49 protein-coding genes and 2 tRNA genes (2 of these 51 only partly in view) are annotated in these 57,671 nt (G+C 62.3%); 32 read left to right on the plus strand and 19 right to left on the minus strand.

The features are described 5' to 3' along the window. A protein-coding gene (locus ACB032_RS08160) for a bifunctional diguanylate cyclase/phosphodiesterase (protein ID WP_065478308.1) crosses the window boundary here: on the minus strand, positions 1-2,402 show its 5' portion. 115 nt of this gene lie to the left of the window's left edge; the window shows 2,402 of its 2,517 coding nt (coding positions 1-2,402); the start codon lies at positions 2,400-2,402; its stop codon lies beyond the left edge, outside the window. Between the two features lie 371 nt (positions 2,403-2,773). On the opposite strand from ACB032_RS08160, the gene hpf reads away from it, so the two are divergent. After that, positions 2,774-3,112 (plus strand): ribosome hibernation-promoting factor, HPF/YfiA family, encoded by a 339-nt coding sequence (gene hpf / locus ACB032_RS08165; RefSeq protein WP_011705453.1) that lies wholly within the window; start codon positions 2,774-2,776, stop codon positions 3,110-3,112. Between the two features lie 81 nt (positions 3,113-3,193). Here the strand turns inward: hpf and ACB032_RS08170 are convergent, their stop codons facing one another. Beyond that, a complete protein-coding gene (locus ACB032_RS08170) occupies positions 3,194-3,709 on the minus strand; it encodes a VC2046/SO_2500 family protein (protein ID WP_045791056.1) in 516 nt (171 codons plus the stop codon). 125 nt (positions 3,710-3,834) lie between these two features. Here ACB032_RS08170 and ACB032_RS08175 point away from each other — a divergent pair. Continuing rightward, positions 3,835-3,919: transfer RNA gene (locus tag ACB032_RS08175), tRNA-Tyr, on the plus strand. A gap of 51 nt (positions 3,920-3,970) precedes the next feature. Further along, a tRNA-Tyr gene (locus tag ACB032_RS08180) sits at positions 3,971-4,055 on the plus strand. Between the two features lie 128 nt (positions 4,056-4,183). Here the strand turns inward: ACB032_RS08180 and ACB032_RS08185 are convergent. Together ACB032_RS08185 and ACB032_RS08190 are read right to left on the minus strand one after the other, a co-directional pair. Then, positions 4,184-7,969, minus strand: coding sequence for a translocation/assembly module TamB domain-containing protein (locus tag ACB032_RS08185; RefSeq protein ID WP_371137720.1), 3,786 nt, complete (start codon positions 7,967-7,969; stop codon positions 4,184-4,186). A gap of 274 nt (positions 7,970-8,243) precedes the next feature. Then, the gene (locus tag ACB032_RS08190; protein WP_024943793.1) at positions 8,244-10,019 is read right to left on the minus strand and encodes an autotransporter assembly complex family protein; all 1,776 of its coding nucleotides are present in this window, start codon (positions 10,017-10,019) and stop codon (positions 8,244-8,246) included. Positions 10,020-10,593: 574 nt separating this feature from the next. Here ACB032_RS08190 and ACB032_RS08195 point away from each other — a divergent pair. Both ACB032_RS08195 and ACB032_RS08200 read left to right on the plus strand, forming a co-directional pair. Further along, positions 10,594-10,968, plus strand: a complete 375-nt coding sequence (locus ACB032_RS08195) for a hypothetical protein (RefSeq protein WP_024943794.1) — start codon at positions 10,594-10,596, stop codon at positions 10,966-10,968. An 81-nt stretch (positions 10,969-11,049) separates the two neighbouring features. Further along, on the plus strand, positions 11,050-11,328 hold the full coding sequence (locus ACB032_RS08200; protein WP_011705448.1) for a peptidylprolyl isomerase: 279 nt from the start codon (positions 11,050-11,052) through the stop codon (positions 11,326-11,328). 14 nt (positions 11,329-11,342) lie between these two features. On the opposite strand, the gene ACB032_RS08205 is transcribed toward ACB032_RS08200, so the two are convergent. After that, on the minus strand, positions 11,343-11,903 hold the full coding sequence (locus ACB032_RS08205) for a peptide-methionine (S)-S-oxide reductase (RefSeq protein ID WP_371137721.1): 561 nt from the start codon (positions 11,901-11,903) through the stop codon (positions 11,343-11,345). Positions 11,904-11,954: 51 nt separating this feature from the next. Here ACB032_RS08205 and ACB032_RS08210 point away from each other — a divergent pair, with 51 nt between their 5' ends. From ACB032_RS08210 to mltB, 8 genes are all read left to right on the plus strand, one after another. Beyond that, positions 11,955-12,629, plus strand: a complete 675-nt coding sequence (locus ACB032_RS08210; protein ID WP_371137722.1) for a DUF1499 domain-containing protein — start codon at positions 11,955-11,957, stop codon at positions 12,627-12,629. 11 nt (positions 12,630-12,640) lie between these two features. Next, entirely contained in the window at positions 12,641-13,222 is a 582-nt protein-coding gene (locus tag ACB032_RS08215) for a carboxymuconolactone decarboxylase family protein (RefSeq protein ID WP_139395204.1), read from the plus strand. Next, on the plus strand, positions 13,222-15,375 hold the full coding sequence (locus ACB032_RS08220; protein ID WP_371137723.1) for an FAD-dependent oxidoreductase: 2,154 nt from the start codon (positions 13,222-13,224) through the stop codon (positions 15,373-15,375). Before ACB032_RS08215 ends, ACB032_RS08220 begins: the two co-directional genes overlap by 1 nt. 20 nt (positions 15,376-15,395) lie before the next feature. Next, positions 15,396-16,580, plus strand: a complete 1,185-nt coding sequence (locus tag ACB032_RS08225) for an ABC transporter substrate-binding protein (RefSeq protein WP_371137724.1) — start codon at positions 15,396-15,398, stop codon at positions 16,578-16,580. Continuing rightward, positions 16,580-18,256: an ABC transporter permease gene (locus ACB032_RS08230; RefSeq protein WP_371137725.1), complete on the plus strand. Its 1,677-nt coding sequence runs from the start codon at positions 16,580-16,582 to the stop codon at positions 18,254-18,256. The genes ACB032_RS08225 and ACB032_RS08230 overlap by 1 nt, the downstream gene beginning before the upstream one ends. Positions 18,257-18,279: 23 nt before the next feature. Beyond that, positions 18,280-18,918, plus strand: coding sequence for an ATP-binding cassette domain-containing protein (locus tag ACB032_RS08235; RefSeq protein WP_371137726.1), 639 nt, complete (start codon positions 18,280-18,282; stop codon positions 18,916-18,918). A gap of 14 nt (positions 18,919-18,932) precedes the next feature. Then, positions 18,933-19,535: a CDP-alcohol phosphatidyltransferase family protein gene (locus ACB032_RS08240; protein ID WP_371137727.1), complete on the plus strand. Its 603-nt coding sequence runs from the start codon at positions 18,933-18,935 to the stop codon at positions 19,533-19,535. Positions 19,536-19,630: 95 nt separating this feature from the next. Continuing rightward, the gene (gene mltB, locus ACB032_RS08245) at positions 19,631-20,734 is read left to right on the plus strand and encodes a lytic murein transglycosylase B (protein WP_323973030.1); all 1,104 of its coding nucleotides are present in this window, start codon (positions 19,631-19,633) and stop codon (positions 20,732-20,734) included. A gap of 77 nt (positions 20,735-20,811) precedes the next feature. Here the strand turns inward: mltB and ACB032_RS08250 are convergent, their stop codons facing one another. Next, positions 20,812-21,477, minus strand: coding sequence for a peroxiredoxin-like family protein (locus tag ACB032_RS08250; RefSeq protein ID WP_371137829.1), 666 nt, complete (start codon positions 21,475-21,477; stop codon positions 20,812-20,814). 112 nt (positions 21,478-21,589) lie between these two features. Here ACB032_RS08250 and ACB032_RS08255 point away from each other — a divergent pair, with 112 nt between their 5' ends. Continuing rightward, complete coding sequence (locus ACB032_RS08255; protein ID WP_029303462.1) at positions 21,590-22,180, plus strand: TetR/AcrR family transcriptional regulator; 591 nt, start codon at positions 21,590-21,592, stop codon at positions 22,178-22,180. Positions 22,181-22,204: 24 nt separating this feature from the next. On the opposite strand, the gene ACB032_RS08260 is transcribed toward ACB032_RS08255, so the two are convergent. Beyond that, complete coding sequence (locus ACB032_RS08260; protein WP_371137728.1) at positions 22,205-22,687, minus strand: MarR family winged helix-turn-helix transcriptional regulator; 483 nt, start codon at positions 22,685-22,687, stop codon at positions 22,205-22,207. Between the two features lie 96 nt (positions 22,688-22,783). Between ACB032_RS08260 and ACB032_RS08265 the strand changes: the two genes are divergently transcribed. Continuing rightward, entirely contained in the window at positions 22,784-23,665 is an 882-nt protein-coding gene (locus ACB032_RS08265) for a DMT family transporter (RefSeq protein ID WP_139748538.1), read from the plus strand. A gap of 85 nt (positions 23,666-23,750) precedes the next feature. On the opposite strand, the gene pgm is transcribed toward ACB032_RS08265, so the two are convergent. Together pgm and seqA are read right to left on the minus strand one after the other, a co-directional pair. Further along, on the minus strand, positions 23,751-25,400 hold the full coding sequence (pgm, locus tag ACB032_RS08270) for a phosphoglucomutase (alpha-D-glucose-1,6-bisphosphate-dependent) (RefSeq protein ID WP_371137729.1): 1,650 nt from the start codon (positions 25,398-25,400) through the stop codon (positions 23,751-23,753). Between the two features lie 57 nt (positions 25,401-25,457). Next, the gene (gene seqA, locus ACB032_RS08275) at positions 25,458-25,967 is read right to left on the minus strand and encodes a replication initiation negative regulator SeqA (protein WP_118881555.1); all 510 of its coding nucleotides are present in this window, start codon (positions 25,965-25,967) and stop codon (positions 25,458-25,460) included. 292 nt (positions 25,968-26,259) lie between these two features. Between seqA and ACB032_RS08280 the strand changes: the two genes are divergently transcribed. Genes ACB032_RS08280 through fldA form a run of 4 tightly spaced genes read left to right on the plus strand, consistent with a single transcriptional unit; the run spans position 26,260 to position 28,188 of the window. Next, on the plus strand, positions 26,260-27,030 hold the full coding sequence (locus ACB032_RS08280) for an alpha/beta fold hydrolase (RefSeq protein WP_371137830.1): 771 nt from the start codon (positions 26,260-26,262) through the stop codon (positions 27,028-27,030). Between the two features lie 55 nt (positions 27,031-27,085). Beyond that, a complete protein-coding gene (locus ACB032_RS08285) occupies positions 27,086-27,307 on the plus strand; it encodes a DUF2788 domain-containing protein (RefSeq protein WP_011705431.1) in 222 nt (73 codons plus the stop codon). A gap of 20 nt (positions 27,308-27,327) precedes the next feature. Further along, positions 27,328-27,624: a LexA regulated protein gene (gene ybfE / locus ACB032_RS08290; protein WP_011705430.1), complete on the plus strand. Its 297-nt coding sequence runs from the start codon at positions 27,328-27,330 to the stop codon at positions 27,622-27,624. A gap of 39 nt (positions 27,625-27,663) precedes the next feature. Beyond that, positions 27,664-28,188 (plus strand): flavodoxin FldA, encoded by a 525-nt coding sequence (gene fldA, locus ACB032_RS08295; RefSeq protein ID WP_011705429.1) that lies wholly within the window; start codon positions 27,664-27,666, stop codon positions 28,186-28,188. A gap of 60 nt (positions 28,189-28,248) precedes the next feature. On the opposite strand, the gene ACB032_RS08300 is transcribed toward fldA, so the two are convergent. Continuing rightward, positions 28,249-28,731 (minus strand): DUF4442 domain-containing protein, encoded by a 483-nt coding sequence (locus ACB032_RS08300; protein ID WP_016350215.1) that lies wholly within the window; start codon positions 28,729-28,731, stop codon positions 28,249-28,251. 244 nt (positions 28,732-28,975) lie between these two features. Here ACB032_RS08300 and fur point away from each other — a divergent pair, with 244 nt between their 5' ends. Then, positions 28,976-29,404, plus strand: coding sequence for a ferric iron uptake transcriptional regulator (fur, locus tag ACB032_RS08305; protein WP_011705427.1), 429 nt, complete (start codon positions 28,976-28,978; stop codon positions 29,402-29,404). A gap of 235 nt (positions 29,405-29,639) precedes the next feature. On the opposite strand, the gene glnS is transcribed toward fur, so the two are convergent. The 3 genes from glnS to nagE all read right to left on the minus strand — a co-directional run bounded on the left by glnS (position 29,640) and on the right by nagE (position 35,889). After that, a complete protein-coding gene (gene glnS / locus ACB032_RS08310; protein ID WP_227289860.1) occupies positions 29,640-31,301 on the minus strand; it encodes a glutamine--tRNA ligase in 1,662 nt (553 codons plus the stop codon). Positions 31,302-31,648: 347 nt separating this feature from the next. Then, positions 31,649-34,312 (minus strand): beta-N-acetylhexosaminidase, encoded by a 2,664-nt coding sequence (locus ACB032_RS08315; protein ID WP_011705425.1) that lies wholly within the window; start codon positions 34,310-34,312, stop codon positions 31,649-31,651. A gap of 122 nt (positions 34,313-34,434) precedes the next feature. Further along, positions 34,435-35,889 (minus strand): N-acetylglucosamine-specific PTS transporter subunit IIBC, encoded by a 1,455-nt coding sequence (gene nagE, locus ACB032_RS08320; RefSeq protein WP_371137730.1) that lies wholly within the window; start codon positions 35,887-35,889, stop codon positions 34,435-34,437. Positions 35,890-36,162: 273 nt separating this feature from the next. Between nagE and nagB the strand changes: the two genes are divergently transcribed. Genes nagB through ACB032_RS08335 form a run of 3 tightly spaced genes read left to right on the plus strand, consistent with a single transcriptional unit; the run spans position 36,163 to position 39,337 of the window. Beyond that, positions 36,163-36,963 carry a glucosamine-6-phosphate deaminase gene (gene nagB, locus ACB032_RS08325; protein ID WP_371137731.1) on the plus strand — a complete coding sequence of 267 codons (801 nt, stop codon included), beginning with the start codon at positions 36,163-36,165 and terminating at the stop codon, positions 36,961-36,963. 9 nt (positions 36,964-36,972) lie between these two features. Further along, positions 36,973-38,118 carry an N-acetylglucosamine-6-phosphate deacetylase gene (nagA, locus tag ACB032_RS08330; RefSeq protein ID WP_371137732.1) on the plus strand — a complete coding sequence of 382 codons (1,146 nt, stop codon included), beginning with the start codon at positions 36,973-36,975 and terminating at the stop codon, positions 38,116-38,118. A gap of 4 nt (positions 38,119-38,122) precedes the next feature. Continuing rightward, a complete protein-coding gene (locus tag ACB032_RS08335) occupies positions 38,123-39,337 on the plus strand; it encodes an ROK family protein (protein WP_016350209.1) in 1,215 nt (404 codons plus the stop codon). Between the two features lie 70 nt (positions 39,338-39,407). On the opposite strand, the gene ACB032_RS08340 is transcribed toward ACB032_RS08335, so the two are convergent. The 3 genes from ACB032_RS08340 to aspS form a co-directional block, all read right to left on the minus strand. Next, complete coding sequence (locus tag ACB032_RS08340; protein WP_371137733.1) at positions 39,408-41,024, minus strand: phosphoethanolamine transferase; 1,617 nt, start codon at positions 41,022-41,024, stop codon at positions 39,408-39,410. Between the two features lie 282 nt (positions 41,025-41,306). Then, a complete protein-coding gene (locus ACB032_RS08345) occupies positions 41,307-42,047 on the minus strand; it encodes a YebC/PmpR family DNA-binding transcriptional regulator (protein ID WP_011705419.1) in 741 nt (246 codons plus the stop codon). Positions 42,048-42,142: 95 nt separating this feature from the next. Further along, positions 42,143-43,909 carry an aspartate--tRNA ligase gene (gene aspS, locus ACB032_RS08350; protein ID WP_016350206.1) on the minus strand — a complete coding sequence of 589 codons (1,767 nt, stop codon included), beginning with the start codon at positions 43,907-43,909 and terminating at the stop codon, positions 42,143-42,145. Positions 43,910-44,341: 432 nt separating this feature from the next. On the opposite strand from aspS, the gene ACB032_RS08355 reads away from it, so the two are divergent. The 6 genes from ACB032_RS08355 (at position 44,342) to ACB032_RS08380 (ending at position 50,656) form a co-directional block, all read left to right on the plus strand. Continuing rightward, positions 44,342-45,190 carry a DUF72 domain-containing protein gene (locus ACB032_RS08355; RefSeq protein WP_371137734.1) on the plus strand — a complete coding sequence of 283 codons (849 nt, stop codon included), beginning with the start codon at positions 44,342-44,344 and terminating at the stop codon, positions 45,188-45,190. Positions 45,191-45,583: 393 nt separating this feature from the next. After that, entirely contained in the window at positions 45,584-46,330 is a 747-nt protein-coding gene (gene cmoA, locus ACB032_RS08360; RefSeq protein ID WP_371137735.1) for a carboxy-S-adenosyl-L-methionine synthase CmoA, read from the plus strand. Continuing rightward, on the plus strand, positions 46,327-47,304 hold the full coding sequence (gene cmoB / locus ACB032_RS08365) for a tRNA 5-methoxyuridine(34)/uridine 5-oxyacetic acid(34) synthase CmoB (protein ID WP_041216623.1): 978 nt from the start codon (positions 46,327-46,329) through the stop codon (positions 47,302-47,304). The genes cmoA and cmoB overlap by 4 nt, the downstream gene beginning before the upstream one ends. A gap of 82 nt (positions 47,305-47,386) precedes the next feature. Further along, complete coding sequence (locus tag ACB032_RS08370) at positions 47,387-48,145, plus strand: ATP-dependent zinc protease (protein ID WP_016350202.1); 759 nt, start codon at positions 47,387-47,389, stop codon at positions 48,143-48,145. Between the two features lie 3 nt (positions 48,146-48,148). Further along, complete coding sequence (locus tag ACB032_RS08375) at positions 48,149-49,687, plus strand: inactive transglutaminase family protein (protein ID WP_011705413.1); 1,539 nt, start codon at positions 48,149-48,151, stop codon at positions 49,685-49,687. Positions 49,688-49,690: 3 nt separating this feature from the next. Then, the gene (locus ACB032_RS08380) at positions 49,691-50,656 is read left to right on the plus strand and encodes an alpha-L-glutamate ligase-like protein (protein WP_011705412.1); all 966 of its coding nucleotides are present in this window, start codon (positions 49,691-49,693) and stop codon (positions 50,654-50,656) included. Positions 50,657-50,879: 223 nt separating this feature from the next. Here the strand turns inward: ACB032_RS08380 and ACB032_RS08385 are convergent, their stop codons facing one another. After that, a complete protein-coding gene (locus tag ACB032_RS08385; RefSeq protein ID WP_005299113.1) occupies positions 50,880-51,482 on the minus strand; it encodes a peroxiredoxin C in 603 nt (200 codons plus the stop codon). 146 nt (positions 51,483-51,628) lie between these two features. Here ACB032_RS08385 and ACB032_RS08390 point away from each other — a divergent pair, with 146 nt between their 5' ends. Continuing rightward, complete coding sequence (locus ACB032_RS08390) at positions 51,629-52,537, plus strand: hydrogen peroxide-inducible genes activator (protein ID WP_011705410.1); 909 nt, start codon at positions 51,629-51,631, stop codon at positions 52,535-52,537. Positions 52,538-52,604: 67 nt separating this feature from the next. On the opposite strand, the gene ahh1 is transcribed toward ACB032_RS08390, so the two are convergent. Further along, positions 52,605-54,470 carry a hemolysin Ahh1 gene (gene ahh1, locus ACB032_RS08395; RefSeq protein WP_371137736.1) on the minus strand — a complete coding sequence of 622 codons (1,866 nt, stop codon included), beginning with the start codon at positions 54,468-54,470 and terminating at the stop codon, positions 52,605-52,607. An 854-nt stretch (positions 54,471-55,324) separates the two neighbouring features. Between ahh1 and ACB032_RS08400 the strand changes: the two genes are divergently transcribed. After that, positions 55,325-55,774, plus strand: a complete 450-nt coding sequence (locus ACB032_RS08400; protein ID WP_011705408.1) for a C40 family peptidase — start codon at positions 55,325-55,327, stop codon at positions 55,772-55,774. 59 nt (positions 55,775-55,833) lie between these two features. On the opposite strand, the gene ACB032_RS08405 is transcribed toward ACB032_RS08400, so the two are convergent. Continuing rightward, a complete protein-coding gene (locus tag ACB032_RS08405) occupies positions 55,834-56,127 on the minus strand; it encodes a hypothetical protein (protein ID WP_005299095.1) in 294 nt (97 codons plus the stop codon). Positions 56,128-56,338: 211 nt separating this feature from the next. Between ACB032_RS08405 and ACB032_RS08410 the strand changes: the two genes are divergently transcribed. Continuing rightward, positions 56,339-57,671, plus strand: the 5' portion of a protein-coding gene (locus ACB032_RS08410; RefSeq protein ID WP_371137737.1) for a coniferyl aldehyde dehydrogenase. 98 nt of this gene lie beyond the right edge of the window; only the first 1,333 of its 1,431 coding nucleotides appear in the window; its start codon is at positions 56,339-56,341; its stop codon lies beyond the right edge, outside the window.

Consider the following 57,671-nt stretch of genomic DNA (forward strand, 5'->3'; position numbering starts at 1 on the left):
CCCTGGTAGAAGTGGCAACCCTGGGCCTGCAGAAACTCCAGTTGCTGACGCGACTCCACCCCTTCTGCCGTCACGTTGAAGCCCATGTGGCGCGCCATGGCGATCACCGCCTCGACGATGGCCATGTTGTCGCCATCGCGCGGGATGTCCTGGATGAAGGAGCGATCGATCTTGAGCTCGTCCGCCGGCAACCGCTTGAGGTAGCTCAGGGAGGAGTAACCGGCGCCGAAGTCATCGATGGCAAAGCTGATGCCAAGCGCCTTGAGCTCGCTCATCTTGCTGATGGTGTCTTCCGCATGACCCAGCACCACGGACTCGGTGATCTCCAGATTCAGGCTGGCGGGATCCATGCCGGTGGAGGCCAGCACGTCGTGGATCCGGTCGACGAAATCGGTGGCGTGAAACTGCTTGGCACTGACGTTCACCGACAGCTGCGGGATGTGAATGCCGTTCTCCTCCCAGCGCACGTACTGGGCGCAGGCTTCGTACAACACCCAGTTGCCGATGTCGACGATAAGGTCCGTCTCCTCGGCGATGGGAATGAACTCGGCGGGCGACACCAGGGCCCGGCCAGGCGGCTGCCAGCGGATCAGCGCCTCGACGCCGATGATGTCGCCCCCCTCCACCATGTGTTGGGGCTGGTAGTAGAGGGTCAGCTCCTGCTGGTTAAGGGCGCTGCGCAGTTCGTTGTGGATGAGCAGCCGGCGATCCGCCTGCAACTGCATGGAGGCATCGAAGAAGCGCCGGGTCTTGCGACCGGCCGACTTGGCCTGATACATGGCGGTGTCCGCCTGCTTGAGCAGATCGTCCACCCCCTGCTCCCGGCCGGGGAAGAGAGTGATGCCGACACTGGCGCCGATGTGCAGCACCTGGCCCGCGTGGTTGTAGGGGGCCGCAATCTCGCTGATGAGCCGCTCGGCGATGAGGTCGGCCTGCATCTCCGCCTGGGGCGGGCTCGCCGAGAGCGAGGGCAGCAGCAGCACGAATTCGTCGCCACCGAGCCGTGCCAGACAATCCCCCTGCCGAACCAGCCGCTTGAGCCGGCTGGCGACCTCCTTGAGCAGCCAGTCGCCGGTGGCGTGGCCGAGGGAGTCGTTGATGGTCTTGAAGTGATCCAGATCGATGAACAGCAGGGCGCCGATCAGATAGTCGCGGCTCGCCTCGCCAAAGGCGTGGGCCAGGGTTTCGTGCAGCTGGCGGCGGTTGGGCAGGCCGGTCAGTTCGTCGTAGTAGGCGAGATCCTGGATGCGGCGCTCGGCCTCCTTGCGCTCGGAGATATCCTCGAAGCAGATGACGAAGTGGCTGATCTCTCCCCTGTCATCCTGCACCGGGGTGACGATCTCCCACTGCGGATAGGGGTAGCCGTCCGCATGCAGGCGTTGGGTCTCCCCCTGCCAGCGGCTCAGGGTGCCGAGCTCGTAGCCAAGCCCCCCCAGCCCGCACCAGAGATCGTTGCCCAGATGCAGGCCGATCACCCGCTGGCTGTCAAAGCCGGTGATCTGGCTGAAGGCATGGTTGACCCGCAAAATCTTGAAATCGGGGTCGGTGATGATGATCCCTTCATGGGTTTCAAACGCCACGGCCGACAGGCGCAACTGGGCATCGCTCTGCAGCCGTTCCAGCTCCGCCACCATGCGCATGGAGAAGGTGGTCAGCACCGAGCCCAGATTGGGGATCGCGCTCTGATCGGAGAAAAGCAGCGCCAGGTGGCCCAGGATCTGGCCGTTGCGATCATACAGCGGCAGGCCGTAGTAGCCCTGCCCCGCCTTGAAACCGGCACAGGAGGGCAGCTCGTTCGCCAGCGGAATGACGCAGGCCTCCCCCGCCAGATAGACCTGCTGGCAGGGCATGCCGTCGAGTTCGTACTCCTTGAGGTCGATGCCGTGGCAGGCCAGCACCTTGAGCCGTCCGCTGCCGGTGCGCTCCGCCAGCCAGACCGCGTCCGCCACCAGGATGTGGGCGAGCTGGTTGACCAGGGTATTGAAGAAATCGAGCCCGGTCCGGGCAGAGAGCGCCTGCGCCAGCTGGGTCAACAAGGGGTCTTGCAGCAGCGGCAGTTGCTGGGAGAGGTCGGCAGGCAGCTGGGTGCTGCGGGTGGTGTCGAGCGGCGCAATCCAGCCGCAGCACATCTGCTGGGCCGGCACGTACTGGCCGCTCCAGAGCACATGGCGCACCTCGCCCCCCTCCTCGCAGAGGTGACCGATGAACTGGGCCGGTTGCTGTGAGTGGTAAAGTCTGGCGAGAAAGTCGGCAAAGCCGGCCTCGTCATCTGCCGCCAATTGCCCGAACCAGGGGTGAGGCCCCTCTCCTTGCCAGAGCTGGTAGGAGGCATGATCGGACAGACTCCACTGGGCGTGTTGCCGATCATAAAACCACATCATCTGAGTGGCCTGCTGTTTCATGTACTACTCCAACACCACAACAACCACGTTCAAGCCCTTGACGACTTGGCAGCGCCCACATTCACAGCGCGCACGTCGGCAAGGGCGGTGCGGGGAGAAAGTGCAAAAGATGCGAGACTAAGCGGTGAAAACCGGACATGAGGTCGACATGCGGCGCTGCCACGAAGGGACAGAAACGATCCAAGTTTCTCCATACTGCCTGCCAGTTTCGTGGAGCTCAAGCGCTTTTTGGTGCAGAACGGGAAAAGATCACAATTTATTCCTCCCCTCGGAAGCAAGGCCACAGTTCGTGACGCAGATCACATTTTAATGTTCAGCCATGAGTAATCTGAAGGTGAAGACACAAGCAAGACGACCCGAAGGGGGCCAATATGAAAATCGAAATTACCAGCAAAATCATCGACATCACCCCGGCTATCCGCGAGCGCATTGAATCCCGTTTTGACAAGCTCGAGCGTCTTCAGGTGCCTCTTATCACACCCCATGTGATTGTCTCCAAAGAGCGTCTGATGTTCATCGTTGAAGCCACTGCTGGCATCCCCAACGGCAAGCTGTTTGCCCAGGCAGAACATGAGGACTTGTACGCCGCCATCACCGAACTGGGGCAAAAGCTGGAACGCCAGCTCAACCGCCACACCGAAAAACCCATCGCCCGTCGCGCCGCAGCGGCTGGCAAGGAAGTGCCGCAAGAGGATGAAGCCGACGCATAAACTGCGCCACGGCACAGCCAGAAACGACAAAGGCGGGATCTCCCCGCCTTTTTGCTGTCCGAATGCCGGCGCTTGCCGCCTTCAGCAACCACTGAGCCAGTGCAGCCTGGCATCCACCCCCGCCTTGAGCGTATCGAGGATCGGCAGCATCAGCAGGGGATCGTCGCGTCTGGGCTGATCCGCCAGCTTGCCCTGCCAGCGCTCCCGTCCAAGCGGCGAGAGGTTGTCATAGACGGCGGGCTCCAACGCCGGCGGGGCGCCGAGCAGCGGCGGTGAGCGCAGCGCCAGCCAGAGCCGCACATCCACCATGGAGCCTCCCTGTTGCAGCCGCTCGTTGAGCAAAGCGGCCTCTTCGTCATTTGCACTGCCCTGCAAGGGCGTGGCTGGCGGCAGCTCAAAGCGGCTGCGCCAGACCCGGCTCTCACCCTTTGTTTGCTGCCTCGGGTCGAACCAGGGCTGCTCTTCCACCGCATCGGTCAGCAGGGCCAGATGCAGGCGAAAGTCAGCCCTGTCTCCGTGCTGGAGATCCTGGTTGAGACGTTGCCCCAGCTGGGCCTCGTCCACCAGCCACTGCTCACGAATGGCGCTGGGTAGCATGAGATAACTCTTGGAAACGGTGGTTTCATCCTTTATCGGCCGCAAATACGATCCTTTAAGCAGGAAAAATCCCGTCAAGGGGTTCACAACCCCGGCAGATCTGTTAGTATGCGCCTCGCACTTGTGGAGGGGTTCCCGAGTGGCCAAAGGGATCAGACTGTAAATCTGACGGCTCTGCCTTCGAAGGTTCGAATCCTTCTCCCTCCACCATTTCAAGTGCAATCACGGCGCCCGTCGTGAACAAAATTGGCAATACCCCGTGGAGGGGTTCCCGAGCGGCCAAAGGGATCAGACTGTAAATCTGACGGCTCTGCCTTCGAAGGTTCGAATCCTTCTCCCTCCACCATCATTCAAGAAAACCCGGCCTCGCGCCGGGTTTTCGCTTTTCAGCATCCCCTCTCTGTTCATCAGCAGCATAAATATCGCCAATAAAAACGGGAGGCTTGCGCCTCCCGTTTTGTCTCTTCCTGTCCGCTACAGGGTGAAGCGATAGAAGATATCCACCGCCTGGGCCACCCCGCTCATGGCCTGCAGGTAGAGCCTGGGCATCAGCTCATAGCGCAGCTTGAACTCGGCGATGGGGCTGAACACCCCGACCCCGTACTGGAACTGCAGCCCCGGCAGCAGATAGGCCGACAAGGTCACCTGGGTGTTGTCGCCACTGCCGGCAGTGTCGAGGGCCACGTCGCTCATGCCGAGGGATTCTCCCAGACTGGAGACCACGCCGTTGGCCTGGCTGACCGCGCCCGCCACCAGCAGGCCGTTGAAGCCGCCATCCTCGCCACTGGTCTGCAGCCCCTTGCCGCGCAGCAGATAGGAGAGCTGCTCGGACTGGGCCAGCTGCGGCTCCGAGTAGACGGTGATCTTGGGCTTGCTGGCCGGCCCGGTCACCCGCACCCCCACCGTCACCTTGTCCTCTATGGTATCGGGATCCCGATACGCCTCTATGTTGAGGAACGGCTGATCGAGGGGGCCGGAGAAGAGGATGCGGCCATCCTTGATGATCAGGTTCTGGCCATAGGCCTTGAAGCGCCCGTCGTTGAGCACCAGCTGGCCGTTGCCCGCCAGCGGCCGCGAGGGATCCTGGCGGATGTTGATGCCGCCCCCCACCTTGGTCTTGAGCCCCATCGCCTCCAGCCGCACGTCGTCACCCAGCCGGATGGCCAGCTTGATCGCCATCGGCAGCGGCGCCGCCTTGGGCACCGGCGGCAGATCGTCGTAGACCACGGTCACGTCGTCCGACACCGCCACCGCGCTCTCGGGCAGGCTCTTGACCAGGATCCGCGCCCAGGGGATGTCGACCTGACCGGTGATCCGGGTCTCCTCCCCCAGCGAGATGGCGATGTCCGGGGAGACCCGCACCCGACCCATGCCAGGATACTGGGCTTCCAGCTCCTTGCCCTGGATGGTGAGGCTGCCGGTGACCGGCAGTTGCGCCCAGCTCAGCCAGCCCCCCAGTGCCAGCGGCCCCTTGCCCACCAGCATGGTGCCGTCCAGCTCGGCCCGGTTGCCTTCAATCTTGAGGCGGGTCACCAGCTTGGAGAGGGTCACCATGTCGGAGTGGGTCTGCACTTCCCCATCCAGCAGGTTGAGCTGACCAAACAGCAGCGGCGAGGCCAGGGTACCGTCGAAGCGGGCATCGGCCGAGATGACCCCCTGCAGGGAGCGCACCTCGGGGATGAGCGGGGCGAAGGTGGTCAGCTTGAGGTCGTCAAACTTGAGCTGGCCGGAGAGATTGCCGCGACCGGATGGATCCCGGATATAGAGCTTGGTGTCGATGTTGCCGATCTGCTTGGAGGCAAAGTCGAGCCGGATCGCCGCCTGCTGACGCTCGAAGTCCACCCCGAGCTCGAGGCGCTGGTAGTCGGTCTTGAGCTCGTCGGCCACGAAGGTGCCCGGCGTGGTACGCACGGTGGCGTGCAGGGTCGGCTGATTGCCGCGCCAGCTGGCCCGCCCGTCAGCTGAGAGCACCGCCTGCCAGCGGAAGTTGTCCGGCAGCCAGGGCCGCAGACGCTTGAGGTCGAACTGGTTGAGGGCAAACTCCAGGCTGCCCTGCTGGGCCGATACCTGGCTGCCCTTGACGCAGAGGCTGGCCCCCTGAGAGCCGAGGCAGAGATCCCCCATGGTCAGCCGCTGACGCGGCAGATCGAGGTCGAGGGCCCAGGGCGCACTCAGCTCCCAGCGCCGCAGCGGCGTCTTCAACTTGAGCTCGCTGAGGGCACCGCGCCAACGATCCCCGCGCAGACCGCCGCTCAGCTTGAGGTTGGCCGCCACCGGGTCGCCCTTCATGGTGAGCGACAGGGCGTGTTGGTTGAGATCGCCGCTCAGGTTGAGCGCCAGCTGGCTGAGACTGGTCGCCCCCTGTACCAGGCTGGCTACCGTCAGGGCCACTTCCCCTGCCGGCTTGTCACCGACCAGGGCATTGCCCTTGATGGCGATCCCCTTCAGATCGGTGCCGGCATAATAGAGACGGCTGGCAGCCAGATCGGTAGTGACCCGCGGCGCTTGCTGATTGCCGGTCAGGCGTACCTGCCCCTTGATGTCCCCCTTGAGCCCGGGGTAGAGCCCGGCCAGATTGGGGGCGTTGAGATCCGCATCCAGCTTCCACGCCTGCTGGCTCAGGCTGCCCTTGGCGTGCAGCTGGTTGGGGCCGCTTTGCAGCGCCAGCGCCGGAATGGTCCACTCCATCTTGTCGTTGCCGCTCGCGCTGCCCTTGATGGCCAGCGGATACTGGTTGAGCTTGCCGTCCACCTTCAGCTCGGGCAGTTGCAGTTGCCAGTGGCCCGCCTCATCGAGCTCGAAACGGCTGGCAATCTTGCCCGCCAGCGTCCCCTTGAGCTCGGGCACCAGCTCGGCCGGGTTGATCCCCTTGAATTCCGTGGTGCCCTGCCAACGAACCCCCTTGTCCCAGGCGAGCTTGCCGTCCAGCTTGAGCTCCCCCTTGAGGGCGTTGAGCAGCAGGTTGATCTGGTTCAGCTGCGTCAGATCCCCCTTGCCCGTCAGCGCCAGCTTGAAGGGGGGCACATCCGTGCCCTTGCCGGCGGTATTCAAGGCAAACTGGTAGCCGGAGAGCTTGCCCTTGGCACTCAGACTGCCCTTGTCCAGCCGGTAGCTGGGCTCATCTTTGGCAGGCTTGTGCAGCGGCCAACCCAGACTCTTCCACTCCAGCGCCGCATCAAAGGGCAAGTCGGGGTCGAGGGCCGCCAAGGACCCCTTCAGGCTGGCGGCCACCGGCCCCTTGGCCTGCAGCGCCAGTGCCAGCTTGCCCACCGAACCGCCGAGGGTCAGGCTGGCCTGCTGCCCCTGCAGCTCGCCATCCAGCAGCCCCTTGCGGGCCTTGGCATCCAGGGTCAGGGCGAGCGGATAATCTTCCTTGAGCTGGATCTTGCCCTTGAGCGCCAGATCCGCCATGGCGTGGCGCAGGGAGAGCTCGCGCAGCGCGATGTCGCTCCCCTCGGCACTGGCCGACAGCAGCAGCTTGTCGAGCCCTTCAATCAATTCACCCTGCTGATAACGAAACGCCGTGACCTGCAATCCTTCCAGCTGGATGGGGAACGGCAACCGAATGGCGGGCAGCGCGATGGGGGCCGCCTTGGTTGCCTGCTGCGCCTTGCTCTCATCCGCCGGCTTCGCCTTGGCGGTGACAGGCGACTTGGCCACAGCCTTGTCTTGGGAGCTTGCCTTGGCGGCAGCCGGTTTGGCTGCCTCGGTGGTCTGCGTCTCGGCCAGGGTCACCTTGAGGCCGTCCAGCACTGGCCCCTGCACAATGAGCCCCTTGCGGCTGAGGGTGGCGCCGATGTCGAGGGACTTGAGGCTCACTCCCACCCCGGGCACCGTCACATCGAGATCCGCCACCTGGAGGCTGTCGACCTGAATTTTCAGGGGTAATGGGTGCCAGACGAAGGGCTCTGACGGCTCTTCCGGGGTTGGCTCGGAGTCGGCCACCTTGACCACCGGGTGGGTGACGTTCAGGGATTTGATCCAGAGCTTGCCCTGCAGCAGCTTGCCCAGATCCCAGTCCAGCACGGCGCGATCCACCGTGACGTCCACCAGCTCGTCCTGCCAGCCGACCCCTTCCAGAGTCCAGCCATAGCCGAGCTGGCCCGCCACCAGTTCCCCCTTGAGGGAAGGCAGGGCGGCCCTGGCCTGCTGCCACAACCACTTGTTGCCCTGATGGGTGAAGCCCAGCAGGCTGACACCGATGAGCAGCAGGAAGATGAGCCCCATCAGCCAGAGAAAGATGCGTTTTACCCAGATCACAGTGCAGACCCCCGCGGAAGACGCAGCCGCAGCGGCCAGAGAAAAATACGTTTTACCCAGATCACAGCGCAGCCCCCCGCGGAAGATGCAGCCGCAGCGGCCAGAGAAAAATACGTTTTACCCAGATCACAGTGCAGACCCCCGCGAAAGACGCAGCCGCAGCGGCCAGAGAAAGATGCGTTTTACCCAGATCACAGTGCAGACCCCCGCGAAAGATGCAGCCGCAGCGGCCGGTCAGGAGAACAGAAGAGAAGAAGAGTTGAGTGCGGCCGGATCATAGTTCAGGCCCCAGCGCGAAGTGGAGTCGCAGCGGCTTCTCCTCCTCGGAAATGCCCACCGCCAGGTCGAGCCTGACCTGACCGATGGGGGTGACCCAGCGCACGCCGACCCCGGTGCCTATCTTCCAGGCCTCGCTGTAGTCGACCGTGGCGGTACCGCTGTCGACGAACAGGGCCCCCAGCCACTTGTCGCTGAAGCGGTAGTTGTACTCGGCACTGGCGACGCTCACGTAGCGACCCCCCAGCAGCTTGCCGTCGCTGCCGCGCGGCGAGATGGTCTCGTAGCCGTAGCCGCGCACCGTCTGGTCACCACCGGTAAAGAAGCGCAGCGAAGGCGGCACCAGCGAGAAGCTGTCCCCTATGATGGCCCCCTGTTCGGCCCGCAGCAGGAAGCGGTGATCCTCACCCAGGGTACGCAGCCACTTGCTGCGCCCCCACACCCGCACGAAGCTGATGTCGGAGCCCCAATAGGGGTCAGAGAACTCCAGGGTGAGCTGCTGGCGATCGCCCCAGTCGGGCACCAGACCGCCGCGCACCCGCAGCCGCGACCAGGAGACACCGGGGATCAGCAGCAAGCTGTTGCCCTCGTCGGCACCCTGGGTATAGATCTCGTTCTCCAGCCGGATGAACACGTCCCGGTCCCAGCTCTCCGGCCGCCGCTTCCAGCGGTGCACACTGAGGGTGGTCAGGTCGGAGCGGGTATCGTTGTTGTCCTTGTATTGATAACCGGCCTGCAGCGAGTAATAGTCCCGCAGCGGATTGCCCACCGGGATCTGGTAGTCGAAGCTGAGCTCGGCCTCGGGTTGGGAGACCTTGGCGGTGGCGTTGAGCCGGTGACCGTAGCGGTTGACCCAGGGCTTCTCCCAGGTGGCGCTCATGCGAGGCCCCACGTCGGTGGCATAGCCGATACCCGTTTCAATCTCGTGATCGACCCGGTTGGAGAGGGTCACCTGCACCGGCACCCGGTTGCCCTCGGCCTGGCTGATGAGGGGCTTGATGTCCACCTGCTTGAACAGCTTGGTGGAGGAGACATCCTGCGACATCTCCGCCAGCCGGATCGCCAGATAGGGGTCGCCGCTCTTGATGTTGATGAGCGGGCGGATGAGGCGCAGCGCCTCCGGCGTGGCATCGTAGTGGATCTCGCCGAAGTGGTAGCGCGGGCCGGAGCGAAACAGGATATAGATCTCGGCAGTGCCCTGATCTGGGAACACCTTGACCTGGCTCTTGCTGATCTTGGCGTCGAAGTAGCCGCGCGCCAGCCCCAGACTGCCCAGATCCGCCTTGATGGATTCGTATTTGCCGTGGTTGAGGGGATCCCCCTCTTTCAGGGGCAGCTTGTCCAACAGCTCGCTGTAGAGCTCGTCGCTGCTGGCATCCCCTTCCAGCAGGATGTCGAGACGGGAGATGATGACCGGCTTGCCCGGCTCCACCTCGATGATCACTTTGGCGGGCGCCTTCTTGTCGCGGCTCAGGGTGATCTTGGGCTGGTAGTAGCCATAGACCTGCAGCGCCTTTTGCACGCTCTCGGTGATCTTGGCGCGGGCCGGACGGTACTGGCGCTCCTGATAGACCGGCAGGGCATTGAGGTAGGCCTCGACGTTGTCCTTGTTCTCCCCCTTCAGTCCCTTGATCTGATAGGTGAGTTTGGCCGCCATGGCAGGCGTGACGAACAGCAGCAGACAGAGGCTCAGTCCCAGCGCGCGAAGCCCACGACGAAAGGCCCGTGCGGGCGGTGAGATCCCTGCAGGCAGGGGCGGATTGCATCCTGTCAAACGTCAATTTCCCCGAAGAACATGATTAAAATAATGCGATATTCAGAACGAATATGAGGCTCACTCGATCGCAAACGCGCCTCATCCTAGCATATCCCCGGCCCGACATCAGAGCGGGGTGACACCGAATTTCGCCATATTATTGAAGCCTTTGCCCACGCAGGCCGCGCATTTTTCACACTTTCCCCCGCAGACTTATGCCACTGCGGGCCAAAAAGGGCAATCCATGACCAGCACGGCCATGCCATATGGCCCCTGGCGGCCCATCCGGCCCGGTATCGCGTCATCCCTTGTTGGCCGATGGGCGCGACATCAACTGTCGGCAACTGGTCAAGATAGCGGCAATTCCCTCTCTCGCCGGGCCCACCAGCTGCATCCTGGCTGCCACGGGGCCGCCCGCCTTGCCCCACTCCTGCAGAGGTAGTGCATTTTATCTTGCAGGATCAAACAGTTGCCATCGCCCAATCAAAGCCTCGTTCAACCCAATCGATTTATCCCGCTGCCCCCCTGCTCACTTCTCGCCCACACTGGGGTCATTGCACCAAGGCTCGCATCCCACCAGAGGAGACACCGTATGCACGCACGCAGCGAACAGATGGCGGACTACATCGCCGATAGACTCGAATTCATCACCTTTCTCGCCTGTTGCAGCGCCCTGCTGGCCCTGCTGACCGGCATGAACGGCCAGCAGGCGCTGGCCTTCACCGCGCTGAACCTGCCGTTCGGGCTCGCCATCCTGCTGGGCATGGCCATGCTGGCACCGCTGCCGACCCACTGGCGCCTGCCGGGCATCACCTTGCTGCTGGCGGGCAGCGCCCTGGCGACCCTGCAACTGGGGGGTAACTGGCTCAACCCGCTGGCCATCTGGAGCCTGCACGCCCTGCTCGGGCTGGAGATCCTCTGGCAGGCACGGCCCAGAACCCGGCTTGCTGCCCGTGCCCGCAGCTGAATTTGCCATGACGGCTGACGCGCGGCAGGAATTGGAGTACTCTTTGCGCCCCCGATTTGCCCACCGCCGAGGAGCGTCCCGATGAGAAAAGCCTGTGCCCAGCACATCCTGGTCAAGACCGAGAAAGAGTGTCTGGAGATCAAGGAGAAGATTGCCAAGGGAGCCGACTTCGGCCAGATGGCCAAGCGCTTCTCCACCTGCGCCTCCAGCAAGCGCTTCGGCGATCTGGGGGAGTTTTCGAAGGGCGACATGGTCAAGGCATTTGACGATGCCGTGTTCAAGGGCGAGCTGCTGACCGTGCTCGGTCCGGTACGCACCAAGTTCGGCTTTCACCTTATCAAGGTGCTCTACCGCAACTGAGTTCAGGACCCGGTTCAGGGTTCTGGGGTCAGCTCCACCGGCCAGCCGCCGCAGCGGCGGGCATAGAAGCCGAAACGCCAGGGGTGGTGCGCCGCCCAGTCCTCCATCTCCGGCGCCGGCGTGAACCGGCTCTGCGGCCAGAGTGCAACCCGGCTCGGCCGCCCGTGCAGCGCCTGCCAGCGCGTCAGGCTCACTTGGGCCAAGCGCCACTGATAGTCATCCTTCGGCAGCAGGGCCGGCGCAAATGCCAGGCCCCGATTGCAATACTGGCCCTCGCCATCGCGCCCATCCACCAGCTGCCAGAACACGTTGAGCAGATCGCCATACCCCACTTTGACCGGGTCATAGTCGATGCGCACCGCCTGGCGCCGCGGCGGCACTTCCCGCCAGCTCGACCCCGTCGCCGCCAGCTGGCTGACGTAGCCCGGCTCCACCCGACTGACCCCGGGCAGGGTCTCGTAGACGGCTTCGGCGCGCCACATGTCCCCCGCCGCCAGCACGGCGCTGTCCGCCCACAGCGGAACGCTTGGGAAAAGCAGCAGGATTGAGATAAATTTACTAACGTTATCAGTCAATTAAGTTTATCCTTCTGGGCACTTGTCCATCATAACCAGTGGATCCCCGTTATGCCCAGTTATTTGTGGTGGCCGCTTCTGGCCTGGTTGCTGCCGCTCGCCGGCGCCCTCGGCAGCCGTGTTCACCTCTGGCCCTGGTGGCTGGGGTTTGCCATCTGCCTGCTCGGGGCCCTCGTCTCCCTCGTCTTGCTGGCTCGCCTGCCCTGGTCTCGCAATCGCTGCGCCAATGGCTGGGGCGCCGTCCCACTGCTGTTGCCCCTGGCCTTCGTGGTGCAGGCGCTGCGCACGCCGCTGGTCAACGATGTGAGCACGGATCCCAACAACCCGCCCCAGTTGCACTGGGCCAGCGAGCTCAGAACGGCGCAGGATCTGCCGATTAATCCGGCCCCGTTGAAAGCAGTTGAGGGCAAGCCCGGTCCTCTCTATACCAAAGCCTCCCCGATCGAGGTGATCACCGAGGCCCATGCCCTGATGGAACAGCTCGGCTGGCAGGTGCGGCCAAGCCCGGATGGCCTCGAGGCGGTGGTCACCACCGGCTGGTTCGGCTTTCAAGATGATGTGGCGCTGCGGGTCTTTGCCGGGCCCAGCGAAACCCGCATCGACATGCGCTCCGCCTCCCGTCAGGGGCAGAGCGACCTGGGCACCAATCGGGCACGGATCGAGGATTTTCTGATCCGCCTCAACGAGCGGCTGGGTCAGGCCTACAAACCCAATTTGAAGCAATAAGAAGGTCATCCATGCGCGTCGAGGTGAAACCCGACCGGGAATATGCCTGGTTTATCCGCCCCTTTTTCTGGCTGCAACAGCGCAACTACGGCCAGGTGCTCATTCCGGGCAAGTGCTGGGGCCGCTCGCCGCGCCTGTTTGCTGCCGTCGCCACCCTCTATGGTGTCATCAACCGCAAGCGCTCTCCCATCGATCCCGTGCTGCGCTCTCTGGTGACGGTGCGGGTCTCCCAGCTCAACTGGTGCCGCTTCTGCGTCGACATCAACGCCATGACCCTCATCAAGCGGGCGGGCTCCAGCGAGAAGGTAGAGGCGCTCGCCAACTGGCGCGAAAGCCCCTTGTTCGACGAGCGGGAGCGGGCCGTGCTCGACTACACCGAGGCGATGACGGGGCTGGATGGAGTCAGCGATGAGCAGGCCGCCCGCCTCAAGCCCTGGTTCGACGACGACGCCATGGTGGAGCTGACCGGCCTCATCGCCTTCCAGAACATGTCGGCCAAGTTCAACGCCGCCCTCGATATTGCCCCGCAGGGCTTCTGCCAGCTGCCGGTGCAACCCGAACGGCCAGCCCAACCGGATAACAAGGACGCCTGATGAGCGGCTCCCGCCTGCTGCTGGTGCTGGTGATGGGTTGCCTCATCGGCGCCTTTTTCGCCTTCGACCTTGGTCACTACCTGAGCCTGCCCCAGCTGCAGGCCCGTCAGGCCGAGCTGGCCGCCCTGGTCGACCGCCATTTCGTCAGCGCCGCCCTGCTGTTTGTCGTCGTCTACGTGGTGAGCACAGCCCTCTCCCTGCCCGGCGCCAGCCTGCTCACCCTGGCCGGCAGCGCCGTGTTCGGCGTTGCCTGGGGGCTGCTGCTGGTCTCCTTTGCCAGCAGCATTGGCGCGACCCTGGCCTTTCTCAGTGCCCGCTTTCTGCTGCGCGACTGGGTCGAGCGGCGCTTTGGCGACAAGCTGGCCAGCTTGCAGGCCGGCATGAAGAAGGAAGGGGCGCTTTATCTGCTGAGCCTGCGCCTCATCCCCATCTTCCCCTTCTTTCTGGTCAACCTGCTCATGGGGCTCACCCCCATCAGAGTCAGCACCTACTACTGGGTGAGCCAGCTCGGCATGCTGCCCGGTACTTTCGTCTACGTGCTGGCAGGCAGCGAGCTCGCCAACCTCACCAGCACCGGCAATATCCTCTCCCCCGGCCTGATGGTGGCGCTGACCCTGCTCGGACTGATGCCGATGCTGCTCAAGGGCCTGCAGCGGCGCCTCGCCCTGCATCGGTTGCACGCCCCCTACCGCAAGCCGACCCGCTATGACTACAACTTGCTGGTGATTGGCGCCGGGGCCGGCGGCCTGGTGACCAGCTATATCGCCGCGGCGGTGAAGGCCAAGGTAGCGCTCATCGAGAAGCACAAGATGGGGGGCGATTGCCTCAACAGCGGCTGCGTCCCCTCCAAGGCGCTGATCCGAAGCGCCCGCTTTGCCGCCGAGCAGCGCAGGGCCAGTGAACTGGGCTTTGGCCCAAGCCAGACCTGCGCCGATTTCGCCGCCGTGATGGAGCGGGTCGCCCGCGTCATCAAGGAGGTCGAACCCCACGACTCGGTAGCACGCTATGAAGGACTCGGAGTGGAGTGCATCCAAGGGGAAGCGAAGCTTGTCTCCCCCTGGGAGGTGGAGGTTAATGGCCAACGCCTTGCCAGCCGTCATATCGTGCTCGCCACCGGCGCCCGGCCGCTGGTGCCCACGCTGCCGGGCCTTGAGCAGGTGCCCTGGCTCACCTCCGACACCCTCTGGCAACTGCGCACCGCGCCGCGCCAGCTGCTGGTGCTGGGCGGCGGCCCTATCGGCTGCGAGCTGGCCCAGAGTTTTGCCCTGCTAGGGGTGCCCGTGACCTTGGTGGAACTCTCGGATCAGCTGCTGCCCCGCGAAGAGCGGGAAGTGGCCGAGCTGCTGGCGGAACAGCTGGCCCGCGATGGCGTGCGGGTGCTCACCGGCTGGCGCGCCGAGCGAGCCGACTATCTGCCCGCAGCCGCGGGGGATCTCCCCATCCGGCTGCAACTGCGCCGGGGCGATGATACGTTGGTAGTGGAAGGGGATCAGCTGCTGCTGGCACTGGGTAGGGTCGCCAACGTCAGCGGCTTCGGGCTCGAAGCGCTGGGAGTGGAGCTGACCCCGCGCGGCACGGTGGCGGTTGATGGCTTCCTTGCCACCAACTACCCCAGCATTCTGGCGGTGGGGGACGTAGCGGGCCCTTACCAGCTCACCCATGCCGCCGCCCATCAGGGCTGGTACGCCGCAGTCAATGCCCTGTTCAGCCCGTTCAAGCGCTTTCGTGCCGACTATCGGGTCATGCCGGCCGCCATCTACACCACGCCAGAAATCGCCCGGGTCGGCCTCAATCAGAAAGAGGCCAGGGCGCAGGGCATCCCCTTCGAGCTGACCCGCTTCGAACTAGCCGAGCTGGACAGGGCCATCGCCGACGGCGAGCGCCAGGGCTTTATCGAGGTGCTCACCGTGCCCGGCAAGGATCAGATCCTGGGTGCTACCATAGTGGGCACTCACGCCGGCGAGCGGATCGCCGAATTCGTGCTCGCCATGCGCCACCGCCTCGGCCTTGGCAAGATCCTCGCCACCATTCACGCCTACCCCACCCTGATGGAGGGGAACAAGTATCTGGCGGGCGAGTGGCGACGGGCCCGTCAGCCCGCCACCCTGCTGGCTCTGCTGACCCGTTATCACCGCTGGCGCCGCGGCGCCTGACCCAACTCCAGGTAACCCAGATGCAACTCTCATTGCCCTCGTTCAAACAGCTGCTGCGTGCCCTGCCCCTGCTGGCAGGCAGCCTTCTCTTCACCCAGGCCAACGCCGCTGACAACCCGCAATGGCAGCAGACCCTCGAGGAGGCAAAAGGGCAGACCGTCTACTTCAACGCCTGGGGCGGCAGCCCGGAGATCAACGCCTATCTGGTGTGGGCCGGCCAGGAGCTGGCGCGCGAATACCAGGTCAAGCTGGTGCAGGTGAAGGTGGATGACATCGCCCAGAGCGTCAGCCAGCTGCTGGCCAACAAGCAGGCCGGCAAGCACAGTGGCGGCCCCATCGACCTGCTCTGGGTCAACGGCGAGAACTTCAAGGCGCTCAAGGAGCAGGGGCTGCTCGGCGCCCCCTTTACCCGGGAACTGCCCAACATGGCGCTGGTCGACGGCGCCCTGCCGGTGAGTGAGGACTTCACCGTGCCGGTGGAGGGGCTGGAAGCCCCCTGGGGTATCGGCCAGCTCAACCTGATGGTCAATGGCGAAGAGGTCAAACAGCTGCCCACCTCGGCGGCGGCCCTGCTCGCCTGGACCAAGGCCCACCCCGGCCGCTTTACCTACCCCAAGCCGCCCCAGTTTCACGGCTCCAGCTTTCTCAAGCAGATCTTGCTGGAGCTGACGCCCGACCCCGCCCCCCTCTATCGGGAGGCGACCGAGAGCGATTTTGCCAAGGTTACCGCCCCGCTCTGGGCCTGGCTGGATGAGCTGCACCCGACGCTCTGGCGCAAGGGCAAGCTGTTCCCCACCAGCGCCGCCGAGACCCGCCAGCTACTCGATGACGGTGAGCTGGCCATGGCCATCAGCTTCAACCCGCAGGAGGCGCAGAGCGCGGTACAAAACGGCACCCTGCCCCCCAGCGTTGTGGCGGTGGCCATGACGAAAGGGGCGCTCACCAACAGCCACTTCCTCGCCATCCCCTTCAATGCCAACGCCCGCGCCGGTGCCAAGGTGGTGGCCAACTTCCTGCTGAGCCCCGCCGCCCAGACGCGCAAGGCCGAGCCCGCCTTCTGGGGCGATCCCAGCGTGCTGCGGGCCGATGCCCTGCCCGCTACCCAGCAGCCGATGCCGGCGCTGCACTTCAAGGCGGTGGCCGAACCCCACCCCAGCTGGCAGCTCAGGCTCGAAGCGGCCTGGGCCGAGCGCTACGGTCACTGATGAGCCGGTTCGGCCGCTCTTTGCTTGATTGGCGCCCCCTGTTCACCGCCGGGTGCGCCCTGGTTTTTGGCCTTCCGCTGCTGGCGGGGGGCTGGCAACTGCTGGCTGAGGGGCTGAGTCAGGCCCACCTGCAATTGCTGCTGGCCCAACCGGGCCTGTGGCACTCGGCGCTGCTGAGCCTGTGGATTGGCGCCGCCTCGACCCTGGTCAGTCTGCTGCTGACTGCCCTGTTGCTGGCCCACAGCGACAGCCGGGCCGTCGGCTGGCTACGCCGGCTGCTCTCGCCCTTGCTGGCGCTGCCCCACGTCGCCTTTGCCATCGGCTTTGCCTTTCTGCTCGCCCCCTCCGGCTGGCTGCTGCGCCTGCTCTCGCCGACCCTCACCGGGTTCGAGCTGCCTCCCGACTGGCAGACCCTGCGCGATCCCGCCGGGCTTGGGCTCATTCTCGCCTTGACCCTCAAGGAGACCCCCTTCCTGCTGCTGATGGCGCTCGGTGCGCAAGACCCCGCCAGGGTGGCGCGCCAGCAGTGGCTGGGGGCGAGTCTGGGTTTCAGTGCCCCCCAGATCTGGTGGCGCCTGCTGCTGCCGGCGCTCTGGCCTGCCTTGCGCCTGCCCCTCTATGCGGTGGCTGCCTACGGGGTGGCGGTGGTGGATCTCGCCCAGCTGCTCGGGCCCGATGCCCCCGCTCCGCTGGCTGTGCGCCTGTGGCTCTGGTATCAGGACCCGGATCTTCTCTGGCGCGGTGCCACCGCCAGCGGCGCCCTGCTGCTGCTCGCCATCACGGCGCTGCTGCTGGCCCTGCTGCGGCTGCTGGAACTGGCCCATCGAACCCTTGGCAAACCCGGCTGGCTCGATGGCAAACGAGCAAATCCAAGCGCTCTTGGCCGCACCCTTGCCACGGGTAGCGTGGTGACCCTGATCGTCCTCAATCTGGCGGTGCTGGGGGCCTTGCTGCTCTGGTCACTGGCCCGGCGCTGGCCCTTTCCCGCCCTCTGGCCGAGCCAGTGGAGCGGCCGCTATTGGCTCGAACTGCTGCCAACCCTGTCGCCGCTGCTGACCACCAGCATACTGCTGGCGCTGGCGAGCGGGGCCATAGCGCTGGTGATGGCGGTGCTGAGTCTGGAGGCGCAGGCGGGCCGTCGCCCCTGGCCACTCTGGCTCATCTGCCTGCCGCTGTTGCTGCCCCAGGCCAGCCTGCTGTTTGGCATTCGGCTCGGGGTGGACTGGTTCAGCCTCGGGTGGGTGGGCGATGGCATCGGCTGGGGCTGGGTGCTCTGGAGCCAGCTGCTGTTTGTCTTTCCCTATGTTTATTTGTGCCTGCACGGCCCTTATCGCCAGTTCGACGCGCGGCTCACCCAGAGTGCCCTGCTGCTGGGGGCAACCCCGTGGCGAGCCTGGTGGCAGGTGAAAGGACCGCTGCTGGCCCGTCCGCTGCTGTTTGCCTTCGGCGTCGGAGCCGCGGTGAGTCTGGCCCAATACCTGCCGACCCTGCTGTTTGGCGCAGGCCGGGTAGTCACTATCACCACCGAGGCGGTGGCCATCGGCAGCGGCCTCAACCGGCGGCTGGCGGGGCTCTACGGCCTGTTGCAACTGCTGCTGCCGCTCGTTATCTATCTGCTGGCGCTCTGGCTGCCGGCCCGACTCAACCCGGCGCTCAAGGGGAACGGCTCACGATGAATTCTCATGATGGAAATCACCATATGCTGAGCACCACGCCTCTTCGCCTCTATCTGGAGGAAAACCTGCTGCTCTCGCTGCCCGCCCTGCAGGTGGCGCCCGGCGAGGTGCTGACCCTGATGGGGCCCAGTGGCTGTGGCAAGAGCTCGCTGCTGGCGGCGCTGGCGGGGGTATTGCCGGCAAGCGGCCCCATCCGGCTGGAGGGGGACGTGACCCTCGGCGCTCGCCGGCTCACCCAGCTGCCGCCCCAGGCGCGGCGCATCGGCATGCTGTTTCAGGATGATCTGCTGTTCGACCACCTGACGGTGGCGGAGAACCTGATGTTTGGCATGCCGGCCAGCGTGAAGGGGCACGGGGCGCGGCTGGAAAAGGCGGTGGCCGCGCTGGCGCAGGTAGATCTGACAAATCAGGCAGACAAGCTGCCGGGGGCGCTCTCCGGCGGCCAGAAGGCCCGCGTCAGCCTGCTGCGGGCGCTGCTGGCCGAGCCCGAGGCATTGTTGTTGGACGAGCCCTTCTCCCGCCTCGACAAGCCGCTGCGGGCCGCCTTTCGCGAACTGGTGTTCGCGCAAATCAAGGCACTGGCCATCCCCGCCATGCTGGTGACCCACGACGAAGACGACGCGCCGGGCACCATACTCCAGCTCACCGAAACCCATTTTTGACCGAGGAGTTCACCTTGTTTGACCGCCACCTGATCCCCGTTATCCGCAGCCCCCTCACCCGGCTCGCCAGACCGCTCTGCCGCGCCGGGATCAGCGCCAACCAGATAAGCCTCACCGGCTTTGCCAGCGGCATGCTGGCGTTGCCGCTGCTGGCTTTTGGCTGCTATCAATGGGCGCTGGCGGCCATCCTGTTCAACCGGCTGCTGGACGGGCTCGACGGCGCCGTGGCGCGGGAAACCGGCATCACCGACTGCGGCGGCTTTCTCGACATCACGCTCGACTTCATCTTCTACGCCGCCGTGGTGCTGGGCTTTGCCTTCGCCGCCCCCGCCAATGCGCTGCCCGCCGCCACCCTGCTGTTTGCCTTCATGGGCACCGGCTCAAGCTTTCTGGCGTTTGCCATCATGGCGGGCAAGCGGGGCATCGACAATCCGGTCTACCACCACAAGTCCCTCTACTATCTGGGCGGCCTCACCGAGGGGAGCGAGACCATCGCCCTGTTCGTGCTGATGTGCCTGTGGCCCGCGGCGTTTGCACCGCTCGCCTACGGCTTTGCCCTGCTCTGCGCCATCACCACCCTGACCCGGCTCTGGAGCGGTTACCACACCCTGCGTTGAGGCTGGACGGCGGGAGGGGGCCGTTACGGAACACTTGCGCATGGACGACAATGTTTTACCATGGCGACACTCTTTTTCAGGCTCATGAGAACCTTATGCGTCGCCTTGTCTCCGTGCTCACCCTCTCCCTGTTTCCCATGCTCTATGGCTGCAGCAGCACGCCGGCTGCCAAGCCCGTGGTCAAGCCCCAGCCCAACAGCGCCTTCATCAACCAGACGCCGCCGAGCAAACCCTTCTACGGGCAGGTGAGCCAGCCGGGTGTCAGCAAGGGGGACTTCACCAATCGTGCCAACGTGGACAACTTCGTGCAGCGGATGGTGCAAAAGCACGGCTTCGACGGCGCCGAGCTGCACCGGGTGCTGGCCCAGGCCGAGCGCTACGACTGGATCATCCGCCTGATGGATGCCCAGGCCCCCACCACCACGCCGCCCACCGGCCCGACCGGCGCCTGGAATCGCTACCGCGCCAAGTTCATCACCCCGGACAACGTACAGAACGGCGTCAGCTTCTGGCGTGAGTACGAGAACGAGCTCAACCGTGCCCAGCAGGTGTATGGGGTGCCGCCGGAGATCATCGTCGGCATCATAGGCGTGGAGACCCGCTGGGGCCGGGTGATGGGCAAGACCCGCATCCTGGATGCGCTGGCGACCCTGGCGTTCGACTACCCGCGTCGGGCCGAGTTCTTCACCAGCGAGCTGGAATCCTTCCTGGTGATGACCCGCGACGAGGGGATGGATCCCACCGAACCCAAGGGCTCCTACGCAGGCGCCATGGGCTACGGCCAGTTCATGCCCTCCAGCTTCCAGCGCTACGCGGTGGACTTCAACGGCAACGGCCACACCAACCTGTGGGATCCGGTGGATGCCATCGGCAGCGTGGCCAACTACTTCAAGGCCCACGGCTGGGAGAAGGGGCAACCGGTGGCGGTGCGCGGTCAGGGCCAGCTACCCGGCTACGAGCACGGCTTCCAGACCCGCTACCCGGTCGCTTCCCTGCGCCGTGCCGGGCTGACCCCCACCAGTACCCTTGGCAACCACAGCGAGGCGAGCCTGCTGCGCCTCGATGTGGGCACCGGCTATCAGTACTGGTACGGCCTGCCCAACTTCTACACCATCACCCGCTACAACCACAGCACCCACTACGCCATGGCGGTGTGGCAGCTGGGGCTGGCGGTCAAGGATGCCCGCGGCGGTTACTGAGTCGGCCGGATAAAAAAGGCGGCCCTCAGGGCCGCCTTGCCAACCATCCACACTGCGCCTTCGGGTGCAGTGTGCGTTTACAATGCCCCCGCCTTCGCCAGACGATCCAGCTCGGCAAGCAGGGCGGCCGGCTCGACCCGACGGGTGTAATCGGCGTTGATGAAGTGGTAGTGCACGGTGCGGTCCTGGCCGATGATGTAGCTGGCCGGTACCGGCAGAGTGAAGCTCTCGTCGCCGTTGCTCGCCGGGATGTCGATGCCAAAGCCGGCATAGATGGGCCTGAGCGCCTCCGGCAGTTCGAACACCAGTCCCAGCGCTGCCGAGACCCGGTTGCCCTCGTCGCTCAGCACGGTGATCGCCAGCCCGTTGGCGGTGAGGGTATCCTGCGCCGAACTGGGGGTTTCCGGCGTCATGCCGATGAGGTTCACGCCGCGCTCGCGCAGCGCCGGCAACACGGCGTTGAGCGCCTGCATCTCCATGTTGCAATAGGGACACCAGCCACCGCGATAGATGTTGAGCAGCACCGGCCCCTCCGCCAGATAGTGGGAGAGCGGGCGCACCACCCCGTGCTGATCCGGCAGGGCGAAATCGGGCATCCGCTCTCCGCGCCCGAGCGCCCCCTGCTCCAGCCCGCTTGCCTGCAGGCTGCGGGTCGCCTCCTCCATCAGGGCCAGTACCGGGGCCGGTACCTGGCGCTGCTTCTGCTCATCGTACGCTTTGATTTTTTGCTCAAGTGTGTGCATCATGACGATCCTTTTTGTAGTGGTCGCTACAATATCAAGCTGACCACGCCCCATGGTCAAGTTGTTTTTTAGCGATCACTCCAAAATAGAGTTTCACAAGGCAGGACTCAAGATGGCAAGACCCGCATCATTTGACAGAGAACAGGTACTGGAAATCGCCCTCAACGCCTTCTGGGATACCGGCTTCAGCAACACCGGCATTGCCGCGCTGGTCGAGCGGATGGGACTCAAACCCAGCAGCCTGTATGGCGCCTTCAGCTCAAAGGAGGGGTTGTTCATGGAGGTGCTGCAGCGCTATTCGGCGCAGAGCCTGGCGCAGATCGAGCAGATCCTGGGCTCGGCAGCCTCCCCGCTGGCGGGCGTGCAGGCCCTGCTCGATGCAGTGGCCCGGGATGCCATCGCCAGCGAGGCGCACCGTGGCTGCCTGCTGGTCAACACCTTGCTGGAGATCGGCCGCCACCACCCGCTCATTCAGGAGACCGCCAGCAGCCACCTCGCCGAAGTCGAGCTGCGGGTCAGCGCAGCCCTGCGCCAGGCGCAGGCGGCAGGAGAGCTGGCCGTCGGGCGCGACGTCGACGCCACCGCCGCCTTGCTGATGACCATGGTGTGGGGATTGCGCGTGCTGGGCCGCACCCATCCGCCCGCCACCAAGGTGAACGCAGTGCTGGCCCAGATGCAGGCCATCCTGTCTGCGGACGCATGACGACAGTTCACCCGGCTGCGGGGTTCACTCGTTTTCCAGCAGCCAGCGCTTGAGCAGGGCGGCCAGCTGGTCCTGCTCGGCCAGGGTCAATGGCGCCAGCAGGCGCCGCTCGTTGGCCACGTGCCGCTCCACCGCCCGGTCAACCAATTCCCGGCCCGTGTCGGTCAAACAGACCAGCAGGCTGCGCCGATCGCTCGGGGCGGCCTGGCGTTCGATCAAGCCCCGCTCTGCCAGTTTGTCGAGCCGGGCGGTCATGGCCCCCGAGCTCAACATGGCGGATTGATAGAGCACGGTCGGGGTGAGCGGTTCGCCGGCTCGGCGCAGGGTCGCCAGAATGTCGAAGTCGCTGCCAAGCAGGCCGCACTCCTTGAGCTCCTCGCTCACCTCCCGTCCGGCGATCGCCGCCATTCGCGCCACCCGTCCCAGCACACCCATGGGAGAGCAGTCGAGATCCGGTCGCTGCCGGGCCCACTGGGCCAGCAGCAGGTCTACATGATCTGATTCCATCTTCGGCCACTTATCTTTTTATCGAGATACTTGATGGTAAACCAATTTGAGGCTAATTTATCTTTACTTAAAGATACTTCATGAAGAGACAAGTTCATGCCCATGCTGATCGCCCTGCTGGCCCCCCTGCTCTGGGGCAGCACCTATGCCGTCGTCAGCCTTTATCTGACCGACTACTCCCCCTACTGGGTGGCGGTGTGGCGGGCATTGCCGGCCGGATTGCTCCTGTTGCTGGTACGCCCGCGCCTACCGCCCCTGCCCTGGGGCAAGCAGTGCCTGCTGGCGTTTTGCAACATCGCCGCGTTTTTCGCCCTGCTGTTCGTGGCCGCCTTCCGGCTGCCGGGGGCCGTGGCGGGTACCCTGGGTGCCACCCTGCCGCTGGTCCTGATGTTGCTGGCCTGGTTGCAGGATGGCGTCAGGCCGTCCCTGAAATGGCTGCTGCTGGGCCTGATGGGGCTGGGCGGGGTCTTGCTGCTGCTCAACCCTTCCGCCAATCTGGATCCTGTCGGCGTCACCTGTGCCCTGCTGGCGACCCTGCTCATCGGCCAGTCCAGCCGCTGGATGCAGCGCTGGCCGGTGAGCGATCTGCTGGCGCTGACCGCCTGGCAGCTGCTGCTGGGCGGCCTGATGCTGATCCCGCTCGCCTGGTGGCTGGCCGGCCCCATGCCGCTGCCGCAGCCGGCAAGCGCTCCCGGCCTGCTCTGGCTGATCCTGCTCAACACGGCGCTGGCCTACTGGGCCTGGCTGTGGGGGCTCAAGCGCCACGGCCCGGAGGTGATGGGCATGCTGGCCCTCACCAACCCCATGGTGGCGGTCTCCTGCGGCGTGCTGATGGTGGGAGAAACGCTGGATGCTCGCCAATGGCTCGGCATCGGGGTGATCCTGCTCTCCCTGTTCCTGATGAAGCTGCCGGCCCGCCCCTTCTTCAAACGCTGGCAGGCCCGCCGGGCGAGCACCGGCCAGTGCGGCAGGCCGTGAGCACGACGCCTCCAGCTCAAACGCAATAAAAAAAGAGGAGCCATCAAGGCTCCTCTTTCATATTCCGCGGGTGCTTGAGTCGAACTCAGACCCCGGCCTTGGCCAGGGCGGCGGAGACGATCTGCTGGGCTTCCTGCTGGATGAGGTCCAGGTGCGCCTCGCCCTTGAAGCTCTCCATGTAGATCTTGTAGATGGACTCGGTGCCGGAGGGGCGCGCCGCGAACCAGCCGTTCTCGGTCACCACCTTGAGGCCGCCGATGGCAGCATCGTTGCCCGGCGCCTTGGTCAGCTTGGCAAGGATGGGCTCACCGGCCAGGGTGGAGGCTTCCACCAGCGCCGGATCCAGCTTGGAGAGCACCGCCTTCTGGGCGCTGTTGGCCGGGGCGTCGATGCGGCGGTAGCTGGAGCGGCCGAACTTGGCTTCCAGTGCGTCGTAGTGAGCCTGCGGATCCTTGCCGGTCACCGCCAGAATTTCCGCCGCCAGCAGCGCCAGGATGAAGCCATCCTTGTCGGTGGTCCAGACGGTGCCGTCTTTACGCAGGAAGGAGGCGCCCGCGCTCTCCTCGCCGCCAAAGCCGAACTCGCCGCTGTAGAGGCCATCCACGAACCACTTGAAGCCGACCGGCACCTCTTTGAGGGTGCGGCCAATCTCGCCGGCCACCCGGTCGATCATGGAAGAGGAGACCAGCGTTTTGCCGACCGCAGACTCTTTGGACCAGCCGGTACGATGGGTAAACAGATACTGGATTGCCACCGCCAGATAGTGGTTCGGGTTCATCAGGCCGGACTTGGTGACGATGCCGTGACGGTCGTAGTCAGGGTCGTTGCCAAGGGCGATGTCGAACTTGTCCTTGAGGGCAATCAGGCTGGCCATGGCGAACGGGCTGGAGCAGTCCATCCGGATCTTGCCGTCTTTATCCAGGGTCATGAAGGAGAAGGTCGGGTCGACCTTGTAGTTCACCACTTCGATGTTCAGACCATAGGTCTTGGCGATGACGTCCCAGTAGGCGACGCCGGAGCCGCCCAGCGGATCGACACCGATCTTGATGCCGGCCTGCTTGATGGCCTCCATGTCCAGCACGTTCTTCAGATCATCTACATAAGGGGTGACATAGTCGTGCTCGACCACGAACGGGCTCTTGAGGGCCTCGGCGAACGGCATGCGCTTCACGCCGGCCAGACCCGCTTCCAGAATGGCGTTGGCACGATCCTCCACCCACTTGGTGATCTCCCCTTCCGCGGGGCCGCCGTGGGGCGGGTTGTATTTGAAGCCACCGTCTTCCGGCGGATTGTGGGACGGGGTGATCACCACGCCGTCCGCCAGGGCCGCCGGTTTGCCTGCGTTGTGACGCAGGATGGCGTGGGAGATGACCGGGGTCGGGGTGAAGCCAAGACCGGCCTGAATGCGGGTTTCGACGCCGTTGGCCGCCAGCACTTCCACCGCGCTGGCAAAGGCGGATTCAGAGAGGGCGTGGGTATCCATGCCGACAAACAGCGGACCCGTGATGCCGGCCTGCTGGCGATACTCCACCAGCGCCTGGGTCACCGCCAGAATGTGGGATTCGGTGAAGGCATTGTGCAGGGCGCTGCCGCGGTGGCCGGAGGTGCCGAAGGCAACCCGCTGCTCGGGGCGGCTCATGTCGGGCTTGTTGAGGTAGTAGGCGCTGACCAGACGGGGGATGTTGGTCAGGTCGCTCAAACGGGCCGGCTGACCGGCGTGGGAATGCTGTGCCATGGCGTTGTCCTTGCTTGATGGCGGCCTTGCCCGGCAAGGCCTGAGTCTGATGAAGCGTTAAATTGCGCCGCACACCCGGGCGATCACCTCATCGCCATACCCCATGCTGGTCATCAGCTGGGCCACCATGTTCTGCTTGCGACTGGTGTTGGTGTTGGTGATCACCCAGAACGGGGTCTCCGGCACCGGCTTGGGCTTGGTGGTGCTGCCGCTGGCGCGCAGGGCATCGGGATCCCGCGAGAAATAGACGCGCTTGCGCCCCTTGATTTCGGTGGCCTGGGTAAACCCGACCGGGTCATCCCGGTAGAGGGTACTGAGCACCTGCATGAAGCGGTTGATGGACTTCTCTTCTTTTTGCAGCTCACCGGAGTCGAGCAGCGCCTCCAGCCCCATGGCATCGGCCACGGCGTGCGGCTGGGCCGTCATCACCGGCTCGGCCACCGGGGCAGCCTGGTTGGCGGGCTGTTCCAGCAGGCGGCGCAGGATATCGGAGGCACTCTCACCGATGTGCCGGGTCTGGCTGGCGATATAGAAGTAGAGATCGTCATCAAGCTCGATGGTTTTCATAGGGATGCGCTGGACTCGTCGAAATTCGGATGCGGCGATTATACATAGGCAAACCCGGCAGCCCAAGCAAGGGGCGGACAGATGTGCATGAATCTCATCGAGAATACGGCATAATAGCGGGCCAAGTGTGTGATCCGTCGCACTGATAGCCGATCTGGCAGACTTTTTTTAGAAAAAAAACCACACTTTTTTGCTCCGCAATGAGTGAAATCCTTTTCTTTCCAGTGTGTTAAACCACAACGAGCAACGCACTCACGACCGACAAGGTGTCATTTTGCAACAAAACCCATTATTGAACTTCAAGGAGCAGGGCCAGGGCCAGGGCCAGCCCGTCGTGCTGATCCACGGGCTGTTTGGCAGCCTCGACAACCTCGGCCTGCTGGCGCGCCCGCTGAGCGAACAATACCGGGTCATCAGCGTCGATCTGCGCAACCACGGCGCCTCCTTTCACTCCGACGAGATGAGCTACCCGGCCCAGGCCGCCGATCTGCTCGCCCTGCTGGATCGGCTCGGGCTTGAGCAGGTGGCCATCGTGGGTCACTCCATGGGGGGCAAGGTGGGCATGCAGCTGGCCAAGCTCGCGCCAACGCGCGTTGCCAAGCTGGTGGTGGCCGATATCGCGCCGGTCGCCTACCCCCACGCCCGCCACCAGAATGTGTTCGCCGGCCTCAACGCCACCCTAGAACAGGCTCCGCAAAGCCGCAGCGAAGCGGAAGCCATCCTGGCGCAGCACATCGAGATCGCCGGCGTACGCCAGTTCCTGCTCAAGTCGTTTGCCAAAACCGGGCACGGCTGGGGCTGGTGTTTCAACGTCCCGGCCCTTGAGCGCAACTACGCCAACATCATGGGCTGGCCCGATGCCCAGAGCCGTTTCGAGGGGCCTGCACTGTTCATCAAGGGGGGGGATTCCGACTACATGCAGCCCGAGCATACCGAGACTGTGATGGCGCAATTTCCCGCCGCCAAGGCCCGGGTCATCGCCGGCACCGGTCACTGGCTGCACGCGGAAAAGCCGGTTTTGTTCAACAAACTGGTTGTGGATTTCCTGTCGACAGGCGGTTAACAGTTTCAAACCCTTTGTGATATAGTGCGCCCGTCATAAGGAGTGTGCGCAATCCATGCTAAGTGAACATATCGACCTGATTGAGAGTCTGGGCCTGAAGTTATTCTTTGTGGCCATTTTCGTATTGATTGGCCTGGCCATTCAGGACGTGCTCAAACGCGGCAACGTGCCCCGTTTCGGCCGACTCATCGTCTGGTTGGTACTCTTCCTGGGTTGTGCAGGTTTTGTCGCCAAGGGGCTGATCGAACTGGGCTGGGAAGGCTCAGGCATCGGCTAACTTATTTTCATCTGTGATGTATGGCCAAACAGCAAACTGATCGAACAACACTGGATCTGTTCGCAAATGAGAAGCGCCCCGGCAGGCCAAAGACCAACCCACTCCCCCGCGAGACCCAGCTCAAGATCAACAAGCGCAACCAGCTCAAGCGCGATCGGGAGAACGGTTTGAAGCGGGTAGAGTTAAAGGTGGAGGCCGAGTTGCTGGAACGCCTGAACCAACTTGCGTTACAACAGAACGTCAGCCGAGCCGAGCTGATCCAATCTATCCTGAAGCAACAGATTGAGTCTGCACATGCTGCAGGCATCACAATCTGACCGTTAAGCATTAACACCAGATACGGGTAACTAAACACTATGGCTAGTGTAGGTCTGTTTTTCGGCAGCGATACCGGTAATACCGAAGCTGTCGCCAAGATGATCCAGAAAGAACTGGGCAAACAACTGATTGAAGTCCGTGACATTGCCAAGAGCAGCAAGGCCGACATCGACAGCTTCGATCTGCTGATGTTCGGTATCCCGACTTGGTACTATGGCGAAGCCCAGGCCGACTGGGACGACTTCTTCCCCGAGCTGGAAGAGATCGACTTCACCAACAAGCTGGTCGCCATCTTCGGATGCGGCGATCAGGAAGACTATGCCGAGTACTTCCTCGACGCCATGGGCACCCTGCGTGACATCGTCGAAGCCAAAGGCGCCATCGTCATCGGCAACTGGCCAACCGCCGGCTACGAATTCGAAGCCTCCAAGGCACTGGTGGACGACAAGCACTTCGTGGGTCTGGGCATCGACGAAGATCGCCAGCCGGAGCTGACCGCCGAGCGCGTCAAGGGCTGGTGTAAGCAGTTGCACGAAGAGATGTGCCTGGCCGAGCTGGAGTGATCCAGGCTCGCCAGCCTCTCTGACAACAAGGGCCCCACGGGGCCCTTGTTGTTTTCTGGCTCATGCTCTCTCGCCACTTCGGTGCTCCGGTTTGGCCCGCACATAGAGGGTGCGCTTGACCTGGGCCACCAGCTCGCCGCTCTGATCCTGCACCGTCACCTCGAACTCGGGGAAGTGCTTGTCTCCCCCATCGGTCGCCGCCACGATGGCAGCCAGCTTGCCGTCGGTCAGGTTGAATTCGGCCACCAGCTTGCCCTTGCCCGGCTTGATGTAGTTGATGCTGCCCGCCTTGTCCCAGACGTAATAGCGGTTCTTGAAATAGCCCATCAGCATCAGTGGATAGATGGGATCGGTCATCGCAAACATGCTGCCGCCAAACTGGGTGCGGTTGGCGTTCTTGTTCCACCAGCGGGACTTGAGGGTGACCCGGCAGAAGCGAAAATCATCGCTCAATGTCTCTATCTTGATGCCGGCGCCCCAGAAAGGAGGCCAGGCGTTGAGGGCGCGGCGCACCCAGGCCGCATTGTCAAAAAGCCAATCCATGGATCTCATCCGACCAGAGAGTGAAGAAGGTTACATTTTATCAACATTCACCAAACGAGCAAGCCGTCACGAGAATCCGGCCAATTCCACCGGATGGCGCCATCTGCGCTAAAGCCCTTGAATTACTGGGTTTATTTTTAGGTGAGCTACGACCTATAATGACAGGCCAAGCGAGTTCGTGGTTGCCATTCCAGCGGCAGTCAATCAGAATAACCACACCTTCGAGAATGCGAATAAATAGAATATGGCAGACAACAACCAAGCGTTAAAAAAGGCCGGGCTCAAGATCACCTTGCCCCGTGTCAAAATCCTGGAAATCCTGCAACAGCCGGACTGCCAGCACACCAGTGCGGAAGATCTGTACAAACGACTGATCGACCAGGGTGAAGAGATTGGTCTCGCTACCGTATATCGCGTTCTCAACCAGTTTGATGATGCCGGTATTGTTACCCGTCACCACTTCGAAGGGGGCAAGTCGGTGTTCGAACTGGCCACCCAGGAACACCACGACCACCTGGTCTGCCTCGACTGCGGCAAGGTGATCGAGTTCTCCGACGAGGTGATCGAGCAGCGCCAGCGCGATATCGCTCAGCAGCACAACATCAGGCTGACCAATCACAGTCTCTATCTGTACGGCCACTGCGCCGCCGGCGAGTGCAAGCACGAAGATTGACCCGCCAGACAGAGCCAATAAAAAAGCCAGCATCGCGCTGGCTTTTTTGTGTCCGTCATTTAGAACCCGGTTACGGTCTTGCTCCGCGGCCGTGCTCAAGGCTCATCTGCTGCTCGGACCCCTCACGTATCTCTATACGCGCCGGTTCCTGTGCTGCTCTTCACCTCGCCGACAACCTCTCTAAACAGGCTCCCAGATCAAGAAAGGGCAGGGTCTCCCCTGCCCTCTTCTGTTATCAGGCCTCGGCCTTGCCCCACACGTCGCGCAGGGCCACGGTGCGGTTGAACACCAGATGCTCCGGGCTGGAGAGCTTGTTGTCGGCACAGAAGTAACCTTCACGCTCGAACTGGTAAGCCTGCTCCGGCTTGGCATTCTTCAGCGAAGCCTCGACACGGGCGCCCTCGATGATCACCAGGGAGTCCGGGTTCAGGGCCGCTTCGAAGTCCTCTTCGGCGCCCGGGTTCGGCACTTTGAACAGGCGGTCGTAGAGGCGCACTTCGGCCGGCAGGGAGTGAGTGGCGCTGACCCAGTGGATCACCCCTTTCACCTTGCGACCATCGGCCGGATCCTTGCCCAGAGTCTCGGGATCGTAAGAGCAGTAGATGCAGGTGACCTTGCCATCGGCATCCTTCTCGACCCGCTCGGCCTTGATGACGTAGGCATTGCGCAGGCGCACTTCCTTGCCCAGCACCAGTCGCTTGAACTGCTTGTTGGCTTCTTCTTTGAAGTCCGCTTCATCGATGAGGATCTCGCGGGTGAAGTTCAGCTCGCGGGTGCCCATCTCGGCATTGCTCGGGTGGGCCGGGGCGGTCAGCACTTCATCGGCGGCCAGGTTCTCGATGACCACCTTGACCGGGTGCAGCACGGCCATGGCACGCGGTGCATTCTCGTTGAGATCTTCGCGGATGCAGGCTTCCAGCATGCTCATCTCGACGATGTTGTCCTGCTTGGTCACGCCGATGCGCTTGCAGAACTCGCGGATGGAGGCCGGGGTATAGCCACGACGACGCAGACCGGAGACGGTCAGCATGCGCGGATCGTCCCAACCGTCCACGTGCTTCTCGGTCACCAGCAGGTTCAGCTTGCGCTTGGACATGACGGTGTATTCGAGGTTCAGCCGGGAGAATTCGTACTGACGGGGGTGGCAGTCGATGGTGATGTTGTCCAGCACCCAGTCGTACAGGCGACGGTTGTCCTGGAACTCCAGCGTACAGATGGAGTGGGTGATCCCTTCCAGGGCGTCCGAGATGCAGTGAGTGAAGTCATACATCGGGTAGATGCACCACTTGTCACCGGTCTGATGGTGGTGGGCAAACTTGATGCGATAGATGACGGGATCGCGCATCACCATGAAGGGGGATGCCATGTCGATCTTGGCGCGCAGGCAGGCGGCGCCTTCGGCAAACTCGCCGTTCTTCATCTTCTCGAACAGGGCCAGGTTCTCGGCCACCGAACGATCGCGGAACGGGCTGTTCTTGCCCGGCGCAGTCAGGGTGCCACGGTATTCGCGCATCTGCTCGGCAGAGAGCTCGTCCACGTAGGCCAGGCCCTTCTCGATGAGCTCGATGGCATAGCCGTGCAGCTTGTCGAAATAGTCGGAGGAGTAGCAGATCTCGCCGTTCCACTGGAAGCCGAGCCACTGCACGTCCTGCTTGATGGACTCAACGTACTCGATATCTTCCTTCACCGGGTTGGTGTCGTCGAAGCGCAGGTTGCACTGGCCCTGGTAGTCGCGGGCGATGCCGAAGTTCAGGCAGATGGACTTGGCGTGACCGATATGGAGATAACCGTTCGGCTCGGGCGGAAAACGGGTATGCACGCTGCTGTGCTTACCGCTGGCCAGATCTTCATCAATGATCTGACGAATAAAGTTAGTTGGGCTGTTCGCCTGACTCATGGCTCACCTCAAAAATGCGTCACTGGCGGAAGTTGTGCCGGCTGGCACCCTCATACCCCCGCCGTCAAGCCGGATATGATCCCTCATTACGCGCCCTGTCTCAACCTGAATTTGCCCGTTTCGGGATACTGGCACCGCAAAACAACTCGTACTGGGGCCGGTTTGACTGACTGGCGAAAAAAAAGACCCCGCACGAGGCGGGGTTCAAGGTGATGAAAAACAAAAACAGACAATACACACACACAACAAAGGCTCACACGCACAGTCAACCTTTCCCAAGCCCGATGGCAATCGCCCTTGGGAAAGGCGGGTCTTGTGACCCACCTTGCGTTATGGATTGAAGGCTATCAGTTCAGCTCGGTGACGCGGCTGGTGCGCTTGCCATCGAAGCTGGTGGTACGCAGGTAGACCTTGCCATCCACGGTCGGCTTGGCGGCAGCGTCGTAGGCGCTCCAGCTCTTGCCATCCAGGCTGTACTGGATGGGCAGACCCGGCAGATCCACGTTCGCTTCCAGCACGCCGTTCACCACCTTGGCGCCCGGTACGGAGAGGCGATATTCCACCCCGGCCTGGTCCAGTTTCGGCAGCACGCGCTGACCCAGCACGTTGGCGAACTGGTTCCACTCCTTGTTCAGGGTGGCCTTGTTGACGAACTTGGTGGTACCGGAGAACTCGCGGTTCTTCACGTAGTCCAGCTCGAAGCCGCCCTTGTGCCAGGCACGCTCGGCCATGGAGAAGATACGCGGGTAGACCATGTACTCGTATTGCGCGTCGGTACGCACGGTTTCACTCCACTGCTGACCGGAGATCCCCTTGAACTTGACCGGATCCTGGTCACCCTTGGCCACGAAGGCGTTGCCGTCGCGGTCAACCGAGGTCTCGGCGTTCTGCGGCAGGTTTTCCGGGGCGAAGGCGAACACCTTACGGGTGTCGTTGAAGCGGGTGGCCCAGTAGTAGCCGCGCTCGGCCGGGTGTACCTCGTTCGGGAAGTCGAAGTAGAGGTAATCCGGGTTGGAGAGCACCACGTCATAGCCCTTGTGCGCCCACTTCATCGCTTCGTTGAAGCCACCCCAGTAGAGGGTTTCCCAGAAGTTGACCCGGGTCTTGTCGGTGGCAAACACGCTGGCATCCTTCGCGTACTTCAGACCATCTTCCCACGCCTGCAGAGTGGAGAAGCCGTGGCCCTTGACCATTTCGCTCACTTCCTTGGCGAAGTAGACAGGCAGCTCGGCCACGTCCTTGATCTTGCCATCGTCGATCATCTTCTGGCACATCGGAGACTTGCCGAACGGCTTGTCCTGCTTGCTGGAGTCGACGTTGCCCTTCCAGGCGACCAGCTCTTCTTTCTTGGTGACGGCCGGATCCTGGTAACCACCGCCCTGCATGATGTTCTTCGCCTCATCACCACCGTAGTGCCAGGCTGTCAGCGGCTGGCCGGCGGCCTGGTGCATCTGGGCCACTTCGTCCATCACCTTGGCCACGAAGGTGGCGGCGCCCGGCTGGCAGGGGTTGATGAAGGACATCTTGTCGTAGAACTGCACCGAAGTGACGTTGGAGGTATCGGCCGGGTCAGTCAGACGGAACTGGTTGGCTTCGGTCTCTTTACCTTCAGCCATCAGGCGCTTGTAACGCGCTTCCATGGAGACCACGGCGGCACGGGCGTGCGCCGGCATGTTGATCTCGGGGATCACGGTCACACCGCGGGCCTTGGCATAGCGTACCAGGTCGATGTAGTCGGCCTTGCTGTAGAAACCGGAACCCTGGTTGTCGCTGGTCGGGCCTGAGCCCAGCTGCGGCATCAGGCACTTGGTTTCGGACTCGTCGTGGCAACGCTGGCTACCGACGTCGGTCAGCTCCGGCAGACCCGGGATCTCCAGACGCCAGCCTTCATCGTTGGTCAGCCCCAGGTGCAGCACGTTGAGCTTCATGGCGGACATCTGGTCCACCAGCTTCTTCAGGGTCTCAGGGCTTCTGAAGTGACGGGCCACGTCGGTCTGCATGCCACGGTATTCAAAGCGCGGCGCATCCTCAACGTGCATCTGGCTGACCAGCTTGTCGTTGACACCCAGGAGGGAGATCAGGGACTGGGCACCCCAGAAGGCGCCTTCGATGTCGTGACCCTGCACCACAGTGCCTTTCTGGCCAATGGTCATGTCGTAGCCTTCGGCCTGCTTGAGCTTGCTGCCGAGCTTGATGGTCACTGGGTAGCCGGTGTCGGAGAGGGTAACACCCAGCTTGGTCAGTTGAGCCTTCAGGGCTTCGGCGCGATCGCTCGGCAGGTCCAGGGCATTGAGCTTGATGGTGGAGAAGTCGACCTGCGGGCCGGCCTTGACCACCTGTTTCATCGGGGTCGGCAGGATCTGGTTGTCGACCTTGCCAGCCGGCAGCAAGCTGCTGGTCTGGTTGGCGGCGAAACGGGTTTCGCTGTTCATCAGGATGTTGTTGTCATCCTTGGTGCGCTTCCAGCCGTCGGCCGGCATCGGCTTCTCGTAGGTGGTGGCATCGTCGATGTTGCTCATGCTGGCCAGCACTTTCGGCTCGGCCCCTTCGCTGGCGACATACCAGTTCGGCATGATGTCAGATTCGAACAATACCCAGTACTCCACCACCAGCGGCACTTCGACCGTGGCATCCTTGGCAAAGCCCTGGAACTTCTCGGTCGGCGTCAAGCGATAAAGGTCGCCGGTCAGGTGGGTGATGGTGAACTGGTCGTTGTCCACCCGCTGGATGCGACGGATGGAGGAGACATAGATGCTCCAGTCTTTGGAGGTAACGTCAGCACCGGTATTGGTCAGGTGCAGCTTGGCAACACCGCAGCTCGCCCACTCGGAGCCCAGCGCCTGGCAGTCGAGGCCGGCGCCGGCACCGTCGTTGGTGACGACTTCGTACTTGACGACGAGGTTGCTGGCGAGGGCGTCGACCACGGCTTGCTTGGCGGCATCGGCTGCCTGCACCTGGCTGACGAAAACGGTAGACATGGCAATGGCTAACAGAGAATGTTTCAAGTTCATAACTGCTGCTCTCATTTGAAGTAAAGGTTGGATTTTCTTGGCTTTTTTTATATGGGGCCCCGAGGCGGGGCCCTTAGTTATGTCAACAATGGACTTAGACTTGAGGCGAGCTTGGCGCCCGATTAACGCAGGGCCTTCATCTCACCGGCGATGATTTCGGCCAATGGGCCCAGAATCACCTGCAGGTTCTGCTCACCGAGCTTGACCACACCGGCCGCGCCCAGGGCTTTGAGCTTGCGCTCGTCAACGATGCTGCGGTCTTTCAGAGTCAGACGCAGACGGGTGATGCAGGCATCGATGGTCACCAGGTTCTCCTGACCGCCCAGCACTTCCAGATACTGGCGTGCCAGTTCGGTACGGTCGGTGGTCTGAGCCTGTGCCGGTACTGCTTCGTCATCTTCACGACCCGGGGTTTTCAGGTTGAACTTGACGATGACGGCGCGGAACACCACGTAGTAGAGACCGAAGAACATCAGTCCTTGTACCAGCAGCATGTACCAGTGGGTCGCCAGCGGGTTGCGGCTGGAGAGCACCATATCCACCAGACCGGCACTGAAGCCGAAGCCGGCAATCCACTGCATGGAGGCAGCGATGAACACGGACAGACCGGTCAGCAGGGCGTGGATGACGTACAGCACCGGTGCCACGAACATGAAGGAGAACTCGAGCGGCTCGGTCACCCCGGTGAAGAAGGCGGCAAAGGCGGCTGCGATCATGATGGACGCAACTTTCTCTTTGTTCTCTTTCTTGGCGGAGTGGTAGATGGCCAGCGCGGCACCCGGCAGACCGAACATCATGATCGGGAAGAAGCCAGCCTGATACATGCCGGTCACACCCACGATGCCCTTGCCGGCGTCGATGGAGGATTGGCCGCCCAGGAAGTTCGGGATGTCGTTGATGCCGGCCACGTCGAACCAGAACACGGAGTTCAGGGCGTGGTGCAGACCGACAGGGATCAGCAAGCGGTTGAAGAAGGCGTAGATACCGGCGCCGGTGGAGCCCAGGCTGACGATAGATTCACCAAAGCTCACCAGACCACCGTAAATGACCGGCCAAACGGCCATCAGGATGAAGGAGACGACGATCATCACCACGGAGGTTACGATCGGCACCAGACGGCGGCCGGAGAAGAAGGCCAGCGCCTTGTGCAGTTCCACGCTGCTGAAGCGGTTGTAGAGCTCAGCGGCGATGACACCACACAGGATACCGACGAACTGGTTGCTGATCTTGGCAAAGGCAGCCGGAACCTGATCGGCCGGGATACCCTTGATCTGGGCAACGGCGCCCGGGCTCAGCAAAGTGGTCACCACCAGGAAACCGACCAGACCGGCCAGCGCGGCAGAACCGTCTTTATCTTTGGACATACCATAGGCAACACCGACAGCGAACAGCACGGGCATACTGTCGATGATGGCTGCGCCGGCCTTGATCAGGAACGCGGCGACAGGACTGCCACCACCCCAACCATTCGGGTCAATCCAGTAGCCAATCCCCATCAGGATCGCGGCGGCAGGCAATACCGCTACCGGCACCATCAGGGCACGGCCGATCTTTTGCAAATAACCGAGAATGTTCACGGTTCCTCTCCTTAGTTAATGTTTTTCTAGAAATTAAGTGCTTATCACGTTTGACGCATAAGCCATCAAGGCTTGATTGGCAGTCTAGGGCTTTTATTTCGCTGCGCAAATTAATAAACCTATAATCGTGATCATTATCACCCAAACGAGATAAAGGTGGCGGATAGATGTGGCTTAGTTCGCAATCTTTATTTACGCTATAAAACAACTTGAATCCGTCCTAGTCTATTTGCCGCCGACATCCCGGCAGCAACCCGTACAGAGGTATCTACAATGCGCCTGATCCCGTTGAAATCTGCCAGCCAAGTGGGCCTGTGGTCTGCCCGTTACATCGTTGACCGTATCAATGGGTTCAAACCCACTGCCGAGCGCCCCTTCGTACTGGGCCTGCCCACTGGCGGCACCCCGCTCAACACTTACAAGCGCCTGATTGAACTGCATAAAGCCGGTGAAGTGAGCTTCCAGAACGTGGTCACCTTCAACATGGACGAGTACGTCGGCCTGCCGGAAGATCACCCGGAGAGCTACCACAGCTTCATGCACAACAACTTCTTCAGCCATATCGACATTCGCCCCGAGAACATCAACATCCTCAACGGCAACGCCCCGGATCTGGTGGCCGAGTGCAAACGCTACGAAGAGAAGATCAAGTCCTACGGCAAGATCCACCTGTTCATGGGCGGTGTCGGCAACGACGGCCACATCGCGTTCAACGAACCGGCCTCCTCCCTCTCCTCCCGCACCCGGGTCAAGACCCTGACCGAAGACACCCGCATCGCCAACTCCCGCTTCTTTGGCGGCGACATGGAGCAGGTGCCCAAGCTGGCGCTGACCGTGGGTGTCGGTACCCTGATGGATGCCGAGGAGATCATGATCCTGGTGACCGGTCACGGCAAGGCCCAGGCCCTGCAGGCCGCGGTGGAAGGCAGCGTCAACCACATGTGGACCATCTCCACCCTGCAGCTCCATCCGAAGGGAATGATGGTGTGTGACGAGCCCTCAACCATGGAGCTCAAGGTCAAGACGGTGCGTTACTTCCAGCAGCTCGAAGCCACCAACATCGGCCGTCTGTAAGGAGTCACCATGTACGCATTGACCAACTGCACCCTCTACACCGGCAGCTGCGTGCTGACCGGTTACGGAGTGGTCATCGAGGGCGACAAGATTGTCGCCATCTCCCGCCTGGCCGAACTGCCGGCTGGCATCGAACGCATTGATCTCAAGGGTGCCAACCTGAGCGCCGGTTTCATCGACGTCCAGCTCAACGGCTGTGGCGGCGTCATGTTCAACGGCCACATCACCACCCAGACCCTGGCGACCATGCAGGCCGCCAACCTCAAATCCGGTACCACCAGCTTCCTGCCGACCCTGATCACCAGCCCGGATGCGGACATGAAGCAGGCCGTCGCCGTCACCCGCGACTACATGGCTGCGCACCCCAACGAGGTACTGGGCGTCCATCTGGAAGGGCCCTACACCAACCTCAAGCGCAAGGGGATCCACCCAGCCGAGCAGATCCGCCAGCCCGCCGACGAGATGATCGACTTCTTCTGCGCCAACGCAGATGCCATCGCCAAGATCACCCTGGCGCCGGAGCGCAACAAGCCGGAGCACATCCGCCGGCTGGTGGAGGCCGGCATTCTGGTCTCCACGGGCCATACCGCTGCCAACTACGATCAGGCGATGGCCGGGTTCGACAACGGCATCCGCTTTGCCACCCACCTCTACAACGCCATGACCCCGACCGTGAACGGCCGCGAGCCGGGCGTGGTCGGTGCCATCTACGATCGCAAGGATGTCTACGCCGGCGTCATCGTCGACGGCCATCACGTGCACTGGGCCAACGTGCGCCTCGCGCACAAGATGCTCGGAGAGCGACTGGTGCTGGTCACCGACGCGACCGCACCGGCAGGGGCACCGGAAGGCTTTGAGAAGTTTGATTTTTGTGGCGCAACCGTCTATTTCCGCGATGGTCAGTGCGTCGACGAGAATGGTACACTCGGCGGCTCTGCCCTCACCATGATTGAGGGGGTGGAGAATCTGGTCAAACAGGTCGGATTACCGCTCGATGAAGCACTGAGAATGGCCACCCTTTACCCTGCTCGCGCCATTGGATGGGACTCACGTCTCGGTAGTATCCAGGTCGGAAAAATAGCCAACCTGACTGTCTTTGATCAGGCCTTCACGGTCTGCGGGACCGTGGTTAACGGACACTACACAACACAGTGACACTATGACTGGCGGACAAATAGCAAACGTAGATCTTATCAAGCAGGTCAACAGTGCAGCCGTGTATCGGCTCATCGATCTGCAGGGGCCCATCTCGCGGGTCAAAATTGCCGAGTTGAGTCAGCTGGCCCCGGCCAGCGTGACCAAGATAACCCGGCAACTGATCGAGCATGGCCTGATCAAGGAGACCTCGCCGCAAGCCTCCACCGGCGGACGGCGCGCCATCTCCCTGACCACCATCAAACATCGCTTCCAGTTTGTGTCCGCCAAGCTCGGCCGCGGCTACCTGCAGCTCGCCCTGTATGACCTCGACGGCAAGGAGCTCGATCAACACATCACTCAGGTGACCGAGATCGAGCAACAGCCGGTGGTCGACATGCTGCTGCGGGAGATCGGAGCCTTCATCGACTCCCAGCAGGATCGCAGCCGCAACCTCATCAGCATCGCGCTGACCATGCCGGGTCTGGTCAATCCGGAATCGGGCATGGTCATCTACACCCCCAAGTACCAGATCCGCAATCTGGCGCTGGCCAAGCTGCTGGAAAACCACTTCAACCTCCCCTGCTACGTGGGCAACGACACCCGCTCGCTGGCACTGGCCGAACACTTCTTCGGCGAGTCCCGCGACTGCATGGACTCCATCCTGGTGAGCGTCCACCAGGGGGCGGGTTCGGGCATCATCACCAAGGGCAAGGTGTTCCTCGGCCAGAACCGCAACGTCGGCGAGATCGGCCACATCCAGGTCGAACCGCTCGGCAAGCGCTGCCACTGCGGCAACTTCGGCTGCCTGGAGACCATCGCCTCCAACGAGGCCATCGTCGACAAGGTGAAGGAGCTCATCAGCCGCGGCCACCTGAGCTCGCTGCAAGAGAAGCACATCACCATCCAGGAGGTGTGCAAGGCTGCCATGGCCGGTGACGAGCTGGCCCGCAGCGTGATCGAGAACGTGGGTGAGCATCTGGGGCGGGCGGTGGCCATCACGGTCAACCTGTTCAACCCGCAGAAGGTGCTGATCGCGGGCGAAATCACCGCCGCCGAAGAGATCCTGTTCCCGGCCATCCGCCGCTGCGTGGAGCACCAGTCGCTGCCAAGCTTCCATCGCGGCCTGCCCATCGTGAAGGCACGCTTCCAGAATCAACCCACCGTCGGTGGTTTCGCGCTGGTGAAGCGAGCCCTGCTGGAAGGGGATCTGCTGCAGATCATCATGGAGCAGAAGTAAGGCCGAGGCCTTGCGAAATAAAAAACGGCAGCCAGTGGCTGCCGTTTTTTATTGTGTGCTGTTCGCCGGGTTAGCCCGTCCGACACGGTTTGAACAGATCCAGCGCTCCATCATACACCTGGGTCTGCACATCCATGATCCCCAACATGGAATGGAACAAGTTGTCGTGGGAGAAGCGCTTGCTGGCCGCCTCCTGCTGCAGACAGGTCATATCCAGCTGGCGATCGGCCTGCAACTGGGGTGAGAACCAGGTCATCAGCGGTACCCGGGTCTGATCGTCCGGGGCAAACTTGTAGGGGGTGCCGTGCAGGTAGAGCCCCATGGCCCCCAAAGATTCGCCGTGATCCGACAGATAGACCAGCCCCACGTTGTAATCCTGCTCCAGCGTCTTGAGCTTGTCGATGAGACGGGCCACCACCTTGTCGGTGTAACGGATGGTGTTGTCATAGGTGTTGACCAGCTCTTCATTGGTGCAGTTTTCGATGTCGCTGCGCGGGCAATCCGGCACGAAGGTCCGTTCACTGGCGGGATAGCGGCGATAGTAGGTCGGGCCGTGGCTGCCCATCAGGTGGAAGGCCACCAGCTTGTTGCCCTTCATCTGCGCGATCTGCCGATCCAGCCCCTCCAGCATCACCTCGTCGTAGCAGGAACCCTTCTGGCAGTACTGGGGAAAATCCTTGGCCTCGATCTCGATGGTAGGCACGTTCTTGCACACCCCCTTGCAACCGCCGTCGTTCTCCTTCCACAGCACGGAGACGCCGGCATGCTGCAACACATCCAGCATGCCGTCGCGGGACTGGGCCAGGGTGTCGTCATAGCCGCGCCGTGTCAGGTTGGAGAACATGCAGGGCACCGAGACCGCGGTGGCGGTGCCGCAGGAGCGCACGTTGCGAAACGAGACCATGCCCGATTCCCGCGCAGTGAAGCTGTTGGTGGCCTTCCCGTAACCGTTGAGGGAGTAGTTCTGGCTGCGCGCCGTCTCCCCCACCACCAGGAACATCAAGGTCGGCTTGCCGCCCTGCCCCACCACCCTGGCATCCGTCCCCAACGGCTGATACGGGATCGGGGTGGCAAACAGGATGTCGGTGGCGTAGCGATAGAGGCCGTGCACATAGTTGGCGGGCACTATCTCCTTGCCGAGGGACTTGTTGTTGCGCCCGACCGAGGCGTAATCCTGGTAATAGAGCGCCGCCACCCCCACCAGAAACAGCAGTGACAGGGCGATGGAGCCAAGCCGCAGGCCCAGCCCCTTATACCAGGGACGGGGATACTCTATCTTCACCCACAGCAGGGCCAGCGCCGGCAGCAGGCCGGTCAGCACGAACCAGAGCAGGATGGAGGCATTGAAGTAGGAAGTCGCCTCCCCCGTGTTGGTCTCGACGATGTTCTGCACCATGCTCACGTCGAAGATGACGCCGTACTTGAGCATGGCGTAGCTGACCACGGATCCCATCAGGATCAGCAGCACGAAGAAGGGCTTGAGCAGATAGCGAAAGGTAAAGGGCAGGAACACCGCGTTGAGCGCGGCCAGCAGCACGAAGGGGATCGAGAGGGCAAAGCCCGTCTTGACGTGTTCCAGCTTGGTGAGAATGGTGTAAAAGTGCAGGAAAATGGGCCAGTTGAATACCAGTGCAAACAACAGCACCAGCAACAGATTCACCTTCATCACACCCAGGGTGATGCGCATAACGATACTCCGACAAACCAGGCAGGACAGGGGCCACAGAGGGCACCTCTTGTTGCAGTCTCGCTTGCCGCTCCCTTCTCCCGAGGTGATGGCGGCAAGGGGCAGCGAGGCCCGGACACGGCAGGCAGCTTAAGAAGCCAAACTTAAGGGAAAATTAAGGCGGGCAATGCCATGGCCGGCACGGCCTTCAGGCGTCAGGCCATCACAAGAAAAACGGCAGCCGAGGCTGCCGTTTTAGCGGGGGCGAACAGAGCGTCGCCACCTGGCTGTTCACGAACCGGGTTACAGGGTCGCGGCGACTTCGTCGGAGATGGAGCCGTTGTGGTACACCTCCTGCACGTCGTCCAGATCTTCCAGCATGTCGATGAGGCGCATCAGCTTGGGCGCAGTCTCGGCATCCAGCTCGGCTTCGGTGGACGGGATCATGGTCACTTCGGCGCTCTGGGGCTTGAAGCCGGCGGCTTCCAGACCATCGAGCACGGTGCCGAAATCGTTCGGGGTGGTATACACCTCGATGGAGCCATCCTCTTCGGTCACCACGTCGTCGGCACCGGCTTCCAGGGCGGCATCCATCAGGGCATCTTCATCGACGCCCACGAAGGTCAGCAGCCCTTTCTTGCTGAACAGATAGGCAACGGAGCCATCGGTACCCAGGTTGCCACCGCACTTGCTGAAGGCGTGACGCACTTCGGCAACGGTGCGGTTGCGGTTGTCGGTCAGGCACTCCACCATGACGGCAGAGCCGGCCGGGCCGTAACCTTCGTACACGATGGTCTCGAGCTGTTCGCCATCGCCACCGCCGGCGCCACGCTGGATGGCACGGTTGATGGTGTCGCGGGTCATGTTGCCGGTCAGGGCAGCCGCCACCGCCGCACGCAGGCGCGGGTTGTTGGCAGGATCGGCATCACCCAGACGCGCGGAGGTGGTGATTTCGCGGATCAGCTTGGTGAAGATCTTGCCGCGCTTGGCGTCTTGCGCCGCCTTGCGGTGTTTGATGTTGGCCCATTTACTGTGACCTGCCATAGGGACTCTCCGTTATTTTTGAATTTCAGTAACACTGGTCATGACTAATGCAAGGGAAAGGCCGCATTGCTGCGGCCTTTGCTGCCGGTAACGGCTTATTCATCACCCTTGACGGTGGTCGCAATCGCCAGCTCGCCCAGTTGGGCGGCGTTGGCAAAGCTGGGGGCGTCTGTCATCAGACAGGCGGCCGCCGTGGTTTTCGGGAAGGCAATCACGTCCCGGATGTTTTCAGTACCGGTCAGCAGCATGCTCAGACGGTCCAGGCCGAAGGCCAGGCCGGCGTGCGGCGGGGTACCGTACTTCAGGGCATCCAGCAGGAAGCCGAACTTCAGGCGCTGCTCGGCCGGGGTAATCCCCAGGATGTCAAACACGGTGGCCTGCATCTCGCTGTTGTGGATACGGACAGAGCCGCCACCCACTTCGTAGCCGTTGATCACCATGTCGTAGGCGTTGGCGTAAGCGCCTACCGGGTTGGCTTTCAGCTGCTCCGGGCTAAGGCCGCTCGGCGCGGTGAAGGGGTGGTGCATGGCAGCCAGACCGCCTTCGCCATCTTCTTCGAACATCGGGAAGTCGATGACCCACAACGGCTTCCAGCTGTTCTCCAGCAGGCCCAGATCGCGGCCCACTTTCAGGCGCAGGGCGCCCATGGCATCGCACACCACTTTCTTGGAGTCGGCACCGAAGAAGATGATGTCGCCGTCGGCTGCGCCGGTGCGGGCCAGGATCTCGCGCACGATGGCGTCGGAGAGGAACTTGGCCACCGGAGACTGCACGCCTTCGATACCGTTGGCCGCTTCGTTGACCTTCATCCAGGCCAGGCCCTTGGCACCGTAGATGCCGACAAACTTGGTGTACTCGTCGATCTGCTTGCGAGAGAGCTCGGCGCCGCCCGGTACTTTCAGGGCGGCCACGCGGCCTTTCGGATCGTTGGCGGGGCCGGCGAACACGGCGAACTCGACGGCGGTCAAGAGGTCTGCCACATCGACCAGCTCCATCGGCAGACGCAGGTCCGGCTTGTCGGAGCCGTAGCGACGCATGGCTTCGTCGAAGGTCATGATCGGGAAGTCACCCAGATCCACGTTCAGGATGTGCAGCCACAGTTTGCGGATCATCTCTTCCATGATTTCACGCACCTGCGGTGCGGTCATGAAGGAGGTCTCCACGTCGATCTGGGTGAATTCCGGCTGGCGGTCGGCACGCAGGTCTTCGTCGCGGAAGCACTTGACGATCTGGTAGTAGCGGTCGAAGCCGGACATCATCAGCAACTGCTTGAACAGCTGCGGGGATTGCGGCAGGGCGTAGAACTTGCCCTTGTGCACGCGGCTCGGCACCAGGTAGTCACGAGCCCCTTCCGGGGTTGCCTTGGTCAGCATCGGGGTCTCGATGTCGAGGAAGCCGTGCTCGTCCATGAAGCGGCGCACGAAGGCACTGGCCTTGGCGCGGGTCTTCAGGTACTTGGCCATCTCGGGGCGACGCAGGTCCAGGTAGCGATACTTGAGGCTCACCTCTTCGCTGTTGACCTGGTTGAAGTCCAGCGGCAGCGGCTCGGCACGGTTGATGATGGTCAGCTCGTGGGCAAACACCTCGATGGCACCGGTGGCCATGTCGCTGTTGCGCTGGGAGTCGGGACGGGTGCGCACCACGCCGGAGACCTGAATGCAGAATTCGCCGCGCAGTTCGGAGGCCAGGGCAAAGGCGTCCGGTTTGTCCGGATCGAAGAACACCTGCACGATCCCTTCCCGGTCGCGCATGTCGATAAAGATGAGGCCGCCCAGATCGCGACGACGATGGACCCAACCGCACAATGTAATGGTCTGCCCTGCATGGGCCTCATTGACCTGTCCGCAATAGATAGAGCGCATGGACTTCTTCCTTCGAATTTGTAGAGAGACGGTTAACCTGGGTCGCCGGGCACGACTGGCAAGCACCGTCTGTCTCACAGCTGGCCAGATCCTGTTCTTGCCCGGTTTGAAATCTGTCTCGTACCGTCCGACCGCCGGGATCGGACACCTGCCGCCGATATCGGCTCGACCAGAGGCGGCTGGCAAGCGGCCGGGTTGTCGGGCGGAGGGCATCGGCAAGCGATTGTTGTTTGGCCGCATCATGGCCGCTGCCGTCGTCACAATATGCGTACAGCGGCGTGAGTCACAACAAATTGGCAAACAAAAGGGCTGGCATTATAGAGGAAAACCCCCATTTGGGTAAAATGGCCAGCAGCCTCCTTTGCCCTGTTTTTTACATCCCGGGGCAAAAAAGGGGGATAAAACGAGATAAACCCGCAGACAGGATCCCTCATGAGCCTCTTTTTGGGCCTGCCACAATGGTCGCACCCGGCCTGGCCAGGTCATTTGCTGGGCATGGGCGCCAAGCCCGCCGAGCACCTCGCCCACTATGCCCGGGTATTCAACACGGTGGAAGGCAATACCACCTTCTACGCCTCGCCCACCCCCGACACGGTCCGGCGCTGGGCCGATGCGGTGCCCGCCCACTTTCGGTTCAGCTTCAAGTTTCCGCAAACCATCAGCCACCAGAGCGATCTGGTGAACGCCGACAAACAAGTGAGCGACTTCATCCGCCTGCTGGAGCCCTTGCACGACAAGCTGGGGCTGCTCAAGCTGCAGCTGCCCGCCCGCTTCGGCCCACAGGGGCTGCCCCGGCTGGCGGCCTTTTTCGAACGGCTGCCGCCGGCGTTTCGCTATGCCCTCGAGGTGCGCCACCCCGATTTCTTCGCCAAGGGCGAGGCGGAACGGCAGTTGAACCGGCTGCTGATGGAGAGAGGCATCAACCGCATCATGCTCGACAGCCGGCCGTTGTTCTCGGTGCCAGCCACCACGGCAGCCATGATCGATGCCCAGGGCAAGAAGCCGAGACTGCCGGTGCACCTGCTGGCCACCGCCAATGCTCCCGTGGTGCGGCTCATCGGCCTGCCGGATCCGGCCGCCAATCACCCCTTCCTGCCAGGCTGGCTCCCCCACTGGCGCCAGTGGCTGACGGAGGGCAAAGATCTCTACCTCTTTATACATACGGCTGACAACGCCCAGTCCCCCGAGCTGGCCCGTCAGGTTACCCGCCTGCTGGGGGAAGAGATGGCCCCCTGGCCGGGGGAAAACGATCGCGCACAGCAGGGCGTGCTGCCCTTTTAGTCAACCGCCTCACCCCGTCTTCCCCGCCGCGAAAAAAAGCCGTTTTTTTGTGGCCGGACGGGGCTTGGCGTCAAGACAAACGCCGACCTTTCCTCTACACTAGCGCCCCAAGTAAGGACCCGGACCGCCAGCCCAGCACAATCCGATGCAGGCAGGCATCCGGCGCCATAAACAGGGCCCAGACGCCAGTGCGCTGCAACTCGTTGCCGCAGATGGTGCCGCCCTCAGAAAGGACCAGGATGATGGTCCATTGCGAACGGAACCGGCCCGATGGATCTCAAGGCCCGCCACCCCGTTCGTGAACCGGTGACGACCCGGCCCGGACCGGTGTCACCCAACGATTCAATTGAACAAAACAGTCGGTTCGCGCACCGGCTGTCAGGTTGCGCCAGCATGCATACCAAAGATCAGATTTTTGCCGCCCCTATCGCTCGATTGGGGGATTTTTGCTTTGACGAACAGGTCGTCGATGTCTTCCCCGACATGATCCAGCGCTCGGTGCCGGGTTACAGCAACATCATCTCCGCCATCGGCATGATGGCCGCCCGTTACGCCCAGCCCCAGAGCCGGCTCTACGACCTCGGCTGCTCGCTCGGTGCCGCCACCCAGGCGATGCGTCGCCACGTCACCCAGCCCGGCTGCCACATCACGGCGGTGGATCTCTCCCACCCCATGATCGAGCGCGCCCGCGCCCACCTCTCCGGCTTCAAGTCCGAGGTACCGGTGGAGCTGGTGGAGGCAGACATCTGCGACATCGCCATCGAGAACGCCTCCGTGGTGGTGCTCAACTTCACCCTGCAGTTCGTCGAGCCCGAAAAGCGGGCCGCCCTGATCCAGCGCATCTTTGATGGGCTGCGCCCGGGCGGGATCCTGATCCTTAGCGAAAAATTCCGCTTCGAAGATGCACCGGTCAACGAGCTGCTCATCGACCTGCACCTCGACTTCAAGCGCGCCAACGGTTACAGCGAGCTGGAGATCAGCCAGAAGCGCACCGCCCTTGAGAACGTGATGCGCACCGACAGCTTGCCGGTGCATCAGGCGCGCCTGCGGGAAGCCGGCTTCGTCCACCAGGATCTCTGGTTCCAGTGCTTCAACTTCGGCTCCATGATTGCCATCAAATCCAGCGACGCCCAGCCATGATCGACTTTGCCAACTTCTATCAGCTGATCGCCAAGAATCGGCTGAGCCACTGGCTGCATACCCTGCCCGCTCAGCTGCACGCCTGGCAGCACGACAACCAGCACGGCGATCTGCCGCGCTGGAACCGCGCCCTCAACAAGCTGCCGCAGGTGGCCCCCGGCCACATCGAGCTGCACAGCCGGGTCGAAATCGGCTCGGCCGAGAGCCTCGGCGAAGGGGAGCGCAAAAAGGTTGAGAGCCTGCTGCGCCACTTCATGCCCTGGCGCAAGGGGCCGTTCACAGTGCACGGCATCCACATCGACACCGAGTGGCGCTCCGACTGGAAGTGGGATCGGGTACTGCCCCACATCAGCCCGCTTGCCGGTCGCTACGTGCTGGACGTGGGCTGCGGCAGCGGTTACCACCTCTGGCGCATGGTGGGCGAAGGGGCCAAGCTGGCGGTCGGCATCGATCCGAGCCCGCTGTTCCTCTGCCAGTTCGAGGCCATCCGCCACTTCGCCGGCAACGACCAGCGCGCCCACCTGCTGCCGCTCGGCATTCAGGAGCTGCCGGAGCTGCGGGCGTTCGACACCGTCTTCTCCATGGGAGTGCTCTATCACCGCAAGTCCCCCATCGAGCACATCGAGCAGCTGCGCAACCAGCTGAAAGACGATGGCGAGCTGGTGCTGGAGACCCTGGTGATCGACGGCGGCGTCAACGACGTGCTGGTGCCTACCGATCGCTACGGCAAGATGCGCAACGTCTGGTTCATCCCCTCCAGCGCGGCCCTCAAGCTGTGGGTCGAACGCTGCGGATTTACCGATGTGCGGATTGTCGACGAGAATATGACCAGCACCGACGAACAGCGTCGTACCGACTGGATGATTAATGAATCCCTGAGTGATTATCTGGATCCAACCAATCCCGCACTCACGGTAGAAGGACACCCGGCACCGAAACGTGCCGTACTGATTGCCAGAAAGGCCAAAGACTAGCCGATGGCGGCTGTGGAAGTTACACTGACCCAATTCCAGGAAGCACAGTTAAATGAATGACATGAAAAGCAAATTAAAAGGAATGACCCTGCTCTCCCTGCTCAGTCTCGGCGGGTGTGTCAGTATGGAGAAAGCGCCCCCGGTACCTACCTTGACGCTGGCCGAGCTTCGCAACGAGATCAATCTGAGCGAGCAGCGCCTGCAAACATCCATGGAACAGCAACAGAAGCAGTATGTGCAGCAACAGCACCTGCTGGTTCAGCTCAACACTGATGTCAACAACATGAAAGAGTCCGTGAACAAAGTCGGCAGCAAGCTCGAATCTCTGCCGCCCGAGCCGCCCAAACCCATGGCGATCCCGACCGAGAAGTGCCAGGCCCCGAGCCAGGGTCACACCGTCGACGGCAAGCTGCTGGTCGGCGAGGCGGAGTGGATCTGGGTTGACGCGGCCAACGACGCCTTCCAGGCGCGGGTCGATACCGGTGCCACCACCTCCTCCATCAGCGCCCAGGACATCACCATCTTCGAGCGCAACGGCAAGAACTGGGTGCGCTTCTTCCTGAGCCATCAGGAGATGGACGACAAGATCCAGATTGAAGCGCCGCTGGTGCGCCATGTACGGGTGCGTCAGGCCTCCGCCGACGATCTCGACCGCCGTCCGGTGGTGCGCCTCGCGGTACGCATCGGCGACATGACCGAGAAGGCCGAATTTACCCTGAAGGACCGCAGCGACATGGCCTTCCCCGTTCTGCTCGGCCGTGAATTTTTGAAAGACATCGCCGTGGTTGATGTGGCCCGCGAATATATCCAACCCAAACCCAAGCTCAAGGATGTGAAATAATCCATGGTTTCCCGTAAGCCGTTCTATTTGCTGGTAGCCCTGCTGTACATTGTCGGCCTGGGGATGACGTTCTATCACCACATCGCGCTGGACGTACCGCTCACGCCGGGTGAAAAACGCCAGATCTGGTCCATCGAAGCCAAGCTGGAGTTCGAGGCCACCGGCGAGCCGGTGATCGCTTCCCTGGCCATTCCGGGCACCCAGCCCGGTTTCACCCTGATGAACGAGAACGCCGCGAGCCCGGGCTACGGCCTCTCCTTCGTCGAGAAGGATGGCGATGCCCGCGCCGAGTGGTCCATCCGCAGCGCTTCCGGCCGTCAGGAGCTCTACTACCGCGTCGACATGATGGCTGATGCCCATGCCAAACCGGCCGCCAACCCGCTGCCGCCGGCCATCGAGAAGCAGATCGAGAGCGAGCCCTACGCCACCGCCATGAAGCAGATTCTGGAACGTGCCCAGGAGCGCTCCGCCGACGGCTACACCCTGACTCGCGAGATCATCAAGGAAATCGAGAAACAGGAGCAGAACGCCGAGCTGCTGAAGAAGCACAAGAGCCGCGCCAACCTGATCGCCGAGCTGCTCAACAACGCCGACGTGCCGACCCGGGTCGTGCACGCGCTGAGCCTGGAAGATGGCCGCCGTCGTCAGGAGCTGGTGGATTACCTGCAGGTGTTCAACAGCCCGACCGACTACAAGCTGTTCAACCCGCAGACCGGTGAACAGGGGCGCCCTGCCAACCTGCTGCTGTGGGAATACAACTCCGGCGCCCTGCTGGACGTGACCGGTGGTCACAACTCCCGCGTCAGCTTCTCGATGATCGAACAGGAACAGCCGGTCAGCGTGGCGCTGGCCCAGAAGTTTGAAAAATCGGAGATGATGAACTTCTCCATCCACAGCCTGCCGCTGGAAGAGCAGACCCTGTTCAAGGGCTTGCTGCTGATCCCGATCGGCGTGCTGATGGTGGTGTTCCTGCGGGTACTGGTGGGGATCAAGACCTCGGGCACCTTCATGCCGGTGCTGATCGCAGTCGCCTTCATCCAGACCTCCCTGGTCACCGGTCTCATCGGTTTCCTGCTGATCGTCGGCACCGGTCTGGTGATCCGCTCCTACCTGTCGCGGCTCAACTTGCTGCTGGTCGCGCGAATATCGGCCATCATCATCATGGTGATCTCGATGATCGGCATCTTCTCCGCGTTTGCCTTCAAGCTGGGGCTGACTGACGGCATGAAGATCACCTTCTTCCCGATGATCATCCTCTCCTGGACCATCGAGCGGATGTCCATCCTGTGGGAAGAAGAGGGTCCGAAAGAGGTGTTCCGCCAGGGTGGCGGCTCTCTGCTGGTGGCCGTCATCGCCTATCTGGCCATGGATAACGAACTGATCCGTCACCTCACCTTCAACTTCCTCGGCCTGCAGCTGGTGCTGATGGCGACCGTGCTGTTGATGGGTAACTACACCGGCTACAAGCTGAGCGAACTCAAGCGCTTCAAGCCGCTGGTGGACGAGATCAAATCGGGTGCCACTCCGGGTAAGGACAAGTAACAGATGTGGTTCTGGGAAAAGTACACCACCCCGTGGAGCCTGTCCCAATCAGGCATCCTCGGCATGAACAAGCGCAACCACTCCTACATCAGCCGCTACAATCCGCGCAGCCTCTATCCGCTGGTGGATGACAAGCTGCAGACCAAGCGCATCGCGCTGGATGCCGGCGTCACGGTACCGGAACTGATCGGTACCATTCGTGCCCAGCACGACGTGAGCCGCATCACCGAGCTGGTGAAGGATTGGCCGGGCTTCTGCATCAAGCCGGCGCGCGGCTCCGGCGGCAAGGGGATCCTGGTGATCCTGCGCCAGGAAGAGGGCCTGTTCTACAAGCCCAATGGCAGCGCCTCCAACGGGCAGGATCTGGAGCGCCATGTCTCCAACATCCTGGCCGGGCTCTATTCGCTCGGCGGCAAACCCGACGTGGCGCTGGTGGAAGGCCTCATCAACTTCGATGACGTGTTCGACGGCTACTCGTTCGAAGGGGTCCCCGATGCCCGGGTGATCATCTTCAAGGGCTTCCCGGTGATGGCCATGATGCGCCTCTCCACCGCGGCGTCCGACGGCAAGGCGAACCTGCACCAGGGCGCCGTGGGGGTGGGTCTGTGCCTGCGTACCGGCCGTGCGCTGCGGGCGGTGCAGTTCGGCAATCCGCTGCGCCACCACCCGGACACCGGCCTCGATCTCTATGAGCTCAAGGTGCCCCACTGGGACACCCTGCTGACCCTGGCAGCCTCCTGCTACGAGATGTCGGGCCTGGGCTACATCGGCACCGACATGGTGCTGGACAAGTTCCGCGGCCCCATGCTGCTGGAACTCAACGCCCGGCCGGGTCTTGCCATTCAGATCGCCAACGGCCGCGGCCTGGTGCCCAATCTCAAGACCATCGAGAAGCTGGGCCAGGTGAAGATGAACGTGGAGCAGCGGGTCAACTTCGCCAAGGATCACTTCGGTATCTTTGACGAGTAGTCCGGACACCCATGACAAAAGCGCGCCAAAGGGCGCGCTTTTTTATGCCTGCCGTTTATCGGCACGCTGCCGGCAACCACAATCCTGCTGAGCATGGGTTTCTGGACAAGGGTTGCTGACCAAAGGTTGCTGGCCAACGTTGCGAAACGAGAGTACCGAATAACGGCCATAAAAAAACCGATGCCTGGGCATCGGTTTTTCACTATCCGGTTTGCTGACCCGATTACAGGGAAGCAGCGTTCTCGGACAGGTACTTGGCAACGCCGTCCGGAGAGGCGGTCATGCCTTTTTTGCCTTTCTCCCACTGAGCCGGGCACACTTCGCCGTGCTCTTCGTGGAACTGCAGGGCGTCGACCATGCGCAGCATCTCGTCGATGTTGCGGCCCAGCGGCAGATCGTTGACAACCTGGTGACGAACGACACCGTTTTTGTCGATCAGGAAGGAGCCACGGAATGCAACACCGGCTTCCGGGTGCTCGACGTCATAGGCTTTGCAGATCTCGTGCTTGATGTCGGCAACCAGCGGGTACTTGACCGGGCCGATGCCGCCGTCTTCGATCTTGGTGTTGCGCCAGGCGTTGTGGGAGAACTCGGAGTCGATGGAGACACCGATCACCTCCACGCCACGCTTGTTGAACTCTTCCAGACGGTGATCGAAGGCAATCAGCTCGGACGGGCAGACGAAGGTGAAATCGAGCGGATAGAAGAACAGGACGGCTGCCTTGCCCTTGATGTGGGATGCCAGGTTGAAGGAGTCAACGATCTGGCCATTGCCCAGAACGGCAGCAGCGGTGAAATCGGGTGCGGGACGGCCTACCAATACCATATTCAATTCCTCTTTATGTGAAGTGAACAATCCTGTCAGGATCAGGCTACCTAGAGCCAAGTCCGTCTAATTAAAGCGACAAACTATAGCCCCGATGGTAGATTAGTTAAATCAAATTAAATAGATAGCATTAATCGGGTTTTCCTATGCAACGTTGGCCCAGCCTGAAACAGCTGCAATATCTGGTTGCTCTCGACGAGCACAAGAACTTCAACCGCGCCGCCAAGGCCTGTCATGTCAGCCAGTCGACCCTGAGTACCGGGATCCAGACGCTGGAGGACATGATGAACCTGCAACTGGTGGAACGGGACCACAAGAGCTTCATTATGACCCCGGTCGGCATGGAAATCGTCGAGCGAGCTCGCAATTTGCTCTCCGATGCGCGGGATCTGATGGAGCTAGGCCAGCATCAAGGGGGGGTCATGCACGGCACGGTACGCCTGGGCTGCATTCCCACCATCGCCCCCTTCCTGCTCAGCAAGCTGCTGCAGGTGTGCGGCAAGACCTATCCTGAGCTGGAATTGTTGCTGCGTGAAGACACCACCACCAACCTGCTCAAGCAGCTGGAGCAGGGTCAGCTCGACCTGCTGATCCTTGCGCTGCCGGTGGAGATCGGCGGCTTTCACTGCAAGACGGTCGGCCAGGATCCCTTCCACATGGTGATGCCCGCCAGCATGGCGGCCAGCCTGCACACCCCGTTCGACTACAAGGAGCTGCCCAACCAGAGCATCTTCCTGCTGGAGCGGGAGCACTGCCTCACCGAACACGCGGTGAGCGCCTGCCGGCTGCGGGACAAGAGCAAGATCAACCCGTTTGCCGCCACCAGCCTGCACACTCTGGTGCAGATGGTCGGCGCCGGGCTCGGCACCACCTTCCTGCCGCAGATGGCCATCGATGCCGGCATCCTCGACAACACGGATCTGGTGGCCATTCCGCTGCCGGGAGAGCACCCCTACCGTGAGATAGGGCTGGTGTGGCGCCCCAGCACCACCCGGGTGCAGACCTTCTACAAGCTGGCCGAGCTGCTCGCCCCGCTCATCGAAAACAAGGCCTGATCCGTCCTTCATAAAAAAACGCCGGCACTTGCCGGCGTTGTTGTCTTGGGCGCAAGGCCCTGCTCTGTCAGTGACTGGCCGGTGGCCCGAAGATGCGGGTGTAGGAGGTCAGGGTCCGTACGCTCACATTCTGCGGATTGCCATTCTCGTCGTAGAGCCCCAGCGCCCCGCTCTGCTTGTCATGACCCAGCAGCTGGTGGGCACTCAGGTTGCTGAGCGCATCGCTGTCCGCTTTCCACTCCCAGCGCTGACCCAGGCTCAGGCTGCAACTCTGCAGCTGGCCGAGGTTGTTGCCGTCCAGGCAGCGGCGGGTATCCTGCGCGCTGACATAGCGGCCGTACTGGTCATAGATGAAGGACTGGGCGGCCGAGGTCTCGTCACAGGTCACCGCGCTCAGACCATGGTTGGCATCCGCGCTCAGGCAGCGGTTGTCAAAGCCCCCCAGTTGCAGGTTGACCGGGCGACCGCCGGTAAACACCGGGTGGTTCCAGTCCACCTTGAAGCTGGTGGACGCCGTCACCCGTCTGCGCTTGTCGGTATCTTCGAAGCCCTGGAAGGAGACATGGGCCCCCACCACGTAGTAGTGCTTGTAGATGCCGGTGTAGATGGGACGGATGTTGACCGAGGAGTCGATCTTGAACTCGGTGCTGCCCGTCTCGTCCGGTGCCGCCTTGTAGATGACGTCCAGATTCGGCACGAACCCCTTGTAGCTGAGTGGCTGGATGCGGTTGTGATCCACGTCGTAGCCCATGCCCCAGACGGTGGCCGTCTTGGAAGAAAGCAGGGACTCCGCGGTCGCGTATTGATCGCGCACCCAGCTGAAACCCACCTTCTGGGCGCTCGGCGCCGAGCGTTCGACCCGGTAATCCTGGGTGTTGTAGGCGAGCTGGCGCTGCTGGCTGAACTTGGCCGAGGCCTCCAGCTTGGCCTTGGGCCCATCCTTGTTCACCTCCACCCCGCCGGTGACCCCCACCTCGAAGCCCGAGATCTCGCGATGCTCGTACTTGCTGTTGAGGTTGGTCGGCAGGCTCTTGAGCACCGCCGCCTTGGTATTGGACGCCTCGATGCTGAAGCGGTAATCCTGGGCGATGGCATCGGTGGCATAGTCGCGGGCCCAGCCGTCCAGCAGCAGGTAGTCCGCGATGTTCTCGCTCCAGCTGAGATCCTCGTTGAGCTGGATGCCGGCACCGGCCGACTCTTCGTCCAGCGAGATCCGCACTATCTTGGCATCCGGCGTGGCGGAGCCGGTGTTGCCAAATTGCAGGGAGCGCTCCAGGTTGACCCGGTAGACCAGCGAGATGTTCGGCGAATCGCAGAACAGCCGGTCGCCCCGGCTCCAGGTGCGCGAGCGCGGGAAGGTGCACTCGGCATCGCTGATCTTGCGGTTGACGTTGAGGTAGAAGGCCACGTGGGGCAGGCCAGCCTCGGCGGCAGGCGGCAGGGTCAGCGAGCGCTTGTGGCGCTTGCCCTGCCCTTCCAGGCTCTCGACCCGCTCCATCACCTGATAGAAGGCCGGATCATCGACGCCTCCCAGCGGGGTGAACAGCAGCTCCCCCTTGTAGCCGGACACCAGCACCCAGTCCGCATCAAAAGAGATGCCGGCCAGCTGCTCCATGGCCTTTCTGGCTTGCTGTCGCTCATTCTTGTCGGTGACGGCGCTGAAATCGATGAACAGACGCTCGCCCCGAGCCAGCACCCGCTCGCGCAGCTGATCCCGGGTCATGAGCGGCGTCGCCCCCTGCCCCTTCAGCCAGACGTCGGCATTGAGGTAAATCAGACCCTGTTCGGATTGCAGGCTGGCCAGCATGGCGGTGCCCTGGTCGGTACGTTCGCCAATATCTTCGGCTTGCACGCTGCCTGCCAACAAGGCCAGCGCGAGCAGACTGAGAGTGGGGGCTTGCGTGATGAATTTGCGTGGTTTTTTGTTTTTCATTGTTATCTCCTTGTCGAATCACGCCAAGCTATTTAAACAATGAACGAATACGGCATAACCATATTATTCACGGTTATATTTCGGGGCGTTATTCTGCTTGCCTGTCATGACATTCATTATTCTCGCCGTGAATTAACAGCGTGGCGGCGAATGCATTTATTGTTGACAGAACAAGGATCGCGATACGATCTAAGGTGGATGATTCGGCATGCGCCGATGCTATTACACGGGAGTCTCGCTCTGATGGCAATCTTCCCTCAAGGTCGCCTGACTGCGCCTTGCATCTCGCACTGTGCCCGTTGGCTTGGCGGTAGCGCCCATCGGCCTGAACGATGATGCGACAGCCTGACACCGCAGGCCTCCTGGTGCGAGGGAACACTCACTGCTATGGACCGGATATCATGGGATGGCCCTCCTCTGTCTGGTGATATTGTCAGCCGACGCCAGTCATTGGCCGAATATTATTATGTGAACCAGTTGCGGGAATATACCCAGAGATATCTTGTGGTGCTGCCATCATATTGGCGGTGAAAATGGCGGGGTCCCTTGCCATTTATTTGATGGCGCCATCATAACGAATTAACCCTGAGACAGAACGTGACACAGATCACGGGGCGGCGTCAACAAGGTTAATTATCATTTCATGCCAAGGCTGATTGGAATAACTACTTTAATATTGAAATACTCATTCAAGATAATCGCCAAATATTATTCAAATGAATACAAACAATATTATGACCCTCTGCAGTTGCGCCTCTTTCGGGGTAGCCAGAGGCTGTTTCTTGCAAGCAAGGCTATGTTCGAGCCCCGAACCCCGTTTATGATGGAGACGTTGTCGTCTCGAAGGAGCCCCCATGGATTGCAAATGGCTGCTACCCCTGCTGGCCCTGTTGCTGGCCGCCTGTTCCAGCACACCCGAGCCTGCCCCGCCGCGCCAGCAGAGCAGCGCTTTTGAAGGCTTCTATCAGCAGTGGCGCGGCGTACCCTATCGCATGGGGGGTTCTGATCGGGCCGGCCTCGACTGCTCCGCCTTTACCCAGCTCGCCTACCAGCAGGTGATGGGCTTCAATTTGCCCAGAACCACTGAATCCCAGGCCAACCTGGGCCGGCCGGTCGATCGCTACCGGCTGCAACACGGCGATCTGGTCTTCTTCAAGACCGGCTGGCAGCAATACCACGTCGGTGTCTACACCGGCGGCGGGGAGTTCATCCACGCCTCCACCAGCAAGGGGGTGATCCGCTCGCGCCTCGACAACGTCTACTGGAACAGCCGCTACTGGCAGGCGCGCCGCCTCACCCAGTGACCGCCATAACACAACAGGGCCCGCGACGGGCCCTGTTGTTGTTGATCCAGCCGATTGGCTCAGTGCTTGCGATGCCAGCGCGGCGAGGTGGCCCGCTCGCCCCAGGGGGTCACGCAGGGCAACAGCGCTCCTTCGATCACCTTGTCACTGCCGGCCAGGGCCTCGGCAATCTTCTCGTGCAGCACTCGCAGCAGGCGCCCCTCCTGTTCGGCCAGGGAGTGACCCGCGGCAAAAAACTCGCGCTGATGCTGCAGCGCCAGCTTCTGGGCAAATTCATAGGTGTTGAAGCAATCCGGCATCCGCTCGACCACATCTTCCAGGCGGGCCAACAAGCTGTTCAGTTCCCTGGTCATAACACTCTCTCCTTGTCGGTTGATAACCAAAAACTACCCCTTATTGGATAATTCACCAACCCCAAATCCACGAAAGTGTGGAGGCCAGCACAGTCGCCAGGTGAGTCATCCGCGCCCCATCCTAAGCCAACGGGCAAAACTTTACAGCCAGTTAACAAGACGCTAGATTTAGACCGACCAATCAGTCGGTCCCTAACCAGCGGGGTATGCCATGGAAGCGATGCAGTTGCAGGAGGCCACCGACAAGTTGTCGCTCCCGGCCAGACTGGCCAGACTCAGAGACGCATGTCAGCAACATCCCATGCCGAGCCTGAGCGAGCGCAGAGCCCACCTCAGCCAGCTCAAGCGTGCCCTGATCGCCCACAAGCAACCGCTGTGCGATGCCCTGGCCAAAGACTATGGCCAGCGCAGCGACTACGACAGCATGATTGCCGACATCCTCCCCTGCGTCATGCAGATCAACTACACCCAGAAACGGATCAAGCGCTGGATGCGCCCGCACCGCCGCCACACCGGCCTGCTGCTGGCGCCGGCCCGGGTGGAGGTGTTCTATCAGCCGCTCGGGGTGGTCGGCATCATAGTGCCCTGGAACTTCCCGGTGATGCTGAGCCTCGGCCCCCTCATCAGCGCCATCGCCGCCGGCAACCGCGCCATGCTGAAGCTCTCCGAATTCACCCCCCACACCAACCGGGTGCTGCGCGAGCTGCTGGACGGCGTCTTCGACGAGCGCGAGGTGATGGTGATTGAAGGTGACGCCCAGGTGGCGGCCGCCTTCAGTGCCCTGCCCTTCGACCATCTGCTGTTTACCGGCTCCACCGCGGTGGGACGGCTGGTGATGGCCGCGGCGGCCCCCCAGCTCACCCCGCTCACCCTGGAGCTCGGCGGCAAGAGCCCCTGCCTCATCGCCCCCGACATGCCGCTGGCGCTGGCGGTGGAGCGGATGATCTTCGGCAAGAGCCTCAACGCCGGCCAGATCTGCGTCGCCCCCGACTATGTGCTGCTGCCGCGCGGTCAGGAGCAGGCTTTTGTCGAGGCCTATCGCGATCACTTCGCCCGCCTCTATCCCCAGGGGCTGGCCAGCGCGGATTACGGCTCCATCATCAATGGCCGCCAGTATGAACGGCTCACCAGCTGGCTGGCCGAAGCCGAGCGGGCAGGCGCCCAGATCCACACCTGTGGCAGCCCGGCCCGGGACGATGGCGCCCACCGCCTGCTGCCCCATCTGCTGACCGAGGTACCAAACCACTGCCAGCTGATGCAGCAGGAGATTTTCGGCCCGCTGCTGCCGATCGTGCCCTATGACTCGCTGGACGAGGCGCTCGCCTACATAGCCGCGCGGCCCCGCCCGCTCGCCTTCTACCTGATGAGCCTGGATCCCGCCCTGCAGCACAAGGTGATCCGGGAGACCCACTCCGGCGGCATGGCCATCAACGACAGCCTGTTCCAGGTGGCGGCCGACGACGTGCCCTTTGGTGGCATCGGTGCCTCCGGCATGGGTCACTACCACGGCCACGAGGGGTTTCTCACCTTCTCTAAGGCCAAGA

This window comes from Aeromonas sp. S5(2024), assembly GCF_041403025.1.
Classification (GTDB): Bacteria; Pseudomonadota; Gammaproteobacteria; order Enterobacterales; family Aeromonadaceae; genus Aeromonas; species Aeromonas hydrophila.

Coding starts and splice junctions, on each gene's coding strand:
- hpf (WP_011705453.1), top strand. CDS start 2,774: ATGAAAATCGAAATTACCAGCAAAATCATCGACATCACCCCGGCTATC.
- ACB032_RS08170 (WP_045791056.1), bottom strand. CDS start 3,709: ATGCTACCCAGCGCCATTCGTGAGCAGTGGCTGGTGGACGAGGCCCAG.
- ACB032_RS08195 (WP_024943794.1), top strand. CDS start 10,594: ATGCACGCACGCAGCGAACAGATGGCGGACTACATCGCCGATAGACTC.
- ACB032_RS08200 (WP_011705448.1), top strand. CDS start 11,050: ATGAGAAAAGCCTGTGCCCAGCACATCCTGGTCAAGACCGAGAAAGAG.
- ACB032_RS08210 (WP_371137722.1), top strand. CDS start 11,955: ATGCCCAGTTATTTGTGGTGGCCGCTTCTGGCCTGGTTGCTGCCGCTC.
- ACB032_RS08215 (WP_139395204.1), top strand. CDS start 12,641: ATGCGCGTCGAGGTGAAACCCGACCGGGAATATGCCTGGTTTATCCGC.
- ACB032_RS08220 (WP_371137723.1), top strand. CDS start 13,222: ATGAGCGGCTCCCGCCTGCTGCTGGTGCTGGTGATGGGTTGCCTCATC.
- ACB032_RS08225 (WP_371137724.1), top strand. CDS start 15,396: ATGCAACTCTCATTGCCCTCGTTCAAACAGCTGCTGCGTGCCCTGCCC.
- ACB032_RS08230 (WP_371137725.1), top strand. CDS start 16,580: ATGAGCCGGTTCGGCCGCTCTTTGCTTGATTGGCGCCCCCTGTTCACC.
- ACB032_RS08235 (WP_371137726.1), top strand. CDS start 18,280: ATGCTGAGCACCACGCCTCTTCGCCTCTATCTGGAGGAAAACCTGCTG.
- mltB (WP_323973030.1), top strand. CDS start 19,631: ATGCGTCGCCTTGTCTCCGTGCTCACCCTCTCCCTGTTTCCCATGCTC.
- ACB032_RS08250 (WP_371137829.1), bottom strand. CDS start 21,477: ATGCACACACTTGAGCAAAAAATCAAAGCGTACGATGAGCAGAAGCAG.
- ACB032_RS08255 (WP_029303462.1), top strand. CDS start 21,590: ATGGCAAGACCCGCATCATTTGACAGAGAACAGGTACTGGAAATCGCC.
- ACB032_RS08260 (WP_371137728.1), bottom strand. CDS start 22,687: ATGGAATCAGATCATGTAGACCTGCTGCTGGCCCAGTGGGCCCGGCAG.
- ACB032_RS08265 (WP_139748538.1), top strand. CDS start 22,784: ATGCCCATGCTGATCGCCCTGCTGGCCCCCCTGCTCTGGGGCAGCACC.
- pgm (WP_371137729.1), bottom strand. CDS start 25,400: ATGGCACAGCATTCCCACGCCGGTCAGCCGGCCCGTTTGAGCGACCTG.
- seqA (WP_118881555.1), bottom strand. CDS start 25,967: ATGAAAACCATCGAGCTTGATGACGATCTCTACTTCTATATCGCCAGC.
- ACB032_RS08285 (WP_011705431.1), top strand. CDS start 27,086: ATGCTAAGTGAACATATCGACCTGATTGAGAGTCTGGGCCTGAAGTTA.
- ybfE (WP_011705430.1), top strand. CDS start 27,328: ATGGCCAAACAGCAAACTGATCGAACAACACTGGATCTGTTCGCAAAT.
- fldA (WP_011705429.1), top strand. CDS start 27,664: ATGGCTAGTGTAGGTCTGTTTTTCGGCAGCGATACCGGTAATACCGAA.
- ACB032_RS08300 (WP_016350215.1), bottom strand. CDS start 28,731: ATGGATTGGCTTTTTGACAATGCGGCCTGGGTGCGCCGCGCCCTCAAC.
- fur (WP_011705427.1), top strand. CDS start 28,976: ATGGCAGACAACAACCAAGCGTTAAAAAAGGCCGGGCTCAAGATCACC.
- glnS (WP_227289860.1), bottom strand. CDS start 31,301: ATGAGTCAGGCGAACAGCCCAACTAACTTTATTCGTCAGATCATTGAT.
- ACB032_RS08315 (WP_011705425.1), bottom strand. CDS start 34,312: ATGAACTTGAAACATTCTCTGTTAGCCATTGCCATGTCTACCGTTTTC.
- nagB (WP_371137731.1), top strand. CDS start 36,163: ATGCGCCTGATCCCGTTGAAATCTGCCAGCCAAGTGGGCCTGTGGTCT.
- nagA (WP_371137732.1), top strand. CDS start 36,973: ATGTACGCATTGACCAACTGCACCCTCTACACCGGCAGCTGCGTGCTG.
- ACB032_RS08335 (WP_016350209.1), top strand. CDS start 38,123: ATGACTGGCGGACAAATAGCAAACGTAGATCTTATCAAGCAGGTCAAC.
- ACB032_RS08340 (WP_371137733.1), bottom strand. CDS start 41,024: ATGCGCATCACCCTGGGTGTGATGAAGGTGAATCTGTTGCTGGTGCTG.
- ACB032_RS08345 (WP_011705419.1), bottom strand. CDS start 42,047: ATGGCAGGTCACAGTAAATGGGCCAACATCAAACACCGCAAGGCGGCG.
- aspS (WP_016350206.1), bottom strand. CDS start 43,909: ATGCGCTCTATCTATTGCGGACAGGTCAATGAGGCCCATGCAGGGCAG.
- ACB032_RS08355 (WP_371137734.1), top strand. CDS start 44,342: ATGAGCCTCTTTTTGGGCCTGCCACAATGGTCGCACCCGGCCTGGCCA.
- cmoA (WP_371137735.1), top strand. CDS start 45,584: ATGCATACCAAAGATCAGATTTTTGCCGCCCCTATCGCTCGATTGGGG.
- cmoB (WP_041216623.1), top strand. CDS start 46,327: ATGATCGACTTTGCCAACTTCTATCAGCTGATCGCCAAGAATCGGCTG.
- ACB032_RS08370 (WP_016350202.1), top strand. CDS start 47,387: ATGACCCTGCTCTCCCTGCTCAGTCTCGGCGGGTGTGTCAGTATGGAG.
- ACB032_RS08375 (WP_011705413.1), top strand. CDS start 48,149: ATGGTTTCCCGTAAGCCGTTCTATTTGCTGGTAGCCCTGCTGTACATT.
- ACB032_RS08380 (WP_011705412.1), top strand. CDS start 49,691: ATGTGGTTCTGGGAAAAGTACACCACCCCGTGGAGCCTGTCCCAATCA.
- ACB032_RS08385 (WP_005299113.1), bottom strand. CDS start 51,482: ATGGTATTGGTAGGCCGTCCCGCACCCGATTTCACCGCTGCTGCCGTT.
- ACB032_RS08390 (WP_011705410.1), top strand. CDS start 51,629: ATGCAACGTTGGCCCAGCCTGAAACAGCTGCAATATCTGGTTGCTCTC.
- ahh1 (WP_371137736.1), bottom strand. CDS start 54,470: ATGAAAAACAAAAAACCACGCAAATTCATCACGCAAGCCCCCACTCTC.
- ACB032_RS08400 (WP_011705408.1), top strand. CDS start 55,325: ATGGATTGCAAATGGCTGCTACCCCTGCTGGCCCTGTTGCTGGCCGCC.
- ACB032_RS08405 (WP_005299095.1), bottom strand. CDS start 56,127: ATGACCAGGGAACTGAACAGCTTGTTGGCCCGCCTGGAAGATGTGGTC.